A 57,671-nucleotide genomic window follows, 5' to 3' on the forward strand; every position below is an offset into this window, starting at 1 on the left:
GTATTGACCCGAGATTGGGTGAGTCGATTATGGACCCAGCGTGTGGCAAACGTTACATACCAAGTTTTAATCGCACACCATACATGTTTCAATGGTGACAAATTAGACTACTCTATGCTCAGAAGTAATTCCTTCCTGAACGGCATTGAGTCGTCGAAGGGGGAAATCAATGGCAAGCCTTGAGCAAATCAACTATCAGCCTCATCGAGCAGAAATATCGGACGGCTCGTTACAGTGGGCTCCACTAAAAAGAAAACCGATCAAAAATCTTCCCCAAATAGTCTGGGAAGATAATTCAACCTGGGCAGAAGCAAATCTTTGGGCCCTGGATCAGGCAACATCATCAAAACGGGATCTGAAAACCGTTCGATCCAATATGTCTCACCTGCTTGCCTACGCAAAATGGCTAGAAGCAGAGTCAATCCAATGGTGGCATTTCCCAGAGCGAGAAAGTGAGCGTTGCCTTGTTCGCTTTCGTGGAGCACTTGTTGCCGCCAGAAATAATGGTGAGCTTGCTCCAAGCACTGCTTCGCAGAGGATGGCAGCAGTCATCCGTTTCTATAAATGGACACAATCGCGTCGATTAATTTCACCAGAATGGCCAATGTGGGAGCAGCGATTTGTTGGAATCAAATTAACCAATCCGTTTGGTCTCGAACATACCATGCGAGTTGCCAGTACAGACCTTGCCATTCCCAATCGAAAGGTTGCTGGGGCCATACAGCTTGAGGATGGCCTTCTCCCAGTAACTGTTTCTGCAATGAAAGAAATTCTCGCGCTGGCAGATTGCAGCGCAACCGAAGAGCTTTCGCTAATGCTACGAATTGGCTTTTTCACAGGGTTGCGCATTGGCTCAATTACCGATCTGAAGGTTCAAACTCTTCACAACGCAACCCTGGTTCCTGAAGTCGGTTGGAAGCGATTAGCTGTTGGTCCTGGTGCTAGGCCAATGGTCTCAACCAAGTTTGGCGTTTCCGGTTCAGTGCCAATACCTGAGGAGCTTCTCGAAACACTTATTGCCTATTCCATGAGTACGAGAAGGCTGAAACGCCAAATGTTAGCGAGTCATGAAGATAGGGACCTACTATTCCTTACTCGCTATGGCAACTCGTACAGCGGAGATGATAGCCGAGCGGTTAACGTGGAAATGTCTCGTCTCCGATCATCTGGTAAAAGAGCTGGGCTGCAAGTGATGCGCGGTTTTCATTTCCATCGCACAAGAGCCACTTTTGCCACAGAGTTAATGCGCGTGGCGCTAAAGTTCATGCCAGTCGGTGATGCCATCCAGTTTGTAAGGGAGGCATGTTTGCACCGAGATGAAAGTACAACGATGAAATACATCAAGTTTATTGAAGCAAACAAAGCAATGTCAGATGCAGCGGAAGCTTTTTCGGAAGCCTTTATGGGATTGGCTAGAGGGCGTGCCAATGCATGAGTTAAATCTTACTTTCCCGGGCATGAGTCTTGGTACGCATCAAATCCCTTGGAACCTGAACATATTGCTTCATCATGGTGTTGCATGTGTACCGAGAAAAAATGCGATGGAATCGATACATCATTCCTCAGTCGATGATGTTGACGTTCTTCGAATTCCGATTGTATGCGCATTTCATGAAGCTATTTCCAGCATGATAAGTCAGGGGCGCTCTCGTTCACTTATCGAAGGCAGTCTGGAAGTGCTTTGGCGGTTCTTTGCATGCTCAGATACCAACTCATTGACTATGTCTCGAGATAAAGTGGTAACCAACTTCAAGAAATGGTCGGAATACCAGTTATATAGATCAAAAATCAAAAAGGAAGTGTCTGAAATTTACGTTTACAGACAGACTTCAAAGTTAGCCAATCTCATCGCTAGAGCCTTAAAACTTCCTGGAGCTAAGCCTGGCAGCGCACTTTTGATGCAAACAAGGATCAGAAAACCTAGCGCAAAAAAGAGCGTACTGACCAGCAGCGCAGATAAGCAAAATCTCAGCAGTACATTTGAGTTTGGTCATTGCCTGAGGTCGATCTGTGACGCCTTGGATTGTGCGACGGTCAGAGGACGGCTACCTATCCGTATTGCGCTGCAAGGCGGCAAGACCTTGGTGGTTGCAGGAAGCCTCCTTAATCCGGAAATGGATGTCGAATCTATAAAGTGCAGCACCGTCAGGAAAAATGCTGAGAAAGCCAGAGCGCCACTGATGGAGAGTGAAAGCCTTTTCGATCGGCATAAAAGATCGGGAATACTAAATCTGAGAATAGAATCTGAGCTTTTGATATTCATCGCACAAACAGGGATGAATCTGACTCAGGCATCAGCGCTTGAAAGAGAAACTTATCGTTGGAAGTCTAACGGTGACGATCTGGAGGTTTTCCGCGTATACAAGGGGAGACGCAGCGGCGAAGCTGTTTTTCGTTGCTATCGCTCTTATAAGGAACATCTCGAGCGATATTTGCAGTGGCTGAATGACACAGGGTTTGCTGAACACGATACCCGGCTTTTCCCTTTACAAAGTCGAGGCATGATTCGCGCAAAAGATTCAAAGATTGGATTCTACACATTGAAAGAATCCTTCAAGAAAATTGATGCTCGGATTTTAGGGCCACAGGAGCTGCGTAAAACCAGAGTAAACTGGCTACTCAGGCGAAGCAACGATCTCGAACTTACGGCTGAGCAAATGGCCCATGATAAGGAAGTCCTTCTCCGTGATTATGAAAGGCCACATCATCAATCAGCGACATCCGAAATAGTCCGGTTCCATGCATCAACAGATCCTGCTTATACGCCACCTGGGCCGGGTGTATGTATCGACAAAGATCGTGCCCCCGAGTCGATCAATGGTATAGCTAAAGAAGCGCCGAAACCGGACTGTACCAGCCCAGAAGGCTGTCTTTTTTGTACTAAGCATCGAGACGTTATGAGTCCTGATTATTGCTGGAAACTTGCCTCGCACGCAAAGATCAAGAGCCTGGAAGCAAACCTGTATAAACCACCGGAAAAGCAAGACATTCATCCTGCATACCGGGTTATTGAAAGAATAAACAAAAAACTTGAAGCAATAGCGTCTGGCAGCGAAATACGAGCAATGTGGGTAAGTGAATCTCAGGATTTGATTCGTGCCGGTAAATATCACCCCTATTGGAGTGGCCATATAGAGCTGATGGAGGTAATTGCATGAATTTGGCTTACTTCCCGGGATTGCAGATTGAATCGGCCTTATCAAAAGAAGATGCGCTGAATTTTAAACCTGACAGTTGGCCCCCTGCGCCGGATTTTCCTGCTGTGATAGATGCCTATGGCCATGTTGTGTCTCGATATGGTGACGTAAGATGGGATCTTTCACCTTGGTCTGGGCACACCCTCACCATTTACTTTGGGGATGGTTCTGGTCAGGGAAAAAGAGTTAGCCCTCAGAACGCGGAGTTATTGCGTAAAGTTGTAGCGTGGTGGCTTTGGGGCGAAGCGGCTATTCGTTCTGCCAAGGCATTGGTGTTTAAGTTTGAGACGATAAAACCCCTGTTTGTGGCCTGCACAGATGCCGGTATTCTGGCTACTGAGCTCTATAGATATCCCAAGGTCATCGAGAAGTTATCCGAATATTATAAGCAACGCGGAAATCGCTTGATTGAATGCCTCCATTCATTATTCATCGCACGAGAGACTTTAGGGTTTGTCTTGCTTGACGAAAGCGGAATTAAACTACTTAGCAGCGTATTAACAACGAATGATTCGACTCAGACAGCTTATATACCAGCGAGGATATGGAGTTATCAGGTTTCACGTCTTCGGGAATGCTTGGAAGACTTTCTGTTGCATCAAGAACAAGTTGAGGCCTGTTACGATTTTTGTTTGTCAGCTTATGCCAGAAATGCTGGAGGTCAGTTATCAAAATCATTTGGTGGCCTTGGCATCAATGGGCCATTTCGAAGCTCGCGTATAAGAGGAAAAAGCCGAACAGGAAGAGTTTTTTATGGTTTGTTTACAGAGACTGCAGAAGAGTTTGGTATATCGGAATTACTTGATCGCTGGGTATTGTTCAATAACGTTACTGGTATTAGATCACTTACTACTTACCTCTCTTTAATTAGCAGTGTTGGATTGGCTTATCTATTGAACTTTTCTTTGATGCGAATTGAAGAGGGCTCCAAACTTCGTGCTGATTGTTATGAGGTTGAACGTGATCAGTTAGGTGAAGATATTCACATGCTAAAAGGTGTAACAACAAAAACCATTGAGGATTCTGATGCTCGCTGGATTGTTTCACCTTCCGTTGAAATAGCTCTGAAAGCAATGAGAATCGTTGCTTTCATGCGGTCAAAGGCAGCAAGAGAGAACCCCTATTTAGAATTATCAAAGGAAGATGTCGAGAACCCAATTCTTCAATCTCTTCAGCATGAACCATGGAGCTCCAAAGCGCCTAAATCTCAATCAACCAAAAAGTACAAAAAGATTCGGTCATACGGTGACATCTCAAAAAACCTGTGGCCAAAACTCTTTGATGATAAGGAACTGACGATTACCGAAGCTGATCTGGAAATGGCCAATAGAATGACATTTGGCCTTGATCCAGAGAAGTTTGCCGTAGGCAAAGTTTGGCCTCTTGCCTGGCATCAATTACGACGCACCGGTGCTGTCAATATGCTTGCCAGTGGATTGGTGACCGAAGCGTCTCTTCAGTACCAGCTGAAACACGCCTCGCGCGCTATGAGCCAATACTACGGAAAAAACTACTACCGACTCAAAGAACCATTGAATGAGGAAGCTCGTGCCTATTACTTGCGTGAGATGTATCAATCAATGGTGCGGGAGTTTAAAGCGCTCCAATCTGATCAGTATGTTTCGCCACACGGTGAGAAGCGCAAGCAGCAGATCCTCTCTGAAATATCGGAGAAAGACCATGAGCAGTTGCTCAAGGCCGCAAAATCAGGACGGATCAGTTACCGTCAAACATTCCTTGGTGGTTGCGCCAATTCAGGCCCGCCTTGCCCGCTTGGAGGGATCAGCAATATCAGTTCCTGTATGGGATTTAGCAGCAATAAGCCATGCGCATCGGCATTGTTAGATAAAGCAAAGCTACCAATGATTAAACAGCTTAAAAACGTTATTACTATTCAGATCAGTGACGCTGCGCCAGACTCCCCTTTATATGAGTCATTACAAGCGCAATTAGAATCCGCAGAGCGAGCAATCCATGTTATCGAAAGCAATTGAACCAAGAAAAGTTAGCAAGGCCGAACTGAAATTCAGGGAGGCTTTCGAACGCCTCAAGGTGGGCAAGCCAGATATTCTGCCGAAAGGGACGCCACTCAGTCAGAACAATGTTGCCAAAGAAGCAGGGGTAGATCCTTCCGCCCTTCGCAGAGCAAGGTTCCCTGAGCTGGTTGCGGATATTCAAGCCTGGATAGAAAGCCATAAGGATGAAGCAGCGCAAAAATCGCCCAGACAGATGATGCTTGCGCAAAGATCGAGGAACCGAGATCTACTGGAAAAGGTTAAGGTGCTGGAAGAACAGCGAGATAAAGCCCTTGGGCAGTTGCTGGATGCTCAATTTCGGATACTGGAACTGACACTTGAGAACCAGCGTCTACAAGCTCAGCTACCGGCAAGTAATGTTCACTTCATTTCTAATTCGAAGAAGCCCTCATGATTAGTTGGCACAGGGCGTGGGCCTAAATCCGCTAAGAAATGAGATTTACGACCGGAATCTCCAAGGCGTCAGCGATTTGATGGATCTTTGTCAGAGTGATGTTTTGGTCACCGCGCTCTATATGCCCCATATAGCTTCTATCAATACCGGCTAAGTCAGCCAAAGCCTCCTGCGAGAGGCCTTTTTCTTTCCGTATCTTGCGAACCTTCTCACCAAAAGCGACCAGTCTTGGATCTTTCATATTTGTTCTGCCCAAAAGACAGAACTATCACCAAATGTTGGATATATCACCACGGGATATATCGCTCATTTTTGTTATTCTTAGGTAGTCTTAAATCTATCGACTGGGCTATTGGCGAGCATATGTGGAACGATAAGAAGCAAAAATATTGGGAAGCGATCCGAAATCACCCCGGAGTTAGTTATAAAAAACTTAGCAAATACAAGTTCCTACTGCAACTCGAAGGGCGGCAATGGTACTTTTGGCCCCGATCTGGGCGATACCAGCACGTGACCCAGGATGGAGGCATCTCGGAAGTGTTTATGGGAGAGCTGTCAGACTTCTATCACCGATACATGACTGGTGAACTTCAATTCCCGGAGAGTTTCGGAAAAATATGGAGCAAGACGGACGAAGAGGTTCTGTACGACATGATTGATTCTGCTTGCACTGTCCGGCAGATAGCAGTTGAACTGAAACGGCACCCGGTAAGCGTCATTAACAAGCTGGCAAAGTACCTGGACGATGACAGTATCCAGAATCGTATTACTCAAGATTTTTACGATGTCCCTGTACGGGAGCTAGTGCGGTGGGTGTAGACGAATTCTATCTCTAGGTAGCAATTCCTATTTATTCCCCCCTGACCTAGACGGCTTCTTTTGTTTGATAACGGGTAACAATATTGATCATCTGATGACAACCTTGTACTATTTCGACACTAAATCATTAACCTCAACAGAGTGCGGATAACGCAAATGAGTGAGCAAATAATGACAGTTAAGGATGTCGCATCGTATCTCAAGCTCAACGAGCGAACTGTTTACCGTATGGCTACGTCAGCGAAAATACCTGCCTTCAAAGTGGGCACATCCTGGCGTTTCAAGCGTGAAGACATCGAAAAGTGGATAGAAGAACAAAAGAATGACAGACAATAATAGGGAATTTCGGGGTGTTACTGGATAACAAAAACAGCGGCCACGTTGGTATCGAACTGAAAAAACATACCTTTTCTGGCTCCAAGCTCTCTGTTCTGTCGAGTCTATTTACCTTGTACGGTTTTGCCTCGCTGAAGCACGAGCTGAAGCAGCTGGAGTCAGCAAGGATCATTTTCAGCGAATGGGATTCGCTCAATCTGCAGAACTTGGTTGGTTCTGAATCAGAGGTTCGCCTGCTGAATCAGCTGCAACAAAAACGCATTGCCAGCGAGTTCTCGCAATGGCTGGCAAACAAGGCTGAAGTGAAAGCCAGTGTGCGGCCTCAGCCTGGGCAGAACATTATTCACCTGGGTGTACCCAAACAAACAGGCTCGCTTGAGCAAAGTTTTGTCATTAGCGGCAGTGCCACGCTCAGCCCAACCGGGCTCGGCGACGTACGCTGCGATTCGCTGCATATGAACATGGGCTTGTCTGACGCTGAGAGCACCCGGCAGCTTCTGGCGTGGTTTGATAATGTCTGGGCAGATGCACAGAGTCTTCGTGATATTAAGAATGACCTCATCGCCAAATTGGATAGCATCGCCGCCGATCAACCGGCCAGCTTTATCTATTTCCTTACGCTGTTTCATTTGTTCAAAGACTTCCTCGAAGACATCGACGAAGACAGCATCATCCGCAGTAAAACTGGCTTTAAAGATACCCTGGTCTGGAACAAACTCTACAAATTCCAGAAAGACGGTGTGCTGGGTGCAATAGACAAGCTCGAAAAGCACAACGGCTGCATCATTGCCGACAGCGTGGGTTTGGGTAAAACCTTTGAAGCCCTGGCTGTGATCAAATACTACGAACTGCGTAACGATCGGGTCCTTGTTCTATGCCCGAAAAAGCTTCGTGACAACTGGACCATGTACACGGTCAACGACAAGCGCAACCTGCTCGCAGTTGACCGTTTTAATTACGACGTACTGAACCATACCGATCTGACCCGACCGAAAGGCTACTCGGGCGAAATCAATCTGGAGACACTGAACTGGGCCAATTACGACCTGGTGGTCATCGACGAATCCCACAACTTCCGTAACACACCGAGCAAGGCGGAAGGTAAAAGCCGCTATGAGCGCCTGATGAACGATATTATCCGCTCAGGCGTCAAAACCAAGGTGCTGATGTTGTCGGCAACGCCGGTCAACAATCGCATGAACGATCTGAAAAATCAGGTCGCCTTCATTACTGAAGGTCGGGATGATGCGTTCGCCGAACAGGGTATCAAAAATATTGAATCCACCCTGCGACTTGCCCAGAAGCAGTTCAACCAATGGGTGAGCGAACCGGTCGAAAAGCGTACCACGGCGGCTTTGCTCGACATTATGAGTTTTGATTACTTCAAACTGCTCGATATCGTTACCATTGCTCGTTCCCGAAAACACATAGAAAAGTACTACGGCACCGAAGATATCGGCCGCTTCCCGACTCGCTTGCCACCGAAAAATATCTACGCCGACATCGATGCCTCCGGTGAGTTTCCGCCCTTAAAAGACGTTAACAAAACCATCAGGCGACTGTCCCTTGCGGGTTATTCTCCGCTGAAATTCGTGCGCGAAGCCAAAAAAGCCGAATATGCCCGTCGTTACGATAAAGCTGTGGGAGGTGGTAAAGGTGTATTCAAACAAGTAGACCGTGAAGAAAGCCTGATTCACCTCATGCGCGTTAATTTGCTCAAGCGTATGGAAAGCTCCATTCACTCGTTCACGCTGACGGCCACCAAGCTCGCTCAGCAGGTCGACCGACTGCTGGCCAAAATTGATGCCCACGAATCAGAAGAACTGACCGAGCTGAATATCGAGGATATTCACGACTTTGAACTGGAGTCCACTGAACTGGAAAGTTACATCGTGGGCAACAAAACCAAAGTGTTGCTGCAGGATATGGATCTGATTCGCTTCCGACAGGAACTGGAGGCTGACCGTGAATTTTTAAACCACATTGTCAAAACAGCACAAAGTGTGAATGCCGGTCGTGATGCAAAGCTGGAGCAGCTTAAACAGGCCATTGCACAAAAAGTGCGGAATCCACTCAACCCAGATAACAAAAAAGTGATCGTGTTTACTGCGTTCGCCGACACGGCGCAATACCTGTATGCCCATCTGGCGCAATGGGCGCATTCCGAATTAGGCATTCACAGTGCATTGGTGACGGGCGGCGGTACCAATAAAACCACCTTGACGGGCTTAGGTTCTGACCTCAATAACATTCTGACCGGCTTCTCGCCGGTATCCAAAGAGCGCAGCAAAGTCGACCCAACTGCCACTACCGAACTGGATTTGCTGATCGCCACCGACTGCATCAGTGAGGGTCAGAACCTGCAGGATTGCGATACGCTCATCAACTACGACATTCACTGGAACCCAGTACGCATCATTCAGCGTTTTGGCCGTATCGACCGTCTTGGCAGTAAAAACACGCAAATCCAGCTCATCAACTTTTGGCCCAACATGGAGCTGGACGAATACATCAACCTGGAAGCGCGTGTCTCCGGACGCATGGTCTTGCTGGATATCTCTGCAACCGGTGAAGAAAACGTCATTGATGAAAGCGCCAAAGACATGAATGACCTTGAATACCGGCGCAGACAACTGCAGCAACTCAAAGACGCGGTCGTCGATCTGGAAGACATGAGCGGTGGTGTATCCATTACCGACCTGACCCTCAATGATTTCCGCATGGATCTGTCAGGCTATATGAACGACAAAGCCCGCCTCACAACGCTGGAGCAAGCACCGCTAGGGCTGTATGCCGCCGTCAGTATTGACCAAGATCTGGCCGCCGATGACATTAAACCGGGCGTTATCTTCTGCCTGAAGAATATCCGCAGTGGTAAAGAAGCCGTTCAGGTCGATGATAACTACCCACTGGCACCGTACTTCCTGATCTACGTGACCGCAGATGCCGAAGGCAGCACGGTGGTTGAGCTGAATTTTACCCAAAGTAAAAAGATACTCGATCTGCTCAAGCGTGAAGCCTTTAAGCACAAAGCGCCCGATCAACTCGCTATTACTGAAGTTAACCGCATGACACGCCACGGGGGTGATATGAGCCACTTCCAGCATCTGCTGGCCGTTGCCGTCGATAGCGTTGCTGGGAAGAGCGAAGAAAAAGGCATCGAAAGCCTGTTTACCAAAGGCGGTACCGTACTGACTGCCACCTCCAGTCAGGGCATTGAAGACTTTATGGTGGTGTCGTACCTGATACTGAAAGCTGCTAGCGAAGGAGAAGGCTATGTCTGATCTGGGATTAGGCTTGCCACAATTCGAAGCCTTTCTGGAAGGCCTGAACGTGCCCAGTAGCTGTGTGCTCAATAAACCCCTGTTTAAAAAGATGTTTCAGCAGCATGCCGACCTGGATGCCAAAGACAAAAAGGCTCTGAAAGATGATGTTGATAAAATCCGCTGGCTCTACACCCTAAAGCCCAGCACCATCAATATCGCGCCTTTTTGTGACGACCTTCGTGATTATGGTGAGTTGGCGTTTCTGTATGTGGAATTAAACAATACCAAAAGTGCTGAACGAACTGGTCAGCTGATCAACCGGGCTGTACCTTACCCATTGGTGATCTTCTTTGTGAATACTGAAAGCAAAGGAACAGAAGCAACAGGCGAGCAACTGGCTATCTGCCTGGCTGACAAGCGCATAAACAAGGCAGATCAAACAAAGTGGGTCATCGAAGATTTTCAGCTATCGCCTTGGTTAGAACTCGGCAGCAAGTCTGAAAGCGAACAAGCGTTTGTTAACAGCCTGAACTTTACTGGCTTGCCACACAGTAATTTTTGGCAGTTTTACCAAGCCTTTATGTGCCGCATACAAGCGCTTCAGTGTGCTGAAATCAGTGGTCGATTTCATCTGGCAAGCGCTGAATCTGCCCAACACCAGGCAGACCAAATTAACCGTTATCGCAGTATCGAGAACGATATTAAAAAACTGCGTGCCCAGATCAAACAAGCAGAGTTCAGCCGGCAGGTTGTGTTGAATACCCAGATTAAACAGCAGGAACAGCGGCTCAAGCAGATCGCTGAAACCCTATAACCGAATTGAAATAGTAGAAGCTGAAATAAGCCGAAAACAAAAGAATTGAGAGGATACACAGTGAAAAACGTTATTCCAGAAGTGGATTCACAGAGCATGGACATAGTCGCCGACAACATCAGTAAACTCAAAGAACTGTTCCCAGAAGCTTTTAGCGAAGGCAAAGTCGACTTCGATGCGCTGAAAGAAGTGCTAGGTGACTATATCGATGGCCGTGAAGAACGCTACAGCTTCACCTGGAATGGCAAAAGCAAAGCCCGCATGCTGGCACAAACCCCAAGCACCGGCACTTTACGCCCCTGCAAAGAAGAATCCGTTGATTGGGATAACACTCAGAACCTGTTTATCGAAGGTGACAACCTCGAAGTGCTCAAGCTCCTGCAAAAGAGCTATCACAAAAAGGTCAAGATGATCTATATCGACCCTCCATATAACACGGGTAAAGACTTTGTTTATAAAGATAACTTCAAAGACAATATCAAAAACTATAAAGAGATCACCGGTCAGGTAGATGGTGAAGGAAGAAATCTATCAAATAATCCAGAGACCAGCGGACGCTATCACACGGACTGGTTAAATATGATGTATCCGCGCTTGAAGTTGGCTAGGAACCTTTTGAAAGATGATGGGGTTATATTCATATCTATCGACGATAACGAGATTGCCAATTTAAAAAAAATATGCGACGAAATCTTTGGAGAAGAAAACTGCCGTGGAATAGTTTCTAGGCCAACAGGTACGCCAAGTGGGCAAGGCTACGACATACTTGTGAATGAAATTGATTACGTTTTGGTCTATGCAAAAACATCTTCAGCTGCACTCCTAGGTCTTCCTTTCTCTAAAGAAGATGAAAAGATCTACGATCAAGAAGATCAATGGGGCAAGTATCTTACTCGATCACTTCGAAAAACAGGTGGTGAAGACCGCAGAGAAGATAGGCCCACGATGTATTACGCAATAAAGGACCCCGATGGAAACGATATATATCCAGTAGGTCCAACTGGGTATGAAAGTCGTTGGCGATGTGGTGAAGATTCGTATATCAAGCTTATTTCTGAGAATCGAATTGAATGGAAGAAGGGAGATGATGGTTGGAAGCCGTATCAGAAATTCTATTTAGAAGGAAGGCTTAAACAGCCTTCTAACCTTTGGCAGGGAATAGAGGGTAACAAAAAGGGTAGTTTGACCGTTAAGGGGTTGTTAAAAAGTAAAGTATTCGAAACTCCGAAGCCAGTTGGGCTTATTGAAAGATGTCTGCGAATATCTACCAAGTCCGATGATTTGATCCTGGATTTTTTTGCAGGTTCTTCAACAACTGCCCATGCAGTATACCAACTTAACGTAGAGGAAAGTTGCGGTCGAAAGTTTATTATGGTTCAGTTGCCCGAGGTTATTGAAAAAGATTCGCTCGCGTTTAAAGAAGGTTATAAAACCATTGCGGACCTCAGTAAGCAGCGTGTTCGACGAGCTTCCGCCAAAATCAAAGAAGAAAACCCAGATTACCAAGGCGACCTCGGTTTTAAAGTTTTCAAACTCGACTCTACCAATATCAAGCCTTGGGAGCTGGACTTTGATCTGACTGAGCAGGATCTGGAAGAGCAGATCTCCAATATCAAGCTTGATCGTAAAGAAGACGATGTGCTTTTTGAGGTGCTGCTGAAGTACGGCCTAGACCTGACCTTGCCGATTACAGAGCATAGCGTGGCGGGCCATAAGGTATTTGATATCGGCATGGGGGCGCTGATGATTTGCCTGTCAGACGACATTACCCTTGATGTCGTAGAAGGCATCGCTAAGCTCAAAGACGAACTGAAGCCAGAAATCATGCGAGTGGTATTCAAAGACGCCGGTTTTGCCGACGACGTGGTAAAAACCAATGCAGTACAGATTCTCAAACAGGCTGGTATTGAAGACGTAAGGAGCCTCTAAAATGAGCATGAAGATTCAGTTCGATGCCAATCTGGATTATCAGCGCCAGGCGATTGAGTCCGTTACGGGCGTCTTCGCCGGTCAGGAAATTTGCCAAACTAACTTCACTGTGGCACCTTTGCAATCCTGGGAGGAAGGAACGCTGTTTTATGGTACTCAGGAAGATAGCCTGGGTATCGGTAACCGCCTGCGCCTGCTGGATGAAGATATCCATGCCAATATCCGCAAAATACAGTTGAAAAATGGCCTCGCGCCGTCAGAAGATTTTGATTCAAAAGGCGGCATCAACCTGACGGTGGAAATGGAAACCGGCACAGGTAAAACCTACGTTTACCTGCGTACGGTTTTCGAAATGAACCGGCTCTATGGTTTTACCAAGTTTATTATCGTGGTGCCGTCAATCGCCATTAAAGAAGGGGTGCAGAAGTCACTGGAAATTACGGCGAATCATTTTAAAGAATTGTACGAAAACGTGGCTTTTGATTATTTCACTTACGACTCCAGTAAGCTGTCCGATGTTCGCAACTTTGCCACTAGCCCCGATATTCAAATCATGGTGATCAATATCGATGCCTTCCGGAAAAGCTTTACCGACCCGGAACAAGAGAGCAAAGCCAACATCATTCACCGGGCACACGACCGCATGACCGGTGCCAAGCCAATTGAGTTTATCCAGCAAACCAACCCGATTGTAATTGTGGATGAGCCGCAGAGCGTTGACACGACCGATAAAAGTAAAGAGGCAATCGCCTCGCTTAACCCCATGTGTACACTGCGTTATTCTGCAACACACGTCGAAAAGCATCATATGCTCTACAAGCTGGATTCAGTCGATGCCTACGAGCAAAAACTCGTTAAGCAAATTGAAGTGGCTGGCATTGAGGTAAAGGATGGCCATAACAAGGCCTATATCAAGCTGATTAGTGTGAACAACAAGAAAAGCCCGAACAGTGCCAAAATCGAAATTGATGCTCGTTTGAAGAATGGCAGTATTAAGCGTAAGGAAGTTACGGTAACCAGCGGAACGGATTTGCTGGATGCCAAGTACAGCGGTGGCCGCGACGTGTACGACGGCTACATCATTGATGACGTCTACTGCGAACAGGGCAATGAATACATCAGCTTTACCAGTAAGTCCGATATTCTGAAACTGGGTCAGACCTTGGGCGAAGTAGACCCGGATGAGTTTAAACGCCTGCAGATCCGCAAGACCATTGAAGAACATCTCGATAAAGAAATGCGCCTACGCCCACAGGGCATTAAGGTTCTGAGCCTGTTTTTTATCGACAAGGTCGCCAACTACCGCTGGTACGACGAAGACGGTAACCCGCAAAAGGGTAAGTTCGCTCTGATGTTTGAAGAAGAATACGATCGCGCCATTCGCAAACCCAAGTACAGCCAGCTATTTGAAGGTGCCGATCTGGATACGGCTGCGGATGGTGTGCATAACGGCTATTTCTCGGTCGACAAGAAGAAAGACAGCTCAGGCAACGAGATGGTGAAAGACTCATCGGGTAAAACCGCTGCTGATGAAAGCGCCTATAACCTGATCATGAAAGATAAAGAGAAACTGCTGAGCTTTGATTCGAAGCTGAAGTTTATCTTCTCTCATTCAGCGTTGAAGGAAGGTTGGGATAACCCGAACGTGTTCCAGATCTGCACCCTGAACGAAACCACATCTGTCATTAAAAAACGTCAGGAAATTGGTCGGGGCTTGCGTATCTGTGTAAATCAGAATGGTGAGCGGGTACACGGTTTTGCGGTGAATACACTCACCGTAATGGCCAATGAATCCTACGAGCAATTTGCAGAGCAATTGCAGAAGGAAATCGAAAACGAAGAAGGCATCAAATTTGGTGTGGTTGAAAAGCACCTGTTTGCCAATATCGTGGTGCTGGTTGATGATCACAATCACGAATACTTGGGTACCGAAGCATCCAAACAACTGTGGGATCACTTGCAGAGCGAAGGCCACATTGACAACAAGGGCAAAGTTCAGGATAGCCTCAAGGTATCGTTAAAGAGCGGTACTCTGGCGTTGCCGGAGGTATTCCAGCCCCATGCAGCACAGATTGTGTCGGTACTGAAAAAAGTATCCGGTAATCTGAACATCAAAAACCGTGACGACAAAGCCAAGGTTTCCCTGAACAAAGCGGTGTATCTGAGCCCCGAGTTTCAGGCGCTGTGGGATCGTATTAAATACAAAACCACGTTCCGCGTGGACTTTGATACCAACGCATTGATTGAAAAGTGCGCTGAAGAGATCAAAATTAACCTTCAGGTCGGCAAGGCTCGCTTCACCTATCGTAAGGCTAAGACTGAAATAGACCGTGGTGGGGTGCATACACAACAGGTTCAGGAAACAAGCAGCCTGTACGAATCGCGCGCGTTCGATTTGCCCGATTTGATTACTTATTTACAGAACGAAACCAACCTGACACGCCGCACCATTGTTACCATTATCAACAAAAGCGGTCGCCTGGAATCATTCAAGAACAATCCGCAGAAATTTATCGAGCAGGCCGCCAGCATCATCAAAAGCCAGATGCGCCTGTTTATCGTCGATGGCATCAAGTATCACAAAATTGGTGATGACCAATTCTATGCTCAGGAATTATTCCAAAAGAACGAATTGTTTGGTTATCTGAAAGACAACATGGTTAAGGCCGAAAAGTCCGTTTTTGACCATGTGGTTTACGACTCCGATATCGAGCTGGAATTTGCCTCGGCGTTCGAGTTAAACGACGATATTAAGATCTACGCCAAGCTCCCCGGATGGTTCAAAATCGATACGCCATTGGGTGGATACAACCCCGACTGGGCAGTGTTGATTGATCAGGATGGGAAAGAAAAACTCTATTTTGTCGTCGAAACCAAGAGCACGCTTTTCTCGGTGGAACGACGTCCGGAGGAAAATGCCAAAATCAAATGTGGTTATGCACACTTTGAAGCACTGGGTGATGACGTGAAGTTTACGGTATCTAATTCGATGGATGAGTTTTCAAGCAGGTATGCGTGAGCATTGTTAATTCACAGTTTTTGAAATGAACGATTTTAAAAGGAAGTCAAAATGAAACTTGGACTGGATCTGGAGAACTGTTATGGCATCAATAAACTGGTGCAGGAGTTAGACTTTACCAGAATTGATGGCGTTGACGGCGTGTGCTCTTTGTATGCGCCCAATGGAACATTGAAAACCTCTCTGGCCAAGACACTAAAGGACATTGAAGACGACAGGCAGTCAAAGGACGTTATCTTTCCTGAGCGAGCAACGAAACGAGTTGTTACTTTAGATGGCCAGCCAGTTGATGCTGGCCAGATAATGGTAATTAATTCATACGACGAAAGTTATAGCTCCAAGCAGGTTTCCACGCTATTGGTTAATGAGGCCCTAAAGCGTGACTATGACGAGGCCTTAAAAGAAGTCGATGATAAAAGAGCCCTGCTAATAAAGGAGTTAGCAAAGTCATCAGGAAAGCAGAACAAAGCGATTCCGGAGTTGATCTGTGAAGCATTTGATCGGCCGGAAAAGGAGTTTCTTGACCTGTTGGTTGAATTGAAGCTTCAGACTGCGCAAGATTATTCTAGTTTTGCCGAGTTTAAGTATGGAGATCTTTTTAATCCAAAGGTTCTGGATCTCGCTGCTACAGAGAGTTTCGAGCAGGAGTTGACTGGTTATGTGGAAACCTATGAAAAACTCATTAGCGAATCAGCGGTTTTGTCGAGGAGTTTCAATCACCAGAAAGCGGGAACTGTTTCTAAAAGCCTCTCCGATACAGGCTTCTTTGATGCATCTCATAGCGTCAATCTTTCAATTAATGGCCAAAAGCAAGAAGTAACTTCCAAAGACCGTTTAAATGAAATTCTGCAGGAAGAGCAGAATAAGGTTTTTCAGAATCCCGAACTGAAAGAAAAATTTAGCAAGGTCGATAAAAAGCTAACCACAAAAGAGACTCATGCCTTTCGAGATTTTATTTCAGAACACCAAGAGCTATTGCCGGAATATAAGGACGTAAAGGGCTTCAAGAAAAAGCTGATTACAGGCTATCTTCAATCACACCAATCAGTTTGGGATGACCTTGTCTCAACCTACAAGTCAAATCAGGAAAAAGTTAAATACATTATTGATCAAGCGAAGCAGCAGGAAACGATTTGGAAGGGCGTTGTCGATATATTCAACAAGCGATTTTCCGTTCCATTCAAGCTTAGGGTGGACAATCAGGATGATGTCATTCTTAATAACGCTGCCCCATCTATCGAGTTTGACTTTGATGATGGTCGCGGTGGTCAGCAGCAGGTTAAACATGAAACCTTGCTTGATACTCTAAGCCAAGGCGAGAAACGTGCACTTTACATCCTGAATGTTCTTTTTGAAATTGAAGCTAAAAAGAACGCAGGCGCACCGATATTGATCGTCATAGACGATATTGCCGACTCCTTTGATTACAAAAATAAGTATGCAATCGTTGAGTACCTTCGTGATATTGCTCAGGTTACACATTTCTACCTTTTGATTCTTACGCATAACTTCGATTTTCATAGAATTGTAGGTGGTCGAATAATTGGAAGCAGAAATCGCGTTGCGCGCAATAGGCGAATGCTGGCTACTAAGACATCGACGGAAATAAAACTTAATCCTGAAAAGTACCAGAATGATGTATTCGTCGCTTGGAAGCGAGATATGCATCAAAATGAGCATTACATGCTAGCCAGTATTCCATTTGTTAGAAATCTCGCTGAATACTGTGGGTACGATGCTCATTACTTAACACTGACATCACTGCTTCATCTAAAGGCAAATAGTCAAAACATCACGGTGCAGGAATTACAAGATATATATCGAGCTGTACTTGTAGATAAGCCTGCCTTGATCCTGCCAGATACTACATCACGTGTGATTGACAAGATATTTCAGAAGGCAGACGTATTATCAAGCGCTGCGCATGAGTCACCTGAGCTTGAATCCAAAGTTATTGTTGCAATGGCTATCCGGCTGAAAGCAGAGCAATTCATGATTGCCCAGATTAATGACCAAGCATTTGTAGATAGTATCGAATCTAATCAGACACGAGAGCTGTTTGATAAGTATGTTGAAATGCTTCCAGGTCACACAGACATCATACGCTTACTGGATCAAGTAAATTTGATGACACCAGAAAACATACATTTGAACTCATTTATGTATGAGCCAATCCTTGATATGTCTGCTCATCGTCTTTATACCTTGTACAATGAGGTGAAACAGCTTGGAAACTAATGGCAACGTCTCATTCTGAAGTCAACAATAGAGATGACGCGCAGGATGACAAGGTGGTGACAATATCACCAAAATGTCACCACTTAGAATGGTAACCTATGGACAATTTAAGAATCGCGTACGATGCAGAGGAATAATGGCCTAAAGCCATTGTCACCAGTAGTGAATGTTACGTGTGAGCAGGTACTGGCGGCTTCCTTGCCTGTGCGTTCGACCATGTGAAAGAACATTATGTTAAGACAACTGAAGATCATAAAACGCTACAACAGCAGATCTTTGGTGTTGAAAAAAAACAGCTCCCACATTTGCTGTGCACTACGAATATGCTACTGCATGGTATTGAAGTTCCGGTACAAATTCGTCATGACAATACATTAAACAAGCCTCTATCCGCTTGGGATGAGCAATTCGACGTCATTATTACCAACCCGCCATTTGGCGGCACTGAAGAAGATGGGATCGAGAAAAACTTCCCAGCAGAAATGCAGACCCGCGAAACCGCTGACCTATTCCTGCAATTGATCATTGAAGTGCTGTCCGATAAAGGCCGTGCAGCCGTAGTTCTGCCGGATGGCACACTGTTTGGTGAAGGCGTCAAAACCAAAATCAAAAAACTGCTGACCGAAGAGTGCAACTTACACACCATTGTTCGTTTGCCAAATGGCGTATTTAACCCATATACCGGGATCAAAACCAATATTCTCTTCTTCACCAAAGGCCAGCCAACCAAAGAAATCTGGTTCTACGAGCACCCCTACCCTGAGGGAGCTAAAAACTATAGCAAAACCAAACCGATGAAGTTTGAAGAATTCCAAACAGAAATCGACTGGTGGGGCAATGAAGCCGATGGCTTTGCAAGCCGTGAAGAAAACAATCAAGCGTGGAAAGTCAGCATTGATGAAATCATTGCCCGTAATTTTAACCTCGATATCAAAAACCCGTATCAAGGTGAAACGATCAGCCACGATCCCAACGAATTACTGGCGCAGTACCAAGCACAACAAGCTGAAATCAGTAAACTGCGTCATCAGTTACGCGATATCCTCGGTACCGCATTGACTGGCAATAAGGAAACAAACTGATGACCGTTGAGAAACTGATTACCGACCATATCGATATTTGGTCTTCTGCGCTACAAACTCGCTCCACCGCAGGACGTGGCAACAACGGTAAAATTGATCTTTATGGTATTAAGAAACTGCGCGAGCTGATCTTAGAACTGGCAGTGCGTGGCAAATTAGTACCGCAAGACCCAAACGATGAACCTGCCTCTGAGCTGTTAAAACGTATTGCAGCTGAGAAAGCGGAACTGATGAAACAGGGAAAAATAAGAAAACAAAAGCCACTTCCTGAAATTAGTGAGAATGAAAAACCGTTTGAGTTACCGGAGGGGTGGGAGTGGGTCAGATTTGGTAACATTTATGAAATGGAATATGGCAACAATTTACCCCAAGAAAAAAGAACTAATACTGGTGAATATAATGTTTATGGCTCCAATGGGGTTGTTGGAACGCATAACGTAGCTTGCGTTAATTCACCATGTATAGTTATTGGAAGGAAAGGTTCTGCTGGCGCATTGAATTTATCTCTTAATATTGGATGCTGGGTAACAGATGTTGCATATAGCTCAATCCCTCCTATGGCAATGAATCTTGATTTTGTATTTATGCAATTTCATACACTTGGTCTTGATTCATTGGGTAAAGGAATAAAACCAGGATTGAATCGAAACGATGCATATGGATTGACAATTGCAATTCCTCCCCAAAATGAACAAGAAAATATTGTATTAAAAGTTAAAGAATTAATGGCCCTCTGCGATCAACTGGAACAACAATCGCTAACCAGCCTTGATGCACATAAAAAACTAGTTGAAACCCTATTAGCAACACTTACGGATAGCCAAAACGCAAAAGAACTCTCTGAAAATTGGTCGCGAATTAGCCAGCATTTCGACACACTATTTACCACCGAGACGAGCATCGATACGTTAAAGCAAACCATCTTGCAATTAGCCGTCATGGGTAAACTGGTTCCACAAGATCCTAACAACGAACCTGCATCTGAACTGGTAAGGCGTATTGAACAAGAAAAAGCACAAATGGTGAAAGATGGCAAAATTAAAAAACAAAAACCATTGCCGCCGATTAGTGATGAAGAAAAACCTTTTGAATTACCGATGGGATGGGAGTGGTGCCGATTGGGTACATTATTTAACTTTCAAAATGGCTACGCATTTAAAAGTGAATGGTTTAGCGATAATGGAATTCGATTAGTCAGAAATGCCAATATATCCCACGGGCATATTAACTGGGCTGATTCAGTGAAATTGCCTGATTCCAGGCTCTCAGAGTTTGAAGGATTTAGTTTGAATGTTGGAGATATTGTCATATCACTTGATAGACCTATAATTAATACTGGATTGAAATATGCATTTATACGCGAGTGTGATTTGCCCTGCCTTTTATTACAACGGGTGGCTAAGTTTAGCAGTATTGGAAATATGATTCTTAGTGGCTTTTTGAGTAAATGGTTGGAGTCTAATTATTTTATTAATGCCATTGATCCAGGTAGAAGTAATGGTGTGCCACACATTTCTACCAAGCAGCTTGAAATGACCCTTTTCCCTCTATTATCTCAAAATGAGCAGGATAAAATAATCTCGAAAGCCAATGAGCTTATTCAAGTTTGTGAACACCTCAAATCCCGACTGCAATCCGCTCAACAAACCCAGCTCCACCTTGCGAATGCTCTCACAGAAGCTGCATTAAGCTAAGGAACAGATGATGTCGATTAATCATGCTATCTGGCGTGTGGGTGATAATCCCCAACCGCTAACGACTAGCAAACTTGCCAGCGAACAACTACTGGAAAAAATGATTTTAAACGACCCAGCCATTCTCTCTGACCAATGGATAATTTAGAACACGTCAAAATTAGAAGTTGATTTAAGACAGCCTCTTGTAGAGCTTTCTATTCAACTCAAACAAAGTGGCTTAATTACAAGAGGGTGAAGAAGAGTAAATCTTAGGTGAAAAGGATTTAGACAATTTAGCTTTTGTTAGTTTATGGGGAAACTAGGGGAATTCACATTTCCCTAATATCGTCCCTGATTTGGCGATCAAATTAACTATCCCTCTGCAATAAGCCAATGAAAAATGAAGGCAACCTATTGAATATCATAGATTATAGCCCTATTACCTCAGTAGTGTAATCAGGGCTTTTCATGTGTCAGACTGGGTTATCTATTAGGATCCATAATCTCATTTATATTTTCATTGAATACTATCAACACTTCTCATAAACTTAACCTAAGCTAAATTTTAGAAAGGGAATTAACATGGCGTATAAATATGATCCCGTATCAAAAACACTCATTGATGCGGACGCGAAATTTAGCTTCGAAGAGGTACCTAACTATGATGAGCTTTATTATCAAGCTAATCTAATAAAGATTAAAGGTATTCTTAACAATGAAAAAGACGATGATAATGTTGCTGCAGTAGCTACAATTGAAGAAGCAGATTATATTTTAAAGAATATGTCCACCCCGACGCCTTTCAAAGACCCTAAAGAGGCTTTATTTGGTATTGGTGATTTTATTTCTAATTACTCATCAAATATCTATGAGGCTCATCGTGTTACTAGAATTATCAATGAATTTAGAAATATTAATATCCAAGCAACTGAATATGTTGGCCCAAACGGTAATGTTTATATTCGCCTATCTGGGCATGCTGGAGTTAGAGCTTACTTAAATGGGACTCGGTATTTAATCAACAATCCTCGCATTCTATACATGGGTGTAGGAACCCAAGGTATGAATAACATATCCGTTGGTGCAACTCGATTCGCAATCGTTTTTTCAGCAGCTTACAGAGTAGTAGAATTAATATTCAAAAGTGAATATTCACTAGTGGATTTTTTTGTGAACATCACCATGGATATGGCAAAATTAGCTATTAGCACACAGATAAGTACTGCCATTGTAGGAGGTTTAACAACCGCAGGATTAATTACAGGAGGAAGCGTTATTGTCATATCCGTGGGGATATTTTTACTAGGAGCAGCAATCGCTTATGCTCTGTATAAATTAGATGATGAATTCCAAATTAGTGAGAGTATTATTAAAGCCTTAAAAACTCACAGGCCAAGAAAACCTGAAACACCTTATCACCCAGACCAATTTTTCTCACAGTGGGGGAGGTTCAGTCGTGGTTAAAATAAACCCATTTAAATTGTATTTAATTGCAGCGTTTCTTTTATTTTTAGCTTTATTTTGTTTCTATAACTCTATCATTTATTATAAAAATTATTTCATGATGAAAGATAGAATTTTATTTTCATTTCAAACTGGTCTACTTTGTTTTGCAGCACCTTTTATTATTTATTTTTCATACCTATCTTTTACATGTGGATATACAAAAAAACCACAAAAAATGAATAATAAATTAGCCAGTTTGTTTGCCGGAATCGGGGTAGTGGGTATCATATTTAGCTTTTTCTTTTCCGCCTATGTCAGCATTGATTTAGCATCGAAAGGCTACTACACCTGCTACAAGCCATCTATTTTCGCGCCAAATGAATACGTTATATCAAAAGAGATGTGTAAGTAATATTCATCTCTTTTGATACTAAAAACTACTTAACCATCTCACTATTAATACTGTAGCTTGATGTGTTCGCCATTAAATGACTTCTTGATATAGATTCGTATTTCATTTGAACCCGTTGATATGGCATGGATTCATTATCTTTTATTGAATCAGGAAATATGTCGGAAATCTCAATCAATGAAACACCAGTAAGTTTGATTTCATAATATCTTTCAAGTTGACCAGCTTGACTTGTTCGGTAAAACATAAATTTTGCTTCTAAAACTTCATTACTATCCAAAGCCACTGAAAGTAAGGGAGATGATTTATCAATCGGCTTAGTAAATACGACGGGTTTATATGAAGCATTCTGCTCGCGAAAGGAACCACTATTTAAGCCGATTATCTGAATTTCGTCTTCATGGCCGACCTGATAACGATTACCGATTGAATCCTGAGATGAGCACCCTGCCGAAATCAAACCTTGGCTTTTACCTTTTAACACTAAATACGTCGGATATGCCATACTCTCTCCTGTAATCGTTGGCCTTTAACTATTAATTGTTCATATTACCTGAATTTAGGTTAAGTACACCAATTTAATTCACGTTTAAAGGCTGAATCAAGAATGGGTAAGAGTGAAAACCTACAGCCCTTTGTAGGGCTTGGCATATGTCAGGCAGGGTTATTATCTAAGAACAGAGGCATTTTGTGGCTGTACGCGTTGCTGGAGGCAGGGAAAGCCATAAAATCTAGCTTAAAGGCTCATCTACAGCAGTTAAGCAGCCTAAGATAAAGCTCTCCGCTATCGCCATGCGTTTGGGCTTTAAAACCTCTATTTGCTTAACGTTGAGTGGCATTGAGGGGGCACCTATAACAATCGAATTGAAGTGCCCCTTATTTGGCCCCTTTTGGGGATGGACATCAAGAGACGTTATAAGATGCCACTGGATAAAGTTGTCATTGATTTTTTTTAGATATTTTTTATTTTATGGATGATTTGAGACGTTAGCATACGTCAAGATAGTGCGAAGGCCGGACTCGCAAAGAAAGACTAACAACATGAAATTTAAATAATATATTTTTATAACTATTTTTTATACCCACATATGTTCCCGTATTAGAATTTTACTATTTAGCTAAAGGAAACAGAAAACTATATATTTGAATACATAAAGAGATTTTGTTGACTACCGCTGGTAATGAGTTTTCTTTTCACACAATAACTCATTACTCCTTCCCTTCATTCTCTTACTTGAGAGACCCTTTAGAATTTCGGTAAAACTAATACTTTTTGAATAATAACATACTACTAAATTTTAAATAAAAAATGATAAAGCAACTTTAAATGGATAAGCCAGAATTAATAAAAATTGCTCATGATTTTGTCGGTCTGGCGAAAAGAAAACACCTGATATAAATAAGTAAGCTACATATCCAGAAATCAGTAATGTAGATGCATACCGAAAAACCTCGTTTCCATCCCTTGCTTTTGTATATGCAAAAGTAAGATAAAAACCTATAATTATTAAGGCTGGGCATGCAATACTAGTCATAACCACAAGAATGAAATAGTGAAGATAATTTGGTGCATCAAAAAGCCCCATGAGTCTATATTCTGACATATGTGTGTAAATTGCTGTTAACTCCGGATAAATAGACATATATTTAGTCATCATTGCTGCTGAACAATAAAACAATATCCCCATTATTAATGATGCAAAAAAATATAAAAAATCCCATCCTCTATAAATACCATTAAGCCGTATAACATTCACAATACCGACTAAACTAAATATTGGTAGAAAGAATGAAAATGATATCAAGAGATTCAGAAAAAAAGTAGGAAACCAATGAAATACAATCATCATCACAACAATTGCAATTTTTATAGAAAATGCAATCTCTTTTCTAACATTTCCCATCGCTTGGTTATAAATGACTAAGTTATTATTACCATTTATATCAGGACTTTGATTTCTAAAGTCATTCTTAATGCTGATATTTACCTTTCCAATTTTGAAGCTAAATATAGCACCAATAGATAGTGCGACAATAGATTCGACACTCAGTAAACTATCAAACATTTTAATGCTCCTTTAATTATTGGTATTCCTCTATCATAAGCACTAATTAATCATAAAGCTCATTATAATGATAGCTGAATCATAAATAATGAGCGCATTAGCATTTATATCCCGTATAATTCATTAATATAAATATTTTTATTTATTTTGAAAACTCTCATGCATCTTTTCAGTCATCACCCACAGCGCCTTATTCAATTTGATATCTCCATCAATTCCATTCACTGAACGAGTGCGAGCTCGCTTACCTTTTGCATTCCTGCCTGATAATCCGCCTTTGATTAAATTCTCCTGCAAACGTTGGTATACCGTCCAAAGATCATCTTTTTTACCTTCCCAACGGCGAGGCTGCATCTCTTTTCTCTCTGGCTTCAGCAAGCGAGATGTCAGGATAAACACCCAGCGCTAACATTTTTTGCTTACCACCAAAGCGATACTGTAAACGCCAATATTTTGAGCCGTTGGTATGTACCATCAAGTGCATACCATCACCATCGGTCAATTTATACGATTTATCCAAAGGCTTGGCAGCCCTGACTTTAGCATCAGTAAGAGCCATAATTTATCTCCTTCTGTTGGTACAAACTATTATCGAATCGAGAGATACCAACACATATACCAACAATAGGTACTTGATGTGGGTTGACCTTAGTATACTTGGGAAGACTGAAAAGTGGGGAAAAGCCTTGTAAAACTGGGATTTTATATACAAAAAAAGACGTCGGTTGACGTCTCTTGATGTTCTTATGGTGCGAAGGCCGGACTCGCTTTTATTAGTCAATACATTGTTTTTATTTGGTATAAATTTACAGATAATTTTTTGTATACTTAAATGTATACTCAGTGGCTTGAAGTTTGAAAAGTGAGTTACTTAAATCCATTACCGCCATAAATAAACCATCATCATAATACCACCTTTATCTTTTCATTGAATATTATTAATAACGTCAATGCTCTACTCCTATCTATTGTAATTCTTGGTAATTGTTAAAAATAACTGGTCAATCGCCTATCGCTAGTCAATAATGATATTTAACTTAAGTTAAATTACGTTTAGGGATAAGCATGGCTATAGGATATTTTTTACGAGTTGGCGATAAAACAACATGTGGCGGTCAAATTTTAACCGGTGACAATACCTTTATATTTCATGGAAGATCTGCTGCACGTCAGGGCGATCTAGTTACCTGTGGAAAGCATTCTGGGACATACAACATACTTGGTGGCGTTAGCAATGTATGGGGTAATGGTAGAATGATGGCAGGAACATTGGATAGCTTTAGCTCCTGTCCATGCAAAGCAAGACTGATAAACTCCATCACTGATTGCTACAGTAAAGAAGATGAACCGATGTCTCGCGCATATAATCCTGTAGCTCCCGAGCCCCCTACTCAGCAACCAATTAGTCAACCAAGTAATAATTACGCTTCTCCTATTATTGCTAATGATAGCAACAAAATTAGAATTGATGCGCAACACCTAATTGATTGTGCAGATGAGCTTTGTGAAAAACATCTCTATTACCCTGAAGTAAAAAGTGAATTTAAAAGCGATGTTGAAAATTTCGCTTATCAAATTGTTCATCAGGTTGAGTCTGGTCAAAAAAGCTACGAGCACGGTTCTGCCGAATTAAAACAAGAAGAAAAAGATCTATACCAGCAATCCGCTGATTGGGTCTTAAATGGGCTATCATTACTTGGTGGAATGGCTATGGTTGGTACTGGTATCGCCTTATGTTCCACAGGTATGGGTTGTATGCTTGGGGCACCTTTAATCGCTCATGGTGCGAATGGTATTTATGAAGGCGGCATTGGTTTTTATGAAGGCAATAGTGATGTTCAGGGTCCATTACGTGAGGGTTATAAGTCAGCAGCTAAAGCACTAGGGTTTAAAGAATCTGTTGGCAATTTAGCCTATGACCTTGTTGATTTTGGTATTTCCGTTAAAGGGAAATTAAAGCTAATTCCTAAACTAAATGAATATGGAAATCCAAAGAAAAACTTATTCTTTAAAGAATACGCGCAAAAAGATCTAGAGCATGCTTATAAGCAAATGAGCAGTAAATTTCTAGTATTTGAAATGATTAGTGATGCAATCTCTATTTCAAAGCTTAGGGATGATGTCAAAAGTATGATGGTCTATGATAAGGATACAGGCCAAACTACATTAGTCATTCGTGAACCTGAAAAAATACAAAATGTAAAAGAAATCGTTGAAGACTGTAAGTATGTATTTGTATTTGGAGGCGATGAACCAAGCTATGTTGAATGTACAGATACTGATGGAAATAAATATAAAGACAGGGAGATCCCTGAATGGTAATAACTTATTATCTAACTGTCTTTTTGGGTGTTTTAGTTTTTTTCTTTATAAGGAAAAATCTAAAAAAACAATTACGATCAGATAAACTTTATAATGTAAAAAGAAAATCAGCTATTTTATTCTTTTATTTCATTGCGATATATAGTGGCATCAATCTAATAGTAGAAAAAACACTAAGTACTGAAAATACTATATTTCATTTTTTATCAATCTTTATGCTATTTTTATTTGTTTTTTTTATCTGGCAATTTGAAGCAATACAGAAACGTAGCTAACTGAAAGTACATTACTTTCAGTTAGCTGTTACTAAATTTCAATCCCAGAAAAATTAGAGATACAAACCCGAGGTTGTTTTTCATGAAGAAGTATTTTTTATTTTTTAGCATTCTTTTTACTGGGCACTTAAACGCAGCCCCAACTAATAAGCATCCAATGGATATCTATGCTTCGAATGTCCAAAAATCTATTCAAAGTCGGTTCTATGATGTTGACCTATACAAAGGAAAAGAATGCGAAATTAAGGTCACTCTCGATAATGACGGCAAATTAATTTCAGCTATTGCTCATGATAAAAATAGTAACAATGACAAAAAGCTTTGCATTCGAGGCATAGAGTTAATTGAAAACACTAAATTTCTGCCTACCCCAGAAGATAACTTAACATCAGATAAAAATGTGTTTTTTATTCTCCTTCGACTATAAAAATCATAAGGTTAGATGGGATGCTAGCTAATTAGCTAACATCCGTAACCTGCCCACCAATAAAATTTTACTTAAGTAAACTAGCTACAGTCAAAATGCTCATGCATCTTTTCAGTCATCACCCACAGCGCCTTATTCAATTTAATATCCCCATCAATGCCATTCACCGAACGAGTACGAGCTCGCTTACCTTTGGCATTTTTGCCCGATAATCCCCCTTTGATTAAATTCTCCTGTAAACGTTGATATACTGTCCAGAGGTCATCTTTCTTATCCTCCCAGCGACGAGGCTGTAATACTTGTTCTTCAGTAATCGGTTGGTGTTCCTCACCAAAGCGATAAGTTAAAGCCGCATGTGCTAAGGCTTGCTGTGCTGGTGGAGGTAACATGAGAGATTGCATTTTTTCACGTTTTTCGGCCACCGTATCAAAGGTTTCTAGCACCTCATAAGCTCCTTCAATGACTTTATCCACAACATTGCCTTTGTGCGGTACTCGCACTTCACCAAAGGTATCACCACAAACTAAACCGTTCGAACATACTGCTCTAAATAATCCCGGTAACATTTGATAGCTACTTGATCCATCATGGCTATTGAGCAAAATAATTTCAGGCACTTGTACGCCCGTAATTTGGTCATGTCGCCGCAGCCTCAACATGTGCTTGGTGTACTCTCGACGGCTGGTATCACGTACACGAGTTTGGCAGGCAAAGAACGGATAGAAGCCTTCTTTTTGAAGGCTATCCAATAAAGTAATGGTTGGGATATAAGTGTAACGCTCACTTCTGGATTCGTGTTTCTCTTCAGAGAACACACTGGGTACAGTACGGAACAACTCTTCAATCGTTAATGGGCGGTCACGACGAATACTATTCGCCGCACCAAAGCGGGAAGCTAAACTAGTCATAATGAGTTTCCTTGAAAATAAATAAGATAGGTAAAACTGAAAGAGTGAATTAAGTGAGATTTAATCGATTAGGTGGAAAATAGCTGAACTTTCAGCATGTTGAATTGCGTAATCACGAAGCTGGTAAAAACGCTCGACTAGTACTTCACTTTCGGTTCTAAATGACCACTGACTATACAACATCAAACAGACGGCAACACCTGCCGCTTCTGGGCTGAGTTTCGCTTCATTACCATTGTGCATATTGAACAGCGTTAATGTTTCATGGTCCAAATCAGGGTAAATAAATGCCCCTCCGTTGGGTAAGGTGCAGTATTCCCAATAGCCGCCAGTATATTCATCACAGAACTGGCCCATGATAGTGAAAATTACCACTTCAAATGTGGCGAAGCCTTTTACTGTACCAAAGTGGCTTTGCCAGAAACGTGTGCGTTGGTGGTTTGGGACGGGTGTTGTAGAGATTGAATCGAGTGTCATAAAAAAACCTTATTATGGATATTGAGAAATAAAAAAGGCAGACCGATTGGCCTGCCGTTATGTTGAATCTACATTGAAATAGTTGAGTTTTAGTGGTCACTAAATAGCCCGTTAAGCAGTCGCTCAATGGCACCGCCTAATAACGTGGTACAGGCTAGTGTTGCACCAAGTCGAGCCGCTTGAATTTCTGCATCAGAATACTCGCCTTCAAGCGTAAGTTGCTCATTGACCGTCTTCTGGGCGTAGTAGGTGATAGACACCAGTGTCATAACGCTCACAGAGGTGGCGATAAGTTTAAAAATGGACATAGATTACCCTTTAGTCAGGCGTTCACTAAATATGAACGCCGAATAGTGTGTGAAAACTCAGTATTGATATCGGGCGATATCCGGTTTTTGAAAGGATTGTGTTTGGTAGTAAAATAACGCTTTCGCTATTCCGTTAATAATTTGAGGTGTTTCAAGTTTACCTTGGTACGCCCATGCGACGGCATTCGTTCTTGCAGAGCGGCCCAATGTTTTTTCCATCATGGCGGTAAAATCCTCCCGCCCTTGTTTATCCTCTAGGTTATACAGAACATGTGTTAGAACAGGCTTTTCAGGGTTAACGAGGCTCCAAATAAAAACTTGGGTGATTGACCAGTCTTGCGCATTTTGTTGTGTACGTTTTAGGTCTGTGATGTATTGCTCCGTGATTTGAATTCCTTCATTTTGTTGGTGTTTAAATTGTGTTAGCACATTGGTATTGTGTTGCTGAAGCTCGGAGACCTCTTTTCGGAGCGTTGCCTCAACATTTTCCGTTTGGTTTAACCACGGTAATAAATACAAGCCAACAACAGGGGCGTGGTCATTCAATGTCTCCGTTAACGCATTCCACGCTTTAAGCTGGCGCTCTGCTTCCTCTGACGGAGTATAACCGGCATTAAATGCAATCGGTGTCGTCATTGCATAAGGCTGGTCAACATTGTCACGGAGCAGTGACCAGTCATGTTGAGACAGTGTTGTGATGACCTGTAAAACCTGTGTAAGCCTCTGCTCCTCAAGGGTTGAATCTGTTTTCGGTGTTTCCGCATTGGCAAAACGCGGTATGAGTTTAGTCATACCGTCTATTGCCGTTTGATACCCGTTATTTAAATCATGATTAATGGCGGTTTGTAATGCCCCTTCAGCTAACTGACACTTATAGACTACCAAGGGTCTTTCTTGTTCATCCGTTAAGGTTTCCCATGTTGGCGAAACACAATCTTTACGGTGGTTGAGTACACCGCCGAGTGTCACACTGCGGTCGTAATCATAAATCAATCCTTGAACACGCAAAATGTCTTGGGAAACAGTCTTAGCAGGGGTTGAGGTTGCATCATCACATCCCAGCAAGAGTGCGCTGCCTATGCAAACAGTATAAAAAATAGCTTTCATCTTAATGCCTTATAGTTTAACGAGTGATTGGATATATTGGTAATGGGGCAAGGCTTGAATAAACGCCTCTTCACATAACCGTTGGTTGAGGTCTTCACGATAACGAAAGCCCCGCGCCGTCATGACCACATCTTGCAAGGCCATCACATCAAAGACATGAATGTGCTGCGCGATATCAGCGGCGAGATACCAATGACCGTGGTAATAAATCAACTTATACGGGGCGACGTTCGTGATGCTTTTTCCTTGGTGGGTAAATTGCAGTAAACGCCGTTTCACAATAGCTTGTGTGAGGACATAAAATCCCCCAAACAGCGAAGGACGCTGCTCAGGGGGTGTATGGTAGACAATGAACGGTGAATCAATCGTCGGGTCGAGCAGAACCGTCAGCAGCTTCCTGTCTAAAGCCGGAAACAGTGAGGTGACATGCGTAATGGCGGCAAAGCGCAATATGTCCTTATCGGTACGAAAGGGACGCTGTGATGCTGCCAATCGATAGCCACCTTGGTGATATTCCAAGTCCAGATATTGAAGGCGCTCATTAAAGTCACGCCGTAGGGTACGAGTCGAGACATTGAGCTCTTCTGACAGCTCGGATAAATAAACGGTTTCTCCTCGAAATAATTGACTGATAATAAACGCCAACCGAGACGCAAGCCGGTCATGGCGAGACACAGAAGTCGACATGATGTTGTCCTTATTAAAATAGCTCCGGCAAGCGGATAGAATGGGATTGATAAACCTTATTGCGATAAGGCTTTTTGTCGTAAGTACGCCACAATGATGCAGGCAGGAACGGTGACCCGATAAGCGGGTCCCGCTAAGTCAGCGACAAGCCATGCTGAGCTCACTGCAAGACCAATCGGACCCGCAATCAAGGAAAGTGCTCGGTGTGCGGCAAAGAGTGTGCCAATGGTGGCAAACCCGCCGAGCGCATTAATCACGCCAATGGCGGAGAGTGTGGCCACTTCCAGTGCGGCAATGCCTGAGGTACGGATAGCCGCTTGAACCGCAATCAAAATCAGTTGAGGCGTGGGGTTGGTGAGGTTAAGTTGCATGTCACGGGAAAAAGCTTGTAGCTCTTCCGTGGTCAGCTCATTTAAGCTTTTTTCTAATACTTTCAATAACAAATTTAATTCCAAGGTTTCGGTATTTCCTTCCTTCGGGTAATTGACATCAAGGTGGTCACAGACATCCTGTAAGATTTCACGGTACAGCACGCCCTTATTGCCTCGAACAAGACTCATCAAGCTGTTAGCCCCAAAGGCTTGCAATTCAGCAGCAATCGACATCCAGTATTGCTGGTGCTCCGGATGGTAGAGTTGATATTCAGGCGAGCTAGTTAAGGTTTCAGTCCAACGCTTTTGTCCGTCTTTGCTGTCGTGAGTCAGTACAGACACAAGCAAGCCCAGTTCTTCATTGCTGCATTCACGTAAAAACGCTAAATCGGTATCTAATCGGTAAGTTGCCATCAGTATTATTCCCTAGCTTGAAAAAGAGAACACTACGATAACAACCTCACCGGACAGGTTATGTCCGGCTATTTGACTTTTTTTCGAGAGATAAATGAAGGGAAATGACAGGGTGTGTCATGAATGAAGTTTAACTTATTGATATATAAACAAAATAACCGAAATCATTATCAATTGAATAATATATATGTGAAAAAAAATCGAATCATAATGAACTTTACTTATTCATCTTCTTTTTCAATTAGATAAGTTAAATACTCGTTGATTTTCATTCTGTGCCGTTTAGCTAATCTTGATAACTTATCTTTCACATCTTTGTCTAAATATGTGTTTAGCACTTTCTTTTCCGATATTTGACTTCGATAGTTTTCTTGTGACCACGCCTTTTTCATTTTAATAATTAATAACTCTTTTGAGTCTGGAGATATATCTAATCTAACATCAAAACACCCCATTAATTGCACTCGTTCACTAGCAAATGTATAAACTTCTGAACAAGACCATCGAGAAAATAAGCGAGACCTTGCAATATAATTTTTTGCCCATTCCATTTGTGTTGCATTACGTTCATCAAGCCATGACAAATAGTTTGTATCCTTAATTGACATCCATTTTCGTTTCAAATACGCAAGAATTTCAATTTTTTTCTCAATTGAAGAATCCAGTAAATCAAAAAAATACATAATATTATCTAATGCATCTTTTGTATTATTGGGTGATGGCGATAAACCTTGCTTACGATACTCATACTCATCCAATGGAGTTAGATAATCGACACGCTCATACTCAGATGTTCGATAAATAACTCGATATCGATGGTCATTAATCGCTAAAATCTTTTTGTTTGTTAAATAATGATTGATGTAGTAGAGAATAAAAAAGGCACATCGCTCATTGGATTTAATCCAATCAAATGCTTCATTTTGTATAACTTTGCAACTAAATTCGTCTTTCGCCTCACGAATGAACCGCATACGCTCTGTCGTATCTTCCAGCTTATTTTTTATGGCTTTATTAAGCTCTCTTTCACTCCGTGGCCGGGCCTCCATGAATTGAATATTCAACATTTTTGAAATGTAAGAACTATAAAAATACCGTTCTCTGTCATTGCTTATTTTTAAGTATTTATCCTGATTAGACATAAACCATCCCTTAAAGAACTACGTAGTAATAGTGTAGCTTCTTTTGTCTTTAATTAGTCTCTATTACGTCACAATTTACGTTGTTTTTATGTCATATCTCATGTCTTACACACATATAGACAGATTGATTATAAGATGATTAATTTCAATATATTAAAATAAAAAAGCACTAACTTGAAGCATATGAAAAGTACCTAAAATCAAAAAATAGGTATGATAACCCCAAGCATAACCATTCATTAAACATTAAAACCCGAGCTCAGCTTCTAGGATTGTTTATTATTAATGAGTTAATCAGTATGTCTCTTGTTTATCTTGACCCATTCACAATCATGTTAACTACAGAAGAATGAGAACATGTAAAACCATGCTCAATTGTCACTGAAAAACATTACGCATAAGCAATACAACTCCATGCTGATTTTTACCTAAATCAGCATTATTCACATCGAGGCCTATAAAAAATTAAAAATAACTCCTCTGCCTGATGATACGAACCTTTATTCAACTACAGGCAAATAAAATGACAAATCGCGCACTTCACTTAAATCAAGTTGTTCTCTCAACCACTTTTGAACATGACCGTCTAATGCTCACTCGAGACCACTCAATGCGTGAGTTGGTCTCGCTACTCATGGGAAATATTAAATACCTTTCGAAACGTCTAACCCATAAATTAGATTTATATAAAGGCATTCCCTTGTCGCCCAATAACCCACGCTTGCAGCTCACCTCGACATCCCCTAAAGGTGAGCTCTTTTTAGAAACGCTCAAGTTCATCAATTACATTCAATCAATGGAAAAATCTCGAATACAGCGTTTGCATCCTACCCTTGAGTTGTTGGTCTCTCTTTTTAACAAATACCGCCTAAACGACATACTCATAGACAAAGATAAATACTGGCTGGTGGATACCCCTGAACACGTTCAGTGGCTTAACGAGGCCTTCCATGAATTCCAAAGCACGTTAAAGAGCCCTGACTACAAAAAGCAAGTTCGTGCCTTCGAGCAAGGTGCTCAGAAGAACTACCGTCGAGCTCAGCAATACATTGACTCGTTGTATCAACGTTACTCCAAACTGCTAGTTGTGCGTGTAGACCTGTCTTACAAAAGTGGTATTTGCCATAGAGTTAAAGCTCATCACCTTCGTCAGCATCGCCAAGCCCTGTACAAAGCCATTAACCGCGACCGACTCTTTTCATGCTGTGTCGGGTATATCTTGAAATTGGAATTCGGTATGGAAAAAGGATTTCATTACCACGCTTTGTTTTTCTTTGATGGACAAAAAGTGAGGCGGGACATCACGCTGGGCAAACTCATTGGTGAACTCTGGCAAGAACGTATAACGGACATGGCTGGCCTGTACTTTAACTGTAATTACCAAAAAGAAAGCTATCGCGAACTGGGGATTGGTTTACTGAAACGTACTGATGCGGAGAGTAAGAAAGGATTACTCAATGCGGTGAGGTATTTATGTAAAGCGGATGCATGGGTCCGTCTGGCTGTACCTGAACTCAAACGCACCTTTTGGCGAGGCGAAATCAAACCGAGAAAACGCCAATAGTTAGCAACCAAGTTATTTTTTACACATCCGGTTAATGATGTGGAGTGATATCCACATCCCATTTTTCGATATCGCTCCTGCTTTTTACACACTCTAAAAACAGGAGTTTTACCATGAGCACGCAAACTGAAAATATTGCATTACTTGATGACCAATTCATTGACATGAAATTTATCACCGCACTAACTGGGTTAACGGATAAGTGGTTCTATAAGTTGATCCAAAATGGAGAGTTCCCAAAACCCATCAAGTTTGGTCGCATGTCGCGCTGGTTAAAGAGCGAAGTCGTACAGTGGTTACAAGCACGCATTGATGAATCGAGAGGAACCAACTCAGCCCTTGGATCCTAAGGTACTAGCGCGAGTCGTCGTGCATTTTTCATAGCATACCCACCCCATTACCCACCAACTCACTTTCAACCACACCTGGTGCGATTGAACGCGTTCTAGGCAACGTTGCATCCTAAACATACGAACCTGACTCGATACGCATGCAGCCTATGCTCAGTGGTCTTCTAAGTTTCAAGGTGGGTTGCCGAGTGTGGATCCTGAATGTTGGGTACTCAGAACGTTTAGTTTAAATTTTACAGAAGGAGCACAACCATGCTTAAATTACATGAAGTCAAAATGTCGCTAGCCTTAACGCAGAACAATCGTTTCGCGGGAGCCAATCAGGAATCGAGTTATTCACGAGAAAACTATTACTGTGCTCACTGCGGTGAGCCCGTCACACTGCACAAGACGCCAACGGAGTCATGGTTTACCCATTCTGATCCTCAGACCGCAGAGCACTGTCCGCGGCTCATCAGTAAGATCAAGAGCTTAGAAGATAAGGCACGACTGAGCACACAGGTTCGATCAGTGTCCCCTATTTTAAAGATCACGGATTGGTTTTGCGTGCAGTGTCGTGAGTATTTTACAAGTAATCAAAAATGTTGCCCGAAGTGCCATGAGGGGATTTGGTGTATTCCTGCTTTGAATGTGACAGAAGAACATCAGCCTAAAACAAATAGGTAATTTCCATATAAGCGATTTAAATATTAATGGATTTTAATAATTATAATGCTATTCACTTTATAACCTAACTCCCTCCTATATTCTGTGTATAATTAAGCACTAATCCCAATTTCGTTAAGAGAGCTGCTATGGCTGGTGTGAATAAAATTCATCTGACTGAAACGGACATCATTACTAAGTATATCCTCCCTGCGGTTAAGGATGCAGGTTGGGATGCGATGTCGCAGATCCGCCAAGAAGTCAAACTTCGTGATGGCAAAGTGGTGGTACGCGGTAAGTTAGCAGCACGATTGACAGTGAAATCAGCCGACATAGTGCTCTACCATAAGCCGGGGTTGCCACTTGCCGTCATAGAGGCTAAAGCGAATAAACACGAAATGGGAAAAGGAATGCAGCAAGGGCTAGATTACGCACGCCTACTCGACGTCCCTTTTATTTTTGCTTCTAATGGTGATGGTTTTATCTTCCATGACAAAACCAATCCTGTGCAACTTGAATCCGAAATCTTCCTCGACGACTTTCCAACACCAGAACAGCTTTGGACTAAATACTGTACTTGGAAAGGTTTTACTGCCGAGCAGCTACCCATAATTAGTCAAGATTACTACGATGATAGTAGTGGAAAGTCCCCTCGTTATTATCAACTACAAGCCATTAATAAAACCGTAGAAGCCGTTTCTGCTGGACAAAAACGCGTATTACTCGTGATGGCGACGGGTACTGGCAAAACTTATACCGCATTTCAGATTATCTGGCGTTTATGGAAAGCTAAAAATAAAAAACGCATTCTGTTTCTTGCAGACCGCAATATCCTTGTCGATCAAACTAAAAATAACGACTTTCAACCTTTTGGTAGCGCAATGGCAAAAGTGACAGGTAGAACGATTGACCCAGCCTATGAAATTCAACTTGCACTCTATCAAGCAATTACTGGTCCAGAAGAGCACCAAAAAGCCTTTAAACAGGTAGCTCCCGAATTCTTTGATCTGATTGTTATCGACGAGTGCCACCGTGGTAGCGCATCAGAAAACAGCGCATGGCGAGAAATTCTTGAATACTTCAGCAGTGCGACCCAAATAGGCTTAACTGCAACACAAAAGAAACTGATGACGTTTCCAGCACTGATTACTTTGGCGACCCCGTTTACACTTATTCACTTAAAGAAGGCATCGAAGACGGTTTCCTTGCACCATACAAAGTCGTTCGAGTCGATATCGATGTCGACTTACAAGGTTGGCGCCCAACAAAAGGCCAAGTTGATAAACAAGGCCAACTAATTGATGACCGAATTTATAACCAAAAAGACTTTGACCGCACTATGGTGATTGATGAACGTACTCAGCTGGTGGCACAAACCATCACTGATTACCTAAAACGCACCAATCCAATGGATAAAACCATCGTTTTTTGTAACGATGTTGACCACGCAGAACGTATGCGCCGTGCATTGGTAAACCTAAATCCAGAGCAAGTGCGAAAAAATGAAAAATACGTGATGAAAATCACTGGCGATGACGATATTGGTAAGTCACAACTCGATAATTTCATCAATCCGAAAAAGCCTTACCCAGTGATTGCGACCACCTCAGAACTGATGAGTACCGGAGTGGATGCTCAAACCTGCAAACTGGTCATACTAGACCAAAATATTCAATCCATGACCAAATTCAAGCAGATCATCGGGCGTGGAACGCGTATTAACGAGAAATTCGATAAACTCTGGTTCACTATTCTCGATTTCAAAAAGGCTACCGAACTGTTTGCTGACGAGCGCTTTGATGGCTTGCCTGAAAAAGTGATCCGCGCAACACCTAAAGATATTTCTGATCCCGAGTCTGATTTCAATGATGTATTAGAAGATGAGGTTCCAGAAAACGAAGCGTTAGATAACAATGCATTTACGGGGGCAGAAGAACCGTCCGCTCGCTATGGCGCCACATCAGAAAGTGACAGCGGTGTTTTTGAAGAGTGTGATGAAAACAGAATTCGCAAATATCATGTCAACGGCGTCAGCGTAAAAATACTAGCAAAACGCGTCCAATATTACGATGCTGATGGCAAATTAGTCACCGAATCCTTTCGGGACTACACCCGTAAAACACTACTCAAAGATAAAGACTTTGCCTCTCTTGATAACTTCATTCGTAAATGGCACTCTGCCGAACGTAAACAGGTTATTATTGATGAGCTCCAGCAGCTCGGCGTGCTTTGGGAAGTGTTAGCAGAAGAAGTGAGCAAAGATCTTGACCCATTCGATCTCCTTTGCCACGTGGTTTATGGTCAACCGCCCCTGACGCGTAAAGAACGGGCTGACAACGTGCGTAAACGTAACTACTTCACCAAATATTCAGAACCTGCACAGCATGTACTCAATACCTTGCTGGATAAATACGCAGATGAAGGAGTGCAGGAAATTGAAGACATTCAGGTACTAAAACTGAAACCGTTCGACAGCCTAGGCCGTCCGCTAGAAATCATCAAAAGTAGCTTTGGTAATAAACAAGCTTACGAGCAGGCAGTCAATGAGCTGGAAGACCAAATTTATCAGTTACCACCTCGCCAGGCCTAATAACCCATATTATTTTACCACCGTGAGTCATCAACTCTCGGTGGCTTCATTTTTACCAATGGAATACAAACATGTCGATCAGCTCAGTAATTAAATCCTTACAAGACATCATGCGCAAAGATGCAGGTGTAGACGGTGATGCTCAACGCCTTGGGCAACTGTCCTGGCTATTATTTCTGAAAATATTTGATACTCAGGAAGAAGAGCTTGAGCTTGAGCAAGGCGATTACCAACTCCCCATTAATGCGCGTTACTTGTGGCGTACTTGGGCAGCAAACAACGAGGGAATTACTGGGGATGAACTGCTCGAATTCGTCAATGACGATTTATTCCCTGCTTTAAAAAATCTCGCAGCGCCTATTGATAAAAACCCGCGTGGTTATGTGGTGAAACAAGCGTTTAGCGATGCCTATAACTACATGAAAAATGGTACGATCCTACGCCAAGTTATCAATAAGCTGAATGAAATCGACTTCAGCAGTAGCACCGAACGCCACTTGTTCGGTGATATCTATGAACAAATTCTACGCGACTTACAAAGTGCAGGTAATGCAGGTGAGTTCTATACCCCTCGTGCCGTTACACGCTTTATGGTCAACCGTATTGACCCCAAATTGGGTGAATCGATTATGGACCCAGCATGTGGTACGGGCGGTTTCCTTGCCTGTGCGTTCGACCATGTGAAACAGCATTACGTGAACACCACTGAAGATCATAAAACGCTACAACACCAAATCTACGGCGTTGAAAAAAAACAACTCCCACATTTGCTGTGTACCACTAATATGCTATTGCATGGTATTGAAGTTCCGGTACAAATTCGTCATGACAATACATTGAACAAGCCACTGTCCGCTTGGGATGAACAATTCGATGTCATTATTACCAATCCACCGTTTGGCGGCACTGAAGAAGATGGTATCGAGAAAAATTTCCCAGCGGAAATGCAAACTCGCGAAACCGCCGACCTGTTCTTGCAATTGATCATTGAAGTGCTTGCGGATAAAGGCCGAGCAGCTGTGGTTCTGCCGGATGGCACATTGTTTGGTGAAGGCGTCAAAACCAAAATCAAAAAATTGCTAACCGAAGAGTGCAATCTACACACCATTATACGTTTGCCAAATGGCGTATTTAATCCATATACCGGAATCAAAACCAATATCCTCTTCTTCATCAAAGGCCAACCAACCAAAGAAGTTTGGTTCTACGAACACCCCTATCCAGAGGGAGTTAAAAACTACAGCAAAACCAAACCGATGAAATTTGAAGAATTCCAAAAAGAAATCGATTGGTGGGGCAATGAAGCTGACAATTTTGCCAGCCGTGAAGAGAACAATCAAGCGTGGAAAGTCAGCATTGATGAAATCATTGCCCGTAACTTTAACCTCGATATCAAAAACCCATATCAAGGTGAAGCGATCAGCCACGATCCCGACGAATTACTGGCGCAGTACCAAACACAACAAGCTGAAATCAGTAAACTGCGTCATCAGTTACGCGATATCCTTGGTGCGGCATTAGCTGGCAATAAGGAAACAAACTGATGACCGTTGAGAAACTAATTAGCGACCATATCGATATTTGGTCTTCTGCACTACAAACTCGCTCCACCGCAGGGCGTGGCAGCAACGGTAAAATTGATCTTTATGGTATTAAGAAACTGCGCGAACTGATCTTAGAGCTGGCAGTTCGTGGCAAATTAGTACCGCAAGACCCAAATGATGAACCTGCCTCAGAGCTGTTAAAGCGCATTGCGGCTGAAAAAATGGAGCTCATGAAGCAGGGAAAAATAAAAAAACAAAAGCCACTTCCTGAAATTAGTGACGATGAGAAGCCGTTTGAGTTGCCGACTGGGTGGGAGTGGGTGAGGTTAGGTTTTATTACTAACTATGGCGAGTGTGATAAGGCAGAACCAACAGATGCGGATGCAGATACGTGGATAGTTGAACTTGAAGATATTGAAAAGAGTACATCCAAACTCTTAAACCGAGTTAAATTCTCTGAGCGTCCATTTAAAAGTTCAAAGAATAAATTTAATAAAAATGATGTCCTCTACGGGAAGTTACGACCGTATCTGGATAAAGTTTTGATTGCTGATGATAGTGGTGTATGTACAACCGAAATTATTCCTATAAAAGTCTACGGCAATATTCTCCCTAGTTACCTTCGCCTTTTACTTAAATCTCCAAGGTTTATTGCTTACGCAAATGAATCAACTCATGGAATGAACTTACCAAGGTTAGGAACCGATAAAGCCATCAATGCAGTTGTTGAATTAACAGCAATTGCAGAACAAGTAAGGATTGTGAATAAAGTTGACGAACTAATGTCCCTCTGCGATCAACTAGAACAACAATCGCTAACCAGCCTTGATGCACATCAACAACTAGTTGAAACCCTATTAGCAACACTTACGGATAGCCAAAACGCAAAAGAACTCTCTGAAAATTGGTCGCGAATTAGCCAGCATTTCGACACACTATTTACTACCGAGGCGAGCATCAATACGTTAAAGCAAACCATTTTGCAATTAGCCGTCATGGGTAAACTGGTTCCACAAGATCCTAACGATGAACCAGCTTCTGAACAGCTAAAACGTATTGAACAAGAAAAAGTACAGATGGTGAAAAACGGTAAAATTAAAAAACAAAAACCATTGCCGCCGATTAGTGATGAAGAAAAACCGTTTGAGTTACCGCAAGGGTGGGAGTGGACAACGATGCAAAACCTACAACCTGAATTTCAAAATGGATTGTCTAGCAGAGGTAATTCATCAGGTAAAAATTGTATAGTTATCCGCCTAGCAGATATAAAAAATTGGCAAGTATCCTTTGCTGATACTAGAACGTTAACAGTGACTGATTCTGAATCTAAGAAATATTATCTTGATAAAAAGGATATATTGATAGTTCGTGTTAATGGTAGTGCTGATATTGTTGGTAGATTCATTTTATATAGTGGCGATCAACATGTATGCTACTGCGATCATTTTATTAGATTGCGATTTCCACATAAGGGAGTTATAGATGAACGTTACTTAACTTTGATTGCATCTTCATCATTAGTACGAAGCAAAATTAATAATTTGTTTATTACAACGGCCGGTCAAAAAACAGTTAATCAGACACATATCAATTCTCTTTTTTTTCCTTTACCTCCATATAACGAGCAGGGTTCTATTATTGATAGAGTTAAAAAATTATTTACTCTTTGCGACACCTTAAAACTCCGCCTGCAATCTATCCAACAAACCCAGCTCCACCTAACGGATACGCTCGCTGATGCAGCATTAAACTAAGGAACAGATGATGTCAATTAATCATGCTATCTGGCGTGTAGGTGATAATCCCCAGCCGCTAACAACTAGCAAACTTGCCAGCGAACAACTGCTGGAAAAAATGATTTTAAACGATCCAGCTATTCTCTCTGACCAATGGATAATTATTGGACATCAGGAAAATACTCTCGACAACGGTCGCATCGACCTACTGGCAATTGCTCCAGATGCATCTCTGATCCTAATTGAGCTTAAACGTGACCATACACCGCGTGAGGTAGTCGCACAAGCACTGGATTATGCATCTTGGGTTGATGACCTCAGTGCTGATCGTCTGTCGCAGATTTACGAAAAATTCTCTAATGGAGGAAACCTGGGTGATGCATTCAAACAACGTTTCAATGTTGAACTAGAAGAAGAATCACTTAACCAGTCCCATCAAATTATTATCGTCGCAGCAGAACTCGACCCGTCTACTGAACGTATCGTGGACTATCTAAGCAAAAATGGTATTTCGATCAACGTTCTATTTTTTAAAGTATTCCAACACGGCGATGAACAATTTCTAAGTCGTGTTTGGCTTATTGACCCAAGCGAAACACAAACCAATGCGGCACTCGCAACCACTGGGTCAAATGCGAATACCAAGGAACCTTGGAACGGTGAGTTTTATGTCTCTTTTGGAGGCCGAATTTGGGAAGAGGCACGCCGTTACGGATTTATCAGCGCAGGTGGTGGAAGCTGGTATAGTCAGACATTAAAACAACTTCAACCAGGTGATCGTGTATGGGTAAAAATTCCAGCGACAGGTTATGTTGGTGTCGGCATTGTACAAAGCACCGTTGAACCTGCTAGCAGCTTTACCATCAACACTGATGATGGTGAAAAACTGGCAATGGATATACTCAAATACAGTGAACTTTATCAACAAAATGCAAATAACCCTGATAAATCTGAGTATTTTGTTCCTGTAAAGTGGCTAGAAACCCGTGATGAACAAGAGGCAGTTAATTAAGTCGGATTTTTCGGCAATCAGAATACTGTCTGTAAACCCACAACACCAAAATGGCGTCACACAGTCGAAAAACTAAAACGTTATTTTACAAACTGGGATGCGAAATAGTCATTTCCGATGTTGCTTTTGCGGGATATATAAAATACTAGTACTTGATAGGCGTTTTAACTAGACTTTCAGACATTCTAGCCGTCAACTACTCTCAAGCGAAATTACATTACCTAAGACTTAAAAGAACTAAAAGAGGCAATTCATGTATAAAGTCGATAAACAGGAAAATACCTTACACTCTTTACAAGAAGTGTCTTTCAGTAGCTTAGGTTTCCGTGAACGTGAACATCTACAAGAATGGTTAGCTAAAAATCCGCAAGCATTAACTAAAAAAGAAGAAGTTAACGATGAACTGTTAATTATACAAAAAGAATTTGCTGGATTTGATGAAACTAAAGAGCGTCTAGATCTACTTGCATTAGATAAAGATGGTAATTTGGTGATTATTGAAAATAAACTTGATGATTCAGGCCGTGATGTGGTTTGGCAATCACTAAAATATGCGGGGTATTGTGCTAATTTACGTCAAGAAAGTATCATTGACATATTTCAGCGCTATCTCAACCAGTATGAACCAAATGAAACGCGCTCAGCATCTGAAATCATTATTGAATTTATTGGCCGTGAAGTTGTACTTAACCGCAAAGGTACACAACGCGTCATCATGGTAGCTGCTCATTTTCGCAAAGAAGTGACCAATACAGCATTATGGCTGATGCAGTTTAATATTCGTATCCAATGTTTTAAAGTCACTCCTTATTGCTTTGGTAACGACGTGTTTATCGATATTCGACAAGTTATCCCAACGCCTGAAGCCGAATCGTTCATGATCGGCATGGCACAAAAAGAAGCAGAAGAACAATCATCAGGTAATGACCTTCAGCAGCGCCACTATTTACGACGTGAGTTTTGGACACAAGCACTAGAAGAGTTTCGTCGCAGTCGCTGCGATCTTTTTAATAATCGTTCACCATCAACAGATCATTGGTTAGCTGCGGGTTCTGGTCTCAGTGGGGTACCATATGAGCTGATTTTTTCGCAAAAAGATGCCCGAGTACAACTCAATCTTTCCCGAGCTGATGCCCAAGAAAACACATGGCTGTTTGAACATTTACTCGAACAAAAATCACAAATTGAGCATACCTTTGGTCATACATTAGAATGGAGACCATTACCAGAACGAAAAAGTTGCCAAATAGTTTTCCTTCAATCTTTTGATGGCATGGATAAAGAACAATGGCCAACAATCATAAATTGGATGATTGAAAATATGTCCAAATTAGAACTTGCTTTAAGGCAGCCTCTTGCAGAACTTTCTATTCAGCTCAAACAAAGTGGCTTAATTACAGAGGGTGAAGAAGAATAAATCTTAGGTGAAAAGAATTTAGACGAATTAGATTTTGCTAGTTTTTGGAGTAAAAACGGAGGAATGTCTCCTCCCATAATCTTCAGTCATTCCGTACACCAAAAAAGCTGGTAATAGTCCTTTAATATAATACGTATGCCCTCATAGTCTAACCAATCTCTGCTTAGAACCTATCCCAAAAGGAATTGTCAGATAATACATAATGATAATTTCTGAGGGCGAAGCGTGGCGGGCAACAAGTGGCAGATCAGTGATGGACTCTGGGAGAAAATGGCTCCACTGATTCCGGAGCATAAAACTCACCATCCTCTGGGTACGCACCGCAAGCGGGTTGATAATCGCGCTGTAATGAACGCCATCTTCTTCGTACTCAGGACGGGTTGCCAGTGGAATGCGCTGAATGCCACCGGTATATGCTCGTCAAGCTCTGCTCACCGCCGATTTCAGGAGTGGCGGGATGCTGGCGTATTTGAACGCTTCTGGCAAAACGGGTTGCTTGCCTGCGAACAGCTGGACGCTATTGACTGGTCGTGGCTGTCGATTGATGGTTGTATGACCAAATCCCCCCTGGCAGGCTCAAAAAAACAGGCCGGAACCCTACAGACCGTGGGAAACAGGGCGTAAAGCGCAGTCTGATGACTGACGCGAACGGGCTTCCGCTTGCACTGGTTGTAGCCGGAGCAAATACGCACGACATAAAGCTGGTTGCGGATACGCTCGATGCCCTCCAGACGGGCAGACCATGCAAGAGGCTCCGGTTGTGCATGGACAAAGGGTATGAAGCGGAATGGTTGGGATCGTATCTGAAAAGTCGTCGCTATGAACCTCATATCCAGTCACGGAAGGATGAGTCAGAAGCCATCAAAAACACGGATTTTAAGGCTCACCGCTGGGTTGTAGAGAGAACACACAGTTGGATGAATCGCTACCGTCGTGTCCTGACTCGTTGGGAGAAGAAAGTCGAGAATTATGAGGCGATGCTGCATTTTGCCTGTGCTGTCATTGTCTGGAATAAAAACCTATTGGGATAGGTTCTTAATAGCTCAGCTCTCTCATCGGAATTCAAACTACTACCAGATCGCTCAGCGTCAAATTTTGCTTTCCAGTTATAAAGTCATTTATCGGTGCTCCCTAAAGAAGCTGCCGCTTTTGGTATGCTATAACCTTGCTCGGTGACTAATGCGATCGCCTCTTGCTTAAATTCAGCGGTATAAAACCTATTTTTTCGTTTTTTCATTTAACACCTCAATAATTGGATTATATTCCATTATTAAAGTGTCCTGATTTAGTTGCGCAGAATAATCAATATTCATCACGCATACTCAATCACCAATTTTTACCCTAATATCGAACGACAAAAACAACAGTAATGCGTAATATGTCAAATTTAGTTTCAGAATGCGTGTTAATATTTCAATCGCAATCTGGTAACTCACGTTATCATTTCCCAAGAAACTTAACATCTTATGAAAAATCTATTTAAAATCATAAAGTAATACACATAAAATCAAAAAGCATTGACGATAACGATCAATACAAATCAAACCAATAGTCATGAACTATCATAAACAACAAAATTGATCGTCTTAAACTATTTCCCTCTCCTCTTAATTTACCTTAGTCTTTAGCACCAATAGTTTTGATATTAACCATATTTTAATTTGGTAAAACGAGTGGTTCGCGTTAATGAGATACAATATATCAAGTGCAAGTGTTCGCATAGGTGCATTTTTTCGAAAAAACAGAAGATTACTAGGTATGTCGGGGAAAATATTAGGACAAAAATTAAATATCTCCCAACAACACATCTCTCGACTAGAACGAGGGCAAGCAACATTTTCAATCGAAATCATTCTGCAATTATTAAATGAGATTGATAAAACGTTACTTGATTTAATTGTCGAGGTATTTTATGAAGAGCCCTGTGAAGTTTTAATTGAATATCAACGTTTGCGTTAATTCAGTACTGCATTAACGCAAAAGAAAATAGCCTACATTTTCCATTAATCTGTTTTCTGGGATTATTTTAAGTTTTAAGATGAATTAGATTGGGTATTTGTGTTGATTTTTAATTAAAGTTTTATTTTTTATTATATAAAAAATTGGAATATGTATGCTTAAACGAATTCACTTTATTTTAACATTGTTATTAATGAGTATAACAATAACAGTATGTGCCTCACCTTCCATTGGTATTGGTAGTATGTATGATGTTTTTACGCCGGAAACACAAAGCCTGACCAAACGCGTATATAATACAGGAACATCTACCGCATTTGTCCGTGTTGAGGTATTGGAGATTGATGTTACACCGAAAATGAATCAACGCGAATCAACACAAAAAGAAGTTGACGCAGGCTCATTAACACAAGAACGACTCATTGTCTCACCACTAAGATTAATCATTCCTCCATCGGGCTTTCAGACTGTACGTATATTGTGGTCAGGAGCGCGAGATAAAGAACGTTATTTTAGGATCCGTTTTACCCCTGTACTCCCAGAAGAAAATGATGGTTTTGGTATGAGCAAGGATGAAATAACTCAATACAAGAAAAACGCACTGGAGGCCGGAATTAATGTATTGACTGGGTATGGTAGTGTTGTTGTGATGCAACCTGAAAAACCTTTATTTAATACCGTTATTGACGATAGGAACAAACAAATAGCAATAGTAAATAAAGGAAATGCTACCATTATATTAGATAATATCCGTTATTGTGAAAACGTAAAATCACATTGCGAGAACAAATCCCGAGAAATTATATTGCCTGGGAGGGAGTTTATTTTACAAAAAAAACAGAATAACAAAATCACCTTCACATTAATTGAAGGTGATAAATCAAAATCATTTAATTATTAACATTAACATCAATCTAGATAAATAATTAATTTTAATTTTAATTTTAATTTTGTTTTCAATTTTAATTTTGTTTTCTAGTTATAGAAAATAAATAAATAAATAGGAAAACAGCGTTTTCCTTCTTTTTTTTAATCATCATAAATGAGGTATTCACATGTTAAAAAAATCATTATCCGCGATTTTAATGTCTTGCGCGGCTTTAGGGTCAATGACTGTTCACGCTGCGGATGAACAACGCTACGCTATCGACTTAACGGCCACCATCCCAACAGATGATTTTCAAGTTATTCCTGTTGAGGGCGGCTGGGTTAATCAAACGCAAGAAATGGTTTATGATTTAGGAACTAAGAAGTTACAAGATTTCTCCAAGCAATTTCAATATAAAAATACATCCGGTGGTATTCAAGCAACCTTAACGAATACCGACTCAACTGGTACAGCTATCTTATCAAATGGAAAAGATACCATTCCGTTAACTGTTATCTTTAACGGTGTATCACTCAGCAATACGGCTAATACCGTAGTTGATGCCGCAGATGCCAACGCAGGCGGTCGTGCTAATCTTCGCATTACACAAAAAACAGACACACCTCTAACTGTGACAGGCTCTTTTACTGGCCAAGTGGCAATGGTTTTTGAACCAGCGCTTGTCGCGCCTCCAGCTGGAGACAAATAAGTTACTCAAGTGATGAAGGCCTTTGAGGCCTTCATCCTTATTGCTTAGTCTAGTCGTTCGTTATTTCAATTGTGTTTGTGCATTTATCGAGTGACTAACTATTTTTTATAGTGTTTGTATTTTGTGATTTGGCTAAGAATGAATATGAAAGTATTATTTACTTTAATTCTAGCACCTGGAATAGCTTTGGGGGCAAATTTATTATCAGCAGGCAATACGATAAAAGTTCCTGATGAATTTAAGCAGTATTTTTATAATTCAGAAATTGTTTCTCAAGTGTATCTTAATGATTCTCCGCTTTTTGATGCTGTCTTTTCGCTTCATGAAAATGGACAAATTAATCTCCTACGAATTTTAGATGAAGAACCAGATATTAAACCTCAAGTTAAAAATGAGTGGGCTAATATTTTACAAAAAGGGATCTCATTAGGTGCATGTCACTCCTCCTGCCCTGCAGGACTAATCTCTGCTGAATATCGACTGGATAACTCCTCGTTAAAATTATTTACATCACACTACGAAACTGAGCAAGTAAACAATGACTATATCCATTTGCCTAGCACTCTGCCAAATGGTGTCATTATGCACAATAATTTATCTGCCGTTTCGGTAGCTTCAGCGAAGACATGGAACTTTACCTCATCTATCGTGTCCTCGCTTTTAGGATGGACACAAAAAATATCGCTGCAGACCTACGGCTCTAGCCAAGCCAATCAAACACAAGAAACCAATATTTATGCACTATACACACAAAAGGAATTAGCAGGTAACTTTATTCGCTTAGGTTTTTTTTCCCCGGACAGTGATAAGGGAAATGTTGAAACCAATGGATTTAGTACAGGCTCTGTTGCTGGAGCCATGTGGGGAACCTCAAATGCATTATTGATAAATAACGAAAGTGTCAGTGCTTACCCTATCTATGTCACCGCTGCCAATCAAGCAACGGCAGAAGTTTGGCTGGATAATCGCCTCATCTACTCGCAACAACTGCAACCAGGAATACAAGCTATTGACACTCGGCGTTTACCCAGCGGCATTTATAACATCACGATTAATACCCTAGAGAACGGTAAGATTGTGGATACTCAAATAGCTCAAGTATACAAGCCATTAGGATGGCAAAATCCCAATCAAAAATGGCGCTTAAATTTCTGGGGTGGGCAAAAAAGAGATTTAGTGATTAGCCGTAAGAACACCACCGAGAATAATAACGCGTTCATCGGCGGCGGTGCCGTCGATTACTTATTGACCCCCCGTGTTATCTTGGGAAGCAGTTTTTTAATGACCGCAGAAAAATATCAGCTCAGCGCAAGATCAACGGTAACACTGTCTTCCAATGATAGTCTTTTTGCCCAATATACCTTGACGGATGACGATTCACGAAAAAATTCGAGCGCAGATTTACGTTATTATCGGACGCTTTCACCGGGAAACTCGTTGAATGTCTTTTGGCGTCGAACTTCCCAGGATAGTTATCGCTCGACAGACTCGTCTAAGCAAGTTGGGAACGCGTGGGGGGCGTCAATGTTCACCCAATTACCGTGGGCGAGTTCACTGACATTGAATGGTCAATACATGAAAAATCCATCAAGAGAAGGGTTTGGGATTGATGCAGCATTGACAACAAAAGCCATTTTGGCTAATCGCGATGTTAATTTTCGAGTAAGTGCGTATGACCGACCTGGATTTAATCAAAAGAATCGGGAGCAAGGTGTGATGTTCGGAGTAAGCATGTCATTAATGCCGACTGCACAGCATACGTTATCAGTTGATGCGGGTATCAACGACAGTAACAGCTATTCGAGTTTAAATTATCAATGGCAACCCAAGGATGAAGGGGCACTACGTTGGCTAGGCGCTGGAATATCGCAAAGTGGTGGAAGCACACTCATTAACGGTAATGGCGCCTTGGAAAGTCGAGCGCTCAGTGGGGATGCTTATGTCCAGCATTATGTACAAGACAAAAGCACCACAGCGGGCATTAACTTAAGTCAGACACTTTTGTTGGGTGAAGGAAGACTTGCGGCGAGTAGTGGCGAACGTGGTTTAGGCATGGATTCGGCATTTATCGTAGATTTAGAATCAGATGACCCCGATATGCAAATTGTCGCTTCAGACAGTGTTAGCGAAACAAAGTTATTTCAGGGCCGAAATGTTATTCCTGCGGATGTCTGGAAAAATGAGTCCATCCAGTTTTACAGCATGGGTGAACATAATGGAAAAGTTTTTCCTGAATATGAATCAATGCAAATGAATCGAGGTAGTGTGAAATATTTAAAATTAAAGGCCATCAAAACAACAGTGCTTGTGGGGATGCTGCAAGACAACCGAGGTCAAATGTTAAGACATCGTCAGGTGATTAGTGATATTAGTAGCGGCGTGATTAATGCTGAGGGCGTTTTAACATTAGATACGGGCATCAATAACCAAAAACTCACTGTCTTAGCCGATGGTCAATTACCCGCCTTATCGTGCCAGTTACCGGACGCCCTGTCATCGGAAAAAGCCGTACAGTTTTTTCCTGTTATTCGTTGTTCATCAATGGAGGGGTTATAATGCGTTATTTTCATTACATTCTTGGTATCGTCATGTTGGCACTCAGCGCATTTGCCCACAGTGTAACGATTGATTTAACTGCAGAGTATAACGTGAATGGTAGCGGCAAGTTTAAAAATACAACCCCAATAAGCGGATATTGTAGTATACATACAAAATATTGCGATGTTGATGAGGCAAGTGTTAATTTGCCGTTAACAACAACAATTTCCTACCCTATCGTTGCTTATAATGAACCTCGTAAAGGAGCTTACTTTAACTTTCCTAAAACTCCCAGAATACTCACAGTAAGGAATCAGGATACTGGAGAAGCATTTGACGTTATATTTAGGGTAACCAGCTATTCTTCAAGACTCAAAAAAAATACTAACCAATATGATTGGGATGAAGGTGGCAAAGATTTTAGCGCACCTCGGGGAGGAGGATGTTCTTTTTATGCTACTTCATGGAGTGCGTCTGACGTATGGCTTCAATTTCTCTGGAAAACATCAGATAACACTAGTCCCTGTTATAAAATAAGCAGAATAGACAGAACCGAACCATCCGAATTTTATGACATGAGCATTGGTTACTCATTAACTGCTAAAGACAGTTTTGCAAGCATTCCTTCAGGTCGCTATTCGGGGAAATTATCATTTACCGTAGGACCAGGAGGCGATTTTGATTTTGGTGATAACTACCAAGCCAGTGACAGCGTTGTTGATATCAATCTCACTCTTTCCGTTAATCATGATTTAATCGTCACTACAACGCCAGAAGGTCGTGCGTTATCATTGCAACCTTGTAATGTAGGTAAAGTTTGTACGGAAGAACAGGGAAAACGAAACTGGGAACGTTGGATGATAACAAAAATCACTCCTCAGCTTACTGCTCGAAGTGACTTTTTAATTTCTTCAACGGGCTCATTTACAGCTTATTTGCAATGTGAATATATTCAAGGTGAACATTGTGCTATAAAAAGTGACAATAATGGACAACTGGTTCCTGTAAAAGCGTATTTGAGCTTACCAAATAATATTATTAATCAGAAAAAACCAATAGCACGGTTACACGTGCGCTAATGCCAATCCATAAGGATATAGTAAATAATACGTTTTCAACACGAGATATTGGAAGTAATCGTAAGGGAAGCATCGATTTTTTGGTCACTCAGCATGATGTTGATACTATGCTCTTGACAAGACCGGATACTTACCGAGGAACAGTGACCGTTATTTTTGACCCAAATATATATTAATTTGAAACGAAATGAGTGGATCTAGTAGATATGAAAGTCTGGAGATCGGTGAGTAACCCCCGTGTTAGCATCGTTGTCATCTAGATTTTTAAGGAGATAACTATGCTAGCTAATCCAGTTCCAATTGATGTGAAAACGAAAGGTCAAACTTGGTTGTTACTACCGTATAATGGGGCTCACCGAAGAATTGCTAAAGAATTAGATGTGAGTCCTTCCGTGGTCTAAGTGGAGAAATGAACTTGTTGAAAGCGGTCTATTGCCTACAGAATTGCCGTTAGAAAATGCTACTGCTGATTTTTCAGCGGAGCAGAGATTTTTCATCGTGATTGAAACTGCAACAATGTCTGAGCGCGAGTTAGCTGAATACTGTAGGTCTAAAGGGGTATTTGTCGATAACGTTAAAGCTTGGCGAGCACTATCTATCAAGGCTCAGAGTGCAATATCGACTTCAGTATCACACAAAGAAAATAAGCTACTACATGAAGAAGGCAGAAAGATAAAAGCACTTGAGAAAGAGTTAGCACGTAAAGAGAAAGCACTCGCTGAAACCGCTGCACTACTGGTTTTGCGGGAAAAGTTCAATGCCCTCAGGGAAACCAGCGAGGAAGACTGATCCCTATTCCAGGCGGCTTAAACTAGTTACACTTGTTAATGAAGCTGTGCGCAAAGGGGCAACAAAGATAAAGGCTTGTGCCACTGTTGGGTTATCCATACGAACGTTTCAGCGTTGGACTCAGAACTCTGGTGAAGTCACAAGTGATATGCGTCAACAACCTCGGCAACATGAGCCTCATAATAAGCTCTCAGAAGCAGAAAGACAGCAGATATTAGATACCTGCAATACAACAAAGTATGCAGATTTACCGCCGAATATCATCGTTCCAATGTTGGCTGACGAAGGCATTTACATTGCCTCAGAGTCCACATTTTATCGGGTACTAAAAGCAAACAACCAGCTAGGCAAGCGGACGCGTATCAAAGCTGGCACAAGATCTTCTCGACCAAAGGTTCAAAAAGCCTGCAAACCGAACCAAGTATGGTGCTGGGATATCAGTTATCTGCCATCTAAAACAAGAGGAAAGCACTATTACCTCTATTTTATAATGGATATCTTCAGTAGAAAAGTAGTGGGTGCGGAAGTGTATGATCATGAGCTAGGCGAATATGCAACAGAGTTACTCCAAAGAACAGCATGGCGGGAAAAGTGTGTGCAGGGCGACATTACTTTGCACTCTGACAATGGCGCCTCAATGAGAAGTTACACTATGCTTGCAAAGATGCATGACCTTGGGGTAGTAAGCTCTTACTCCAAGCCTAGAGTAAGCAGTGACAACCCATACTCAGAGTCATTATTCAAAACAATAAAGTACTGTCCTTCATGGCCAATGGATGGGTTCTCTTCAATTGAAGATGCTTGATGTTGGGTGGGTAATTTTGTTGACTGGTATAACAATGAGCATAAACACAGTGGCATAAAGTATGTGACACCTCAACAGAGACACTGCGGCAAGGATAATGAAATTCTCCGACAGCGTATGCAAGTCTATCGTCGCGCTCAATTGAACCATCCAGACAGATGGAGTCGGCAGACAAGAGACTGGAGTTATATCGATGAAGTGTACTTGCCCCCTGAAAAGTGCGCAGCGTAACCATTAACGTTGCCAAATTGTAAAAAAGACGACAACTTGCCTGCTTTTTGTTCGGGCGGTAGCGTGAACTAATAAGGTAGCCGTGAATCCCGTCGCGTCCCAGTACAGAGGGCTTTTCTTCAAGGAGTTGCCAATCTTTTTGGGAGCGTTGCAAAAGTTGCTTTTGGCGAGCAACATAGTCATCAAAGGTTTCATCAGCGGGTTTGTTATCCCGAGAAATGTTAACCGCATTGCCAGTGGGGGAAATCAAGATGTTGACAGTTTGTTCTTTGTAGCCCTCAGGCAGGCTGATGCTTCCTTCCGTGAATAAACAACGTTGCTTCATGTACGTAATCCTTTGTTTTTTTATATGGTTTGTTGAAGGGTAAATATTAATGTAATAGTGAAAATTATTAGATTAAAACGAAATTTATAGGTTACTATGTTACATAAATCAAATTATCAACATTATTGAATGGTTGTAAATATAAAATAGTTGTGAGGCTTTATGATTAAGAGCCTACCTCAATAGGTGATACAAACAGTATTTTAAGCAGCTGGCATTAACGTTTAAAGACGATAGATACTGCGTCAGCAAACATCAGTTCTCTAAAGTTATTTATTTGTCAACTCCCTATTGAGATAGGTTCTTAGTAACCAACAATGAAACTTATTGGTTCAGACATAATGATAAATTATGAGAACAACACAGTAACTTTTATTTAACTGAGATAAATTAACAAATTATAAATGAAATTACGAGAAAGTTTATCGCTGGTGATAATAAATACCACTCCAATTGTGATAACTTTACAGGATCGAATAAAGATTAAGGAAATATATTCCGATATAATTCCCATTTTTACATACTTAAAAACGGAGATTAGAAATAAATACACTAACTATTACTTATAATTTTTGTCTGTCATAATACTCTATAATTTGTAATGCGACAGCCGCAATTTGAACTAGTTCATCACGGGAAGTGCCTGCGAACTTCCCTCCGTAATAATCATGTAGAATAGCTTGATTAAATTCACCGACCTCTTCACCTAGAATAGATGCCCATATAAACGGGCTAAGATCACGATCTGCACCCCACTTGATATCCTGACTATTCATTTCAGCTATGACATCTTTAATCGCGTTAGTACCTAAATGTTTGTCTTTCATCATATTATAAACTTTTTTCGTTAAATCATAATACTTAAGGTTTAGCATTAAAATTCTAGACAGTCTATACTTAACATGTATATTATTACTTCAATAGTTAAGAATTTTTTGCTATAAACTAAATAATCAATTTTTAATCAAAATTATACAAGTGATAAATTTTGCATATTTCCTTCCATAGCAAGCATTTAAGAAGTATTTGTGAAAGTGAGAGCTACGCAAAAGAAATCTTGGGAGTTCAATTATCCAAAAAATTATTACGTCGTATTTTTGATATTGATGCTACACAGAATATACTAAGTTTACCTGTTGGAAACCCAAAATCATCCTTTCAGGATGGGGAAGAATATATTATAGTATGCCTCGACTCTAGCACTGATATCGGTTTCACTTGTGGGCATACTACCCCTCCCAAAAATGCAGATGGTTCAGTTGACTGGAGTAATGTTAGTCGAATTAAGTTAATGTTCATAGGTGATGAAAAATGATTAGTAAACTTGGGTTTAGCCCTGACCGGGTGTCTCCTCCGGGCGATACAATCATAGATCTGATGGATGAACATGGTATTACAGATCAAGAATTCAGTAAAAAAATTGGCCTTTCCCTAAAAAAAGGACAGCAATTACTGAGTGGAGATATTTCACTTGATGAAAATCTAGCTTATAGACTACAAGATCTATTTGATGTTTCTAGCGATTTTTGGCTGAGACGTGAAAGCAGGTATAGAAAACACATTACACATTTGGATAATACCAATAAAGCATGGCTTAATACCCTCCCTGTACGAGATATGATCAAGTATGGTTGGATTCCTAAAACATCATCATTTGAATCAAAACTGAAAAACTGCCTAAACTTTTTTGGTATAAATTCGGTAAACGATTTTAACATAGAATTATCTCCTTTAGTTGCATTCAGAAAGTCCGTCAGTCTAAAAACTATGCCAATGTCTGATTTGGTCTGGATAACTAAAGCAAAAGAAATCAGTTCAAATCATCAATGCAGCACTTGGAATAAAGATAAACTAAAAAGTCTAATACCTGAGCTGCGTAAAATTACAAATGAATCTGATATAAAAATATTTATACCACGCATTCGTACTCTCCTGGCTACAGCGGGTGTTACTTTAGTTGCTCTTCCAACTCCTTCAGGATGTCGTGCAAGTGGCGCAACTTGCTTTTTTGAACCCCATAAGGCAACTCTAATTGTGAGTTTCCGGTATCTAACAGATGACCATTTTTGGTTCACTTTATTCCATGAGATTGGCCACCTTATCCTTCATGATGCTATAAGTATCCGATTAGAAGGAGAAACAAAATTGTCCTTAGATGAACAAGAAGAAAAAGAAGCTGATCTATTTGCAACTAATACTCTAATACCAGAACCTTTTCAGGAGAAAATCAAATACTTTAGCGCTAGAAACTGGAAGGAGATTGTACGAATTTCTAGACTGGTGGGAGTGTCAAAAGGAATTATTCTAGGTCATCTACAACATATAGGAAACATTCCATATTCTCACCTTAATAGGCTTAAGGTGAGGTATGAAAAGGATGATATCCTATAGTCTTTATCCTCCGAAATATCTATAACTATCGGGGGATTTTTGCCAATTACAAAGTGCATCTTCTAATACCTGCATTCTTAGATAATTAATTGGCAATATTGTTGCAAGTGAAGATAACTTTTTGTTTAATACCTCAATTGAATCGCCACTACCTATATTGTTACTGAATAAAAGCCGACACCCTTTTATTGGCCCTGTGGAGTTACGTAAAAAAAGATGATTAGGCTCGACGTCTAATAAGTTCGTCTTTTTTAACATTGTTAAATAATCGAACTTAGCCGTTCTTCCGAAGGAAATAACACTTCTCATATTTGAATATAATACTTCAAAAAGTAATTCTGGAGTCTGAGCAATCATTTTTGCTTCATCAAATCTTGCTTCATGACTTCTCGTTTGTCCTATAAAGTTAATGTAAGATTGAAATACTTTAGGAATTGAGCGTCTAGAATTATATTTTAAAGTTTCATACTTTCGATGATTACCATATTGCCTTTGCGTACTTCCTCTTATTAATTCTAAAGAATTATTTTCGTACCACATTTCAAAAGCTCCAAAATTCTCTGTTATCTTATCCCAAGTCCATATATCTGTACCTAATCCACTATATATATCACTACAAAGTTTCCACTTTGTTTTAATATTCTTACCAAAATGAGTAGCAAGAAAAATTAACCAACATGCTTCATCATAGTTACCTGATTCATAATGTAATCTAGCTGCTCGTATAGGATCAAATAGGTCAGAGTTTGGCTCGGTACGATAAGGACTTACTGGCTTACTACTGTTTGAAATAACTTTTACAAATTCTATACGACGAATACTATCAACTAATTGCATAGCAAGTGTCATATAATGCTCATCTGAAGAAAGTCCATTAAGAGAATATTCACTTCTATTAAAATTTTTTAGTGATAATACTAAATTATGTGCTAGATTATGCCTTCTCATTTTTTATTTTCCTTCAAAAAAAATTTCATATGAACTATTCACAAGCTTGCCTAGCTCAACTTTAGCCTCATTTGAATATAATGGATTATTCTCTTTTAAAAGAAAATGAATTTTTATGATTCGCATTAAATCTTTCCAGTAATCATTTAATTCGACACTATCAAGATCATAAAGCTTATTATCCCTTAATTCTTTTTCTATGTTTAATAACTTAAACCTATAATCAAGAGTATCTATTGCTGGCATTACATCCATTATAGACCGTGTACTCATAAAACCTTCTTTTTGCAAATTATTTATTTTTTCAAAATCCTTCTCATACAAATGCATACTAGATACAAAGTGATAATAATTACCTAACTCACATTGTAAAATTCTAGCAACAAACTCTTGTATCATTGTAAAAGCGAATATATCATGAGTTAGTCCCATAAATGCATCATTAGAACGCATATTAGAAAATAAATGTAATTTATTTTCTCTAATTAAAAACTGAAGAGATACAGTGCATGGAATATCTTTATATTCACTTAATCCATTATTATCCTTAGAAACCAAATCTGAAGAATCGAATAATTGTATTAAAGCTCTTCTACTCGTTTTTTTATTTTTTAATAATGATATTATATTTTCTATCTGATTATACATATTATGCATATTAAAAAGACGAGATCCATATCCTCCATGAACCTTTCCATCTTCTTCTGCGTAATCAATATATTTAGGTATATAGTGATGGATAAATGAAAGATCATTACTTCCTGTTAAATACCACAAAAACTCCCCTAAACAACTGATTATTTTACTTCTAGATTCCGTTCGACTAACACGCTTTGTAGGGTCAGTCAGAATTAAGCATGCTCCTAATATTTCAAGATTCTTACCTTTTGTTGGTGAGTTTTCGATGCCACCAGACATAATAGCCTTATGCACACCGTTCAGTAAATCATCAATACAATTAGCTTCTTCAAGAAATGCCATAGTCTCGGCTCTTACCAATTTC

At 41.3% G+C, this 57,671-nt stretch carries 43 protein-coding genes and 9 pseudogenes (1 of these 52 only partly in view); 35 read left to right on the top strand and 17 right to left on the bottom strand.

Annotation, left to right across the window (positions count from 1 at the left end; translation table 11 throughout):
* The 5 genes and pseudogenes from M1F17_RS18200 to M1F17_RS18220 all read left to right on the top strand — a co-directional run.
* Nucleotides 1–47: pseudogene (locus tag M1F17_RS18200) on the top strand (N-6 DNA methylase) (its annotated part extends 529 nt beyond the left edge of the window); the annotation flags it as partial.
* A gap of 98 nt (nt 48–145) precedes the next feature.
* The gene (locus tag M1F17_RS18205; protein WP_239407500.1) at nt 146–1,435 is read left to right on the top strand and encodes a tyrosine-type recombinase/integrase; all 1,290 of its coding nucleotides are present in this window, start codon (nt 146–148) and stop codon (nt 1,433–1,435) included.
* On the top strand, nt 1,428–3,158 hold the full coding sequence (locus tag M1F17_RS18210; protein WP_318837102.1) for a hypothetical protein: 1,731 nt from the start codon (nt 1,428–1,430) through the stop codon (nt 3,156–3,158). The genes M1F17_RS18205 and M1F17_RS18210 overlap by 8 nt, the downstream gene beginning before the upstream one ends.
* On the top strand, nt 3,155–5,191 hold the full coding sequence (locus M1F17_RS18215; RefSeq protein ID WP_131680569.1) for a hypothetical protein: 2,037 nt from the start codon (nt 3,155–3,157) through the stop codon (nt 5,189–5,191). The genes M1F17_RS18210 and M1F17_RS18215 overlap by 4 nt, the downstream gene beginning before the upstream one ends.
* The gene (locus M1F17_RS18220; RefSeq protein ID WP_131680568.1) at nt 5,172–5,627 is read left to right on the top strand and encodes a hypothetical protein; all 456 of its coding nucleotides are present in this window, start codon (nt 5,172–5,174) and stop codon (nt 5,625–5,627) included. Before M1F17_RS18215 ends, M1F17_RS18220 begins: the two co-directional genes overlap by 20 nt.
* Nucleotides 5,628–5,658: 31 nt before the next feature.
* On the opposite strand, the gene M1F17_RS18225 is transcribed toward M1F17_RS18220, so the two are convergent.
* Entirely contained in the window at nt 5,659–5,868 is a 210-nt protein-coding gene (locus M1F17_RS18225; protein WP_113594272.1) for a helix-turn-helix domain-containing protein, read from the bottom strand.
* Nucleotides 5,869–5,990: 122 nt separating this feature from the next.
* Between M1F17_RS18225 and M1F17_RS18230 the strand changes: the two genes are divergently transcribed.
* From M1F17_RS18230 to M1F17_RS18285, 12 genes and pseudogenes are all read left to right on the top strand, one after another.
* Nucleotides 5,991–6,446 (top strand): hypothetical protein, encoded by a 456-nt coding sequence (locus M1F17_RS18230; protein WP_207392883.1) that lies wholly within the window; start codon nt 5,991–5,993, stop codon nt 6,444–6,446.
* Nucleotides 6,447–6,602: 156 nt separating this feature from the next.
* Nucleotides 6,603–6,782, top strand: coding sequence for a methylation-associated defense system helix-turn-helix domain-containing protein MAD1 (gene mads1 / locus M1F17_RS18235; RefSeq protein ID WP_039532421.1), 180 nt, complete (start codon nt 6,603–6,605; stop codon nt 6,780–6,782).
* Between the two features lie 14 nt (nt 6,783–6,796).
* A complete protein-coding gene (locus tag M1F17_RS18240; RefSeq protein ID WP_131680567.1) occupies nt 6,797–10,066 on the top strand; it encodes a helicase-related protein in 3,270 nt (1,089 codons plus the stop codon).
* Entirely contained in the window at nt 10,059–10,862 is an 804-nt protein-coding gene (locus M1F17_RS18245) for a DUF4391 domain-containing protein (RefSeq protein ID WP_131680566.1), read from the top strand. Before M1F17_RS18240 ends, M1F17_RS18245 begins: the two co-directional genes overlap by 8 nt.
* 60 nt (nt 10,863–10,922) lie before the next feature.
* Complete coding sequence (locus tag M1F17_RS18250; protein WP_131680565.1) at nt 10,923–12,791, top strand: site-specific DNA-methyltransferase; 1,869 nt, start codon at nt 10,923–10,925, stop codon at nt 12,789–12,791.
* Nucleotide 12,792: 1 nt separating this feature from the next.
* Nucleotides 12,793–15,810, top strand: a complete 3,018-nt coding sequence (locus M1F17_RS18255; RefSeq protein ID WP_207392880.1) for a type III restriction-modification system endonuclease — start codon at nt 12,793–12,795, stop codon at nt 15,808–15,810.
* 51 nt (nt 15,811–15,861) lie between these two features.
* Nucleotides 15,862–18,048, top strand: a complete 2,187-nt coding sequence (locus M1F17_RS18260) for a hypothetical protein (protein WP_131680564.1) — start codon at nt 15,862–15,864, stop codon at nt 18,046–18,048.
* A gap of 182 nt (nt 18,049–18,230) precedes the next feature.
* Nucleotides 18,231–19,130 (top strand): annotated as a pseudogene (locus M1F17_RS18265) (N-6 DNA methylase); the annotation flags it as partial.
* The gene (locus M1F17_RS18270; protein WP_180312169.1) at nt 19,130–20,824 is read left to right on the top strand and encodes a restriction endonuclease subunit S; all 1,695 of its coding nucleotides are present in this window, start codon (nt 19,130–19,132) and stop codon (nt 20,822–20,824) included. The pseudogene M1F17_RS18265 and the gene M1F17_RS18270, both read left to right, overlap by 1 nt.
* A gap of 10 nt (nt 20,825–20,834) precedes the next feature.
* Nucleotides 20,835–20,969 (top strand): annotated as a pseudogene (locus M1F17_RS18275) (nuclease); the annotation flags it as partial.
* A 419-nt stretch (nt 20,970–21,388) separates the two neighbouring features.
* Nucleotides 21,389–22,270, top strand: a complete 882-nt coding sequence (locus M1F17_RS18280; protein ID WP_094961539.1) for a hypothetical protein — start codon at nt 21,389–21,391, stop codon at nt 22,268–22,270.
* Nucleotides 22,271–22,367: 97 nt separating this feature from the next.
* A complete protein-coding gene (locus M1F17_RS18285) occupies nt 22,368–22,664 on the top strand; it encodes a DUF1240 domain-containing protein (protein WP_232058933.1) in 297 nt (98 codons plus the stop codon).
* 25 nt (nt 22,665–22,689) lie between these two features.
* On the opposite strand, the gene M1F17_RS18290 is transcribed toward M1F17_RS18285, so the two are convergent.
* The 4 genes and pseudogenes from M1F17_RS18290 to M1F17_RS18305 all read right to left on the bottom strand — a co-directional run.
* Nucleotides 22,690–23,169: an Hcp family type VI secretion system effector gene (locus M1F17_RS18290; protein ID WP_094961537.1), complete on the bottom strand. Its 480-nt coding sequence runs from the start codon at nt 23,167–23,169 to the stop codon at nt 22,690–22,692.
* 793 nt (nt 23,170–23,962) lie between these two features.
* Nucleotides 23,963–24,730 (bottom strand): hypothetical protein, encoded by a 768-nt coding sequence (locus M1F17_RS18295; RefSeq protein WP_180312170.1) that lies wholly within the window; start codon nt 24,728–24,730, stop codon nt 23,963–23,965.
* A gap of 138 nt (nt 24,731–24,868) precedes the next feature.
* Nucleotides 24,869–25,096: pseudogene (locus M1F17_RS18300) on the bottom strand (DUF932 domain-containing protein); the annotation flags it as partial.
* Nucleotides 25,068–25,289: pseudogene (locus tag M1F17_RS18305) on the bottom strand (Arm DNA-binding domain-containing protein); the annotation flags it as partial. The pseudogenes M1F17_RS18300 and M1F17_RS18305, both read right to left, overlap by 29 nt.
* Before the next feature lie 506 nt (nt 25,290–25,795).
* Here M1F17_RS18305 and M1F17_RS18310 point away from each other — a divergent pair.
* Nucleotides 25,796–27,052: a DUF4225 domain-containing protein gene (locus M1F17_RS18310; protein WP_154626577.1), complete on the top strand. Its 1,257-nt coding sequence runs from the start codon at nt 25,796–25,798 to the stop codon at nt 27,050–27,052.
* Between the two features lie 357 nt (nt 27,053–27,409).
* On the top strand, nt 27,410–27,754 hold the full coding sequence (locus tag M1F17_RS18315; RefSeq protein ID WP_154626579.1) for a cell envelope integrity TolA C-terminal domain-containing protein: 345 nt from the start codon (nt 27,410–27,412) through the stop codon (nt 27,752–27,754).
* 80 nt (nt 27,755–27,834) lie between these two features.
* On the opposite strand, the gene M1F17_RS18320 is transcribed toward M1F17_RS18315, so the two are convergent.
* The 7 genes from M1F17_RS18320 to M1F17_RS18350 all read right to left on the bottom strand — a co-directional run bounded on the left by M1F17_RS18320 (nt 27,835) and on the right by M1F17_RS18350 (nt 33,168).
* Nucleotides 27,835–28,662, bottom strand: coding sequence for a DUF932 domain-containing protein (locus tag M1F17_RS18320; protein WP_154626581.1), 828 nt, complete (start codon nt 28,660–28,662; stop codon nt 27,835–27,837).
* A 60-nt stretch (nt 28,663–28,722) separates the two neighbouring features.
* Nucleotides 28,723–29,139, bottom strand: coding sequence for an antirestriction protein (locus M1F17_RS18325; protein WP_154626583.1), 417 nt, complete (start codon nt 29,137–29,139; stop codon nt 28,723–28,725).
* A gap of 89 nt (nt 29,140–29,228) precedes the next feature.
* On the bottom strand, nt 29,229–29,447 hold the full coding sequence (locus M1F17_RS18330) for a hypothetical protein (RefSeq protein ID WP_154626585.1): 219 nt from the start codon (nt 29,445–29,447) through the stop codon (nt 29,229–29,231).
* Between the two features lie 57 nt (nt 29,448–29,504).
* The gene (locus M1F17_RS18335) at nt 29,505–30,554 is read right to left on the bottom strand and encodes a hypothetical protein (protein ID WP_318837103.1); all 1,050 of its coding nucleotides are present in this window, start codon (nt 30,552–30,554) and stop codon (nt 29,505–29,507) included.
* A gap of 9 nt (nt 30,555–30,563) precedes the next feature.
* On the bottom strand, nt 30,564–31,241 hold the full coding sequence (locus tag M1F17_RS18340; RefSeq protein WP_154639994.1) for a helix-turn-helix transcriptional regulator: 678 nt from the start codon (nt 31,239–31,241) through the stop codon (nt 30,564–30,566).
* 56 nt (nt 31,242–31,297) lie between these two features.
* Nucleotides 31,298–32,026 carry a DUF3944 domain-containing protein gene (locus M1F17_RS18345; protein ID WP_154639993.1) on the bottom strand — a complete coding sequence of 243 codons (729 nt, stop codon included), beginning with the start codon at nt 32,024–32,026 and terminating at the stop codon, nt 31,298–31,300.
* Between the two features lie 221 nt (nt 32,027–32,247).
* A complete protein-coding gene (locus M1F17_RS18350) occupies nt 32,248–33,168 on the bottom strand; it encodes a hypothetical protein (RefSeq protein ID WP_210855251.1) in 921 nt (306 codons plus the stop codon).
* Between the two features lie 523 nt (nt 33,169–33,691).
* Between M1F17_RS18350 and M1F17_RS18355 the strand changes: the two genes are divergently transcribed.
* From M1F17_RS18355 to M1F17_RS18395, 9 genes and pseudogenes are all read left to right on the top strand, one after another.
* Complete coding sequence (locus M1F17_RS18355) at nt 33,692–34,732, top strand: inovirus-type Gp2 protein (protein ID WP_318837104.1); 1,041 nt, start codon at nt 33,692–33,694, stop codon at nt 34,730–34,732.
* A gap of 113 nt (nt 34,733–34,845) precedes the next feature.
* Nucleotides 34,846–35,082, top strand: a complete 237-nt coding sequence (locus M1F17_RS18360; RefSeq protein ID WP_154628780.1) for a helix-turn-helix transcriptional regulator — start codon at nt 34,846–34,848, stop codon at nt 35,080–35,082.
* A gap of 252 nt (nt 35,083–35,334) precedes the next feature.
* Nucleotides 35,335–35,748 carry a putative zinc ribbon protein gene (locus M1F17_RS18365; RefSeq protein WP_154628781.1) on the top strand — a complete coding sequence of 138 codons (414 nt, stop codon included), beginning with the start codon at nt 35,335–35,337 and terminating at the stop codon, nt 35,746–35,748.
* Between the two features lie 128 nt (nt 35,749–35,876).
* Nucleotides 35,877–38,317 (top strand): annotated as a pseudogene (gene hsdR, locus M1F17_RS18370) (EcoAI/FtnUII family type I restriction enzme subunit R).
* A gap of 71 nt (nt 38,318–38,388) precedes the next feature.
* Nucleotides 38,389–39,861 (top strand): N-6 DNA methylase, encoded by a 1,473-nt coding sequence (locus tag M1F17_RS18375; protein ID WP_210855246.1) that lies wholly within the window; start codon nt 38,389–38,391, stop codon nt 39,859–39,861.
* The gene (locus tag M1F17_RS18380; RefSeq protein ID WP_318837105.1) at nt 39,861–41,615 is read left to right on the top strand and encodes a restriction endonuclease subunit S; all 1,755 of its coding nucleotides are present in this window, start codon (nt 39,861–39,863) and stop codon (nt 41,613–41,615) included. Before M1F17_RS18375 ends, M1F17_RS18380 begins: the two co-directional genes overlap by 1 nt.
* 10 nt (nt 41,616–41,625) lie before the next feature.
* Nucleotides 41,626–42,717, top strand: a pseudogene (locus tag M1F17_RS18385) (nuclease).
* Nucleotides 42,718–42,862: 145 nt separating this feature from the next.
* A complete protein-coding gene (locus M1F17_RS18390; protein WP_154639989.1) occupies nt 42,863–44,026 on the top strand; it encodes a DUF4268 domain-containing protein in 1,164 nt (387 codons plus the stop codon).
* 225 nt (nt 44,027–44,251) lie between these two features.
* Nucleotides 44,252–45,057 (top strand): IS5 family transposase gene (locus tag M1F17_RS18395; RefSeq protein WP_272661231.1). Its coding sequence is split into 2 segments (ribosomal slippage): nt 44,252–44,602 and nt 44,605–45,057, totalling 804 coding nucleotides; the frame shifts between segments, so codons are not numbered across the junction.
* 83 nt (nt 45,058–45,140) lie between these two features.
* Here the strand turns inward: M1F17_RS18395 and M1F17_RS18400 are convergent.
* Nucleotides 45,141–45,263 carry a transposase gene (locus M1F17_RS18400; RefSeq protein WP_150375746.1) on the bottom strand — a complete coding sequence of 41 codons (123 nt, stop codon included), beginning with the start codon at nt 45,261–45,263 and terminating at the stop codon, nt 45,141–45,143.
* Between the two features lie 521 nt (nt 45,264–45,784).
* Here M1F17_RS18400 and M1F17_RS18405 point away from each other — a divergent pair.
* From M1F17_RS18405 to M1F17_RS22585, 6 genes and pseudogenes are all read left to right on the top strand, one after another.
* The gene (locus M1F17_RS18405) at nt 45,785–45,985 is read left to right on the top strand and encodes a helix-turn-helix domain-containing protein (RefSeq protein ID WP_230084737.1); all 201 of its coding nucleotides are present in this window, start codon (nt 45,785–45,787) and stop codon (nt 45,983–45,985) included.
* A 154-nt stretch (nt 45,986–46,139) separates the two neighbouring features.
* Entirely contained in the window at nt 46,140–46,886 is a 747-nt protein-coding gene (locus tag M1F17_RS18410) for a hypothetical protein (RefSeq protein WP_150375742.1), read from the top strand.
* A gap of 154 nt (nt 46,887–47,040) precedes the next feature.
* Nucleotides 47,041–47,562: a CS1 type fimbrial major subunit gene (locus tag M1F17_RS18415; RefSeq protein ID WP_318837106.1), complete on the top strand. Its 522-nt coding sequence runs from the start codon at nt 47,041–47,043 to the stop codon at nt 47,560–47,562.
* A gap of 144 nt (nt 47,563–47,706) precedes the next feature.
* Nucleotides 47,707–50,118 (top strand): TcfC E-set like domain-containing protein, encoded by a 2,412-nt coding sequence (locus tag M1F17_RS18420; RefSeq protein ID WP_150375740.1) that lies wholly within the window; start codon nt 47,707–47,709, stop codon nt 50,116–50,118.
* Nucleotides 50,118–51,179, top strand: coding sequence for a hypothetical protein (locus M1F17_RS18425; protein WP_318837107.1), 1,062 nt, complete (start codon nt 50,118–50,120; stop codon nt 51,177–51,179). The genes M1F17_RS18420 and M1F17_RS18425 overlap by 1 nt, the downstream gene beginning before the upstream one ends.
* A 329-nt stretch (nt 51,180–51,508) precedes the next feature.
* Nucleotides 51,509–53,004: pseudogene (locus tag M1F17_RS22585) on the top strand (IS3 family transposase).
* A gap of 97 nt (nt 53,005–53,101) precedes the next feature.
* Here M1F17_RS22585 and M1F17_RS22590 read toward each other — a convergent pair.
* Together M1F17_RS22590 and M1F17_RS18450 are read right to left on the bottom strand one after the other, a co-directional pair.
* Nucleotides 53,102–53,329, bottom strand: a pseudogene (locus M1F17_RS22590) (DcrB-related protein); the annotation flags it as partial.
* Between the two features lie 563 nt (nt 53,330–53,892).
* A complete protein-coding gene (locus M1F17_RS18450) occupies nt 53,893–54,204 on the bottom strand; it encodes a MazG-like family protein (protein ID WP_272661235.1) in 312 nt (103 codons plus the stop codon).
* Nucleotides 54,205–54,640: 436 nt separating this feature from the next.
* On the opposite strand from M1F17_RS18450, the gene M1F17_RS18455 reads away from it, so the two are divergent.
* The gene (locus tag M1F17_RS18455; protein ID WP_154628786.1) at nt 54,641–55,720 is read left to right on the top strand and encodes an ImmA/IrrE family metallo-endopeptidase; all 1,080 of its coding nucleotides are present in this window, start codon (nt 54,641–54,643) and stop codon (nt 55,718–55,720) included.
* 3 nt (nt 55,721–55,723) lie between these two features.
* Here M1F17_RS18455 and M1F17_RS18460 read toward each other — a convergent pair whose 3' ends face one another.
* Together M1F17_RS18460 and M1F17_RS18465 are read right to left on the bottom strand one after the other, a co-directional pair.
* Nucleotides 55,724–56,668, bottom strand: coding sequence for a hypothetical protein (locus M1F17_RS18460; protein ID WP_154628787.1), 945 nt, complete (start codon nt 56,666–56,668; stop codon nt 55,724–55,726).
* A 3-nt stretch (nt 56,669–56,671) separates the two neighbouring features.
* On the bottom strand, nt 56,672–57,649 hold the full coding sequence (locus tag M1F17_RS18465; protein WP_140171802.1) for a thymidylate synthase: 978 nt from the start codon (nt 57,647–57,649) through the stop codon (nt 56,672–56,674).
* Between the last annotated feature and the right edge of the window lie 22 nt (nt 57,650–57,671).

The organism is Providencia sp. PROV073 (assembly GCF_033688125.1).
Lineage (GTDB): Bacteria > Pseudomonadota > Gammaproteobacteria > Enterobacterales > Enterobacteriaceae > Providencia > Providencia hangzhouensis.

Bases quoted from the DNA above. Each gene is read 5' to 3' on its own strand.
- M1F17_RS18210 (WP_318837102.1), top strand. From the start codon at position 1,428: ATGCATGAGTTAAATCTTACTTTCCCGGGCATGAGTCTTGGTACGCAT.
- M1F17_RS18215 (WP_131680569.1), top strand. From the start codon at position 3,155: ATGAATTTGGCTTACTTCCCGGGATTGCAGATTGAATCGGCCTTATCA.
- M1F17_RS18220 (WP_131680568.1), top strand. From the start codon at position 5,172: ATGTTATCGAAAGCAATTGAACCAAGAAAAGTTAGCAAGGCCGAACTG.
- M1F17_RS18225 (WP_113594272.1), bottom strand. From the start codon at position 5,868: ATGAAAGATCCAAGACTGGTCGCTTTTGGTGAGAAGGTTCGCAAGATA.
- M1F17_RS18230 (WP_207392883.1), top strand. From the start codon at position 5,991: ATGTGGAACGATAAGAAGCAAAAATATTGGGAAGCGATCCGAAATCAC.
- mads1 (WP_039532421.1), top strand. From the start codon at position 6,603: ATGAGTGAGCAAATAATGACAGTTAAGGATGTCGCATCGTATCTCAAG.
- M1F17_RS18245 (WP_131680566.1), top strand. From the start codon at position 10,059: ATGTCTGATCTGGGATTAGGCTTGCCACAATTCGAAGCCTTTCTGGAA.
- M1F17_RS18255 (WP_207392880.1), top strand. From the start codon at position 12,793: ATGAGCATGAAGATTCAGTTCGATGCCAATCTGGATTATCAGCGCCAG.
- M1F17_RS18260 (WP_131680564.1), top strand. From the start codon at position 15,862: ATGAAACTTGGACTGGATCTGGAGAACTGTTATGGCATCAATAAACTG.
- M1F17_RS18270 (WP_180312169.1), top strand. From the start codon at position 19,130: ATGACCGTTGAGAAACTGATTACCGACCATATCGATATTTGGTCTTCT.
- M1F17_RS18280 (WP_094961539.1), top strand. From the start codon at position 21,389: ATGGCGTATAAATATGATCCCGTATCAAAAACACTCATTGATGCGGAC.
- M1F17_RS18285 (WP_232058933.1), top strand. From the start codon at position 22,368: ATGATGAAAGATAGAATTTTATTTTCATTTCAAACTGGTCTACTTTGT.
- M1F17_RS18290 (WP_094961537.1), bottom strand. From the start codon at position 23,169: ATGGCATATCCGACGTATTTAGTGTTAAAAGGTAAAAGCCAAGGTTTG.
- M1F17_RS18295 (WP_180312170.1), bottom strand. From the start codon at position 24,730: ATGTTTGATAGTTTACTGAGTGTCGAATCTATTGTCGCACTATCTATT.
- M1F17_RS18310 (WP_154626577.1), top strand. From the start codon at position 25,796: ATGGCTATAGGATATTTTTTACGAGTTGGCGATAAAACAACATGTGGC.
- M1F17_RS18315 (WP_154626579.1), top strand. From the start codon at position 27,410: ATGAAGAAGTATTTTTTATTTTTTAGCATTCTTTTTACTGGGCACTTA.
- M1F17_RS18320 (WP_154626581.1), bottom strand. From the start codon at position 28,662: ATGACTAGTTTAGCTTCCCGCTTTGGTGCGGCGAATAGTATTCGTCGT.
- M1F17_RS18325 (WP_154626583.1), bottom strand. From the start codon at position 29,139: ATGACACTCGATTCAATCTCTACAACACCCGTCCCAAACCACCAACGC.
- M1F17_RS18330 (WP_154626585.1), bottom strand. From the start codon at position 29,447: ATGTCCATTTTTAAACTTATCGCCACCTCTGTGAGCGTTATGACACTG.
- M1F17_RS18335 (WP_318837103.1), bottom strand. From the start codon at position 30,554: ATGAAAGCTATTTTTTATACTGTTTGCATAGGCAGCGCACTCTTGCTG.
- M1F17_RS18340 (WP_154639994.1), bottom strand. From the start codon at position 31,241: ATGTCGACTTCTGTGTCTCGCCATGACCGGCTTGCGTCTCGGTTGGCG.
- M1F17_RS18345 (WP_154639993.1), bottom strand. From the start codon at position 32,026: ATGGCAACTTACCGATTAGATACCGATTTAGCGTTTTTACGTGAATGC.
- M1F17_RS18350 (WP_210855251.1), bottom strand. From the start codon at position 33,168: ATGTCTAATCAGGATAAATACTTAAAAATAAGCAATGACAGAGAACGG.
- M1F17_RS18355 (WP_318837104.1), top strand. From the start codon at position 33,692: ATGACAAATCGCGCACTTCACTTAAATCAAGTTGTTCTCTCAACCACT.
- M1F17_RS18360 (WP_154628780.1), top strand. From the start codon at position 34,846: ATGAGCACGCAAACTGAAAATATTGCATTACTTGATGACCAATTCATT.
- M1F17_RS18365 (WP_154628781.1), top strand. From the start codon at position 35,335: ATGCTTAAATTACATGAAGTCAAAATGTCGCTAGCCTTAACGCAGAAC.
- M1F17_RS18375 (WP_210855246.1), top strand. From the start codon at position 38,389: ATGTCGATCAGCTCAGTAATTAAATCCTTACAAGACATCATGCGCAAA.
- M1F17_RS18380 (WP_318837105.1), top strand. From the start codon at position 39,861: ATGACCGTTGAGAAACTAATTAGCGACCATATCGATATTTGGTCTTCT.
- M1F17_RS18390 (WP_154639989.1), top strand. From the start codon at position 42,863: ATGTATAAAGTCGATAAACAGGAAAATACCTTACACTCTTTACAAGAA.
- M1F17_RS18400 (WP_150375746.1), bottom strand. From the start codon at position 45,263: ATGAAAAAACGAAAAAATAGGTTTTATACCGCTGAATTTAAGCAAGAG.
- M1F17_RS18405 (WP_230084737.1), top strand. From the start codon at position 45,785: ATGTCGGGGAAAATATTAGGACAAAAATTAAATATCTCCCAACAACAC.
- M1F17_RS18410 (WP_150375742.1), top strand. From the start codon at position 46,140: ATGCTTAAACGAATTCACTTTATTTTAACATTGTTATTAATGAGTATA.
- M1F17_RS18415 (WP_318837106.1), top strand. From the start codon at position 47,041: ATGTTAAAAAAATCATTATCCGCGATTTTAATGTCTTGCGCGGCTTTA.
- M1F17_RS18420 (WP_150375740.1), top strand. From the start codon at position 47,707: ATGAAAGTATTATTTACTTTAATTCTAGCACCTGGAATAGCTTTGGGG.
- M1F17_RS18425 (WP_318837107.1), top strand. From the start codon at position 50,118: ATGCGTTATTTTCATTACATTCTTGGTATCGTCATGTTGGCACTCAGC.
- M1F17_RS18450 (WP_272661235.1), bottom strand. From the start codon at position 54,204: ATGCTAAACCTTAAGTATTATGATTTAACGAAAAAAGTTTATAATATG.
- M1F17_RS18455 (WP_154628786.1), top strand. From the start codon at position 54,641: ATGATTAGTAAACTTGGGTTTAGCCCTGACCGGGTGTCTCCTCCGGGC.
- M1F17_RS18460 (WP_154628787.1), bottom strand. From the start codon at position 56,668: ATGAGAAGGCATAATCTAGCACATAATTTAGTATTATCACTAAAAAAT.
- M1F17_RS18465 (WP_140171802.1), bottom strand. From the start codon at position 57,649: ATGGCATTTCTTGAAGAAGCTAATTGTATTGATGATTTACTGAACGGT.